The following is a 57,671-nucleotide window of genomic DNA, read 5'->3' on the forward strand; positions in this document are numbered from 1 at the left end:
ATGGATAATGAAGCTTTAATAGATTCTATTTCAAATTTTAAATATGAAAAAAAAATAGATAAAATAAATCTTATATCTATTTTGGAAGAATCTATACGATGCGTATTAAGAAAAAAATATGATTCTTCTAAAAATTATGACATTATTTTTAATCCAGATCAAGGAGATTTAGAAATTTGGAGAAATCGGGTAGTGGTTCCAGATGGAATGATAAGAAATCCTAATAAAGAAATAGAATTAGCTCATGCGAAAAATATAGAAAAAGATTTTGAAATAGGAGAAGAAGTAACAGAAAAAGTAGAATTACAATCATTAGGTAGAAGATCCATTTTGTCATTAAAACAAAATTTAAATGCAAAAATAAATGAATATGATAATACAAATATTTATAATAAATTCAAACATAAAATAGGAGAAATTATCAATGTAGAAGTATATCATATTTTATCAAAACATGTCATTGTAAGAGATGATGAACAAAACGAAATGGTTTTACCGAAAACAGAACAAATTCCTAAAGATTTTTTTATAAAAGGTGATCCAATTCGAGCATTAGTGAAAAAAGTAGAATGGAAAGATCATAAACCTTTTGTTATTCTGACTAGAAAAGATGATTCTTTTTTAGAAGAAATTTTTAAACTAGAAATACCAGAAATATCTGATGGATTAATTACTATAAAAAAAGTAGCAAGAATACCGGGAGAAAAAGCGAAAATTTCGGTAGAATCTTACGATGATCGTATTGATCCAGTTGGAGCTTGTGTTGGAATGAAAGGGTCTCGAATCCATCCAATTGTCAGAGAATTAAAAAATGAGAATATAGATGTAATAAATTATACATCTAATCTTCAATTATATATTACAAGATCCTTAAGTCCAGCTAAAGTATCTATGATGAATATAAATGAAAAAGATAAAAATGTGAATGTATATGTTCAACTTGAAGAAATATCTAAAGCTATTGGAAAAAATGGACAAAATATCAAATTAGCAAGTCAGTTAACTGGTTATAAAATCCATATATTTAGAGATTTTCCATATGAAGATGATGTAGAATTATCGGAATTTTCTGATGAAATTAATTCAAAAATTTTGAGAAGTTTTTACAAAGCAGGATTAAGTACAGCTAAATCCATTTTAAATCATCAAAAAGATGATTTGAAAAAGATTACCCATCTTGAAGAAAAAGTAATAATAGAAGTCATTTCTATATTAAGAAAAGAATTTGAAGGAGAATTAAATAAAATATGAATTTTTTGATAAATTGTTATTATGACTAATAAAATCAGATTAAAAATAATTTTAAGAAAACTTAATATTTCTTTGAAAAGAGTAATGAGTTTTTTAAAAAAAAAAGGAATTGAAATAGAAAATAATCCTAACGCAAAAATAGAAGAGAAACTATATAAATCTATCGTAAAAGAATTTCAAAATTATAGAAATATTCAAAACAAATCAGAAAATACATTTTTGAAAAAAAAAATAGAAAAAGAAAAACCAACAAAAAAACAATTAAAATCAAATAATAATCATCATGTTACAAATAATAAATATAAAAAATTAATTAGATTAAACAAAAGAAAAAACATTCAAGTTGATGAATTAAATAAAAAAAAATATGAAAATAAAAAAAAACCTGAACACATCAATACTATATATCAAAAATTAGAAGGTGTCATGTTAACTGGAGATCGTATTGATTTATCTCAATTTGAGAAAAAAAAAACAAGAAAAAATAATTATAAAAAAAAAAGGAAAAGAATAAAAAAAGAAATTCTCATTCATGAAATGAAAAATACTTCTATTCAAAAAAAACAACATAGAAATGGAAAAAATAATTATAAAAATATATTTCATGATAAAAAAATAGAAAAATACAGAAATAAAAAAAAAATTACTGATAAACAAGTAGAAAAACAAATAAAAGAAACTCTAGAAAAATTATCTTCTAAAGGAATAAAATCAAAACAATCCAAAATTAGAAGAGAAAAAAGACAAGAAAAAAAAGAAAAGAAAAATATTCAAAAAAATGTAGAAAAAAAAAAAAAAGAGAAATTATTAAAAATAGCCGAATTCACTACAGTAAATGAATTATCATCCATGATGAATGTAAATGCAACTGATGTTATTATGTCTTGCATGTCTTTAGGAATTATGGTAACGATGAATCAAAGATTAGATGCTGAAATATTAACTTTAGTAGCGGATGAATTCGGATATGATGTTGAATTTATTGGATTAGATTTAGAAGAAGCAATACAAGAAAATAAAGATTTAGAAAAAGATTTAAAACCAAGAGCACCTATTATAACAGTTATGGGTCATGTAGATCATGGAAAAACATCATTATTAGATTATATTAGGAATACAAATGTGATCGCAGGTGAATCTGGTGGAATAACTCAACATATTGCAGCGTATAGTGTAGAATATTCTTCTTCTCAAAAAATTACATTTTTAGATACTCCAGGACATGAAGCTTTTACTGCTATGCGTGCAAGAGGCGCTCAAATAACAGATATTGTTATTATAGTTATAGCTGCAGATGATGAAGTGATGCCACAAACCAAAGAAGCAATTAGTCATGCTCAAGCAGCTAATGTTCCTATTATTTTTGTCTTTAATAAAATAGATAAATCAAACGCAAATTCGGATAAAATTAGAGAACAATTATCAGGTTTAAATTTTTTAGTGAAAGAATGGGGTGGAAAATATCCTACTCAAGAAATATCAGCAAAATATGGAAAAGGTATAGATATTTTATTAGAAAAAGTATTATTAGTATCTGATTTATTAAATTTAAAAGCAAATCCTAATAAACCAGCTTCAGGTACTGTGATAGAAGCTTCTTTAGATAAAGGTAGAGGTTACATTACGACTATACTTGTACAAAACGGTTCTTTGAAAATTGGAGATTATGTATTAGCAGGTATAAATCATGGAAAAATTAAAAATATGTTAGATGAAAGAGGACAATCCGTATCTATAGCAGAACCATCTAAACCTGTTACTGTATTGGGATTAAATGGAGCACCTACAGCAGGAGATAAATTTAAGGTTTTTGAAGATGAAAAAGAAGCCAAACAGATAGCTTCTAGAAGAGAACAATTACAAAGAGAACAAAATATACGTGCACAAAAACATCTAACCTTAGATGAAGTAGGTAGACGTATAGCTTTAGGAGATTTTAAAGAATTAAAAATAATCCTGAAAGGAGATGTAGATGGTTCAGTTGAAGCTATAGCAGATTCAATTCAAAGATTATCTACAGATAAAATTATGATTAATATTATTTATAAAGGAGTTGGACAAATTACAGAATCAGATGTCTTATTAGCTAGTGCTTCAGATGCTATTATAATTGGATTCAATGTACGACCCAATATTAGTTCTAAAAATATAGCAAGAAAAGAAAATATAGAAATAAGAACTTATTCCGTAATATATGATATTACAAATGATCTAAAAGAAGCAATGGAAGGTCTACTTTCTCCAGAAAGAAGAGAAAATATATTAGGAAATGCTGAAGTAAGAGAAATTTTTAGAATTCCAAAAATGGGAACTATAGCTGGATGTATGGTGATAGAAGGTAAATTATTTAGAAAAGCAAAATTACGATTAATTCGTAATGGAATAGTTATCCATAATGGAGAATTTATTTCGTTAAAACGATTTAAAGAAGATGTAAGAGAGGTACAAAAAGGTTATGAATGTGGAATAGGTATTAAAAATTGTTATGATATAAAAAATGGAGATATTATTGAAGTATATGAAATTTTATCATCAGATGAAAAAAATTAACATTTATGTATAGAACTCATAATTGTGGAGAATTATGTAATAAATACTTAAATCAGGATGTAACCTTATCTGGATGGATCCATCAAATACGAAATTTTGGTTCTATATTTTTTGTAGATATTCGAGATTTTTTCGGTATAACTCAACTGATTATATCGAAAAAAATATTACATACTGATTTCTTTTTAAGAAAAGAATACTTAATTCAAGTGAAAGGAAAAGTACTGAAAAGATTATCTCGTAATTATAATCTATATACAGGAGAAATTGAAATATTAGTATCTAAAATAGATATTTTAAATAAATCACTTTTACCTCCATTCTCTATAGAAGACAATACAGATGGAAAAGAAATAGATAGAATGAGATATCGATACCTTGATATCAGAAGAAATCCTATAAAAAATAATTTAATTATTCGTCATAATTTAATGTTAGAAGTACGAAATTTTCTTTCTCAAAAAGGATTTTTGGAAATAGAAACACCTATTTTAGTTAATTACACTCCTGAAGGTTCACGAAGTTTTTTAGTTCCTTCTAGAATACATATGGGAAAATTTTATGCTCTGCATCAATCTCCTCAGATATTCAAACAATTATTAATGATTGGAGGAATTGATAAATATTTTCAAATTGTAAAATGTTTCCGTGATGAAGATTCGCGGTCGGATAGACAAATAGAATTTACTCAAATAGATTGTGAAATGTCTTTTGTTAAAGTTCATGATGTATTAGTTTTTTTTGAAAGTTTTATTAAACATATTTTTAAAACAATCAAAAATTATGAATGGAAAAAAAAAATACCTATAATTTCATATTGTGATGCTATTAAAATGTATGGATCTAATAATCCAGATATACGATTTGGAATGAAATTTGTGAAATTAAATCATATAGTGAAAGAAAATAACATCAACTTTCTTAAATCCAAAAAATTGGTAATAGGGATCAAAATTAAAAATATTGATGATATAGATAATAATTTAATTAATTTTTTATTAAAAAAAATTAATAAAAAGAATAATTTTTTTTGGATAAAATGTTTGATTGAAAATCAAATATTATCATCAAATAATGTTCAAATAAACCAAAATTTTTCCAAATTTTTGATAAAATATTTTAAAGCAAATCCTGGAGATTTATTATTTGTATCTTATGGAGAAAAAAAAGATTCGCGAAAATTACTAAGCGAAATACGTATAGAAATAATTAAAAAATTAAGTTTAAAAAACAAAAATAATTATGAACCATTATGGATCATAGATATTCCATTATTCAAATGGGAAAAAAAAGAAAAAAGATTTAAATCAGTTCATCATCCCTTTACGAAGCCAAAAGATGAAGATCTTCATTTTTTGTCTATCAACCCCAAAAAAGTTCGTTCTCAATCCTATGATTTAGTTATAAATGGAATGGAAATTGGAAGTGGTTCGATTCGAATTCATAACAAAAAAATCCAAAATTTAATTTTTCAACATTTAGGTTTTTCATTAAAAGAAATTAAGTCAAATTTTGGTTTTTTTACCCATGCATTTGAATATGGAGCACCTCCTCATGGGGGAATTGCTTTTGGTCTAGATAGATTAATATCTATTTTGTTAGGAGGAGAAAATATAAAAAATTTTATTGCTTTTCCAAAAAATAATGAAGGAGAAGATGTAATGACAAATTCTCCAACTTTTTTCAATAACAATATATATAATTAATGGTTTTTTTTATATCGTAGGCAAGATTTTTCATATGATTGAATAGCTTCTTTTTGATTTTTCCAATCTCCTATTTTTACTTTTTTATTTTCTAAATCTTTATATACCATAAAAAAATGTTCTATTTCTTTTTTCCTGTGTGAAGGAATTTCTTCTATATTATTAATCATATTATAATTTGGATCATGAATAGGAACACATATTATTTTTTCATCGTATCCTTTTTCATCTGTCATAGAAAAAAGTCCAATAGGTTTTACTGTGATTACACATCCTGGTACCGTAGATTCTGTTAAAAAAACTAATACATCAAGTGGATCTCCATCAAGAGAAAGTGTTTTTGGAATAAAACCATAATCAGTAGGGTAATTCATAGAAGAATATAAAACTCTATCTAAACGAATGAGATTTAATTTTTTATCGAATTCATATTTATTTCTACTTCCCTTTGGAATTTCAATTAATACATCAAAATTTATTTCCATAATATTTTTATATTTTTGTACAACAACTAAATTTTTCTAAATATAAAGCTACTTTTTTCACAAATTGACCTCCTAACATTCCGTCTATTACACGATGATCGTAAGAATGTGACAAATAAATTTTATATCTTATTCCAAAAAAATCACCTTTGGAATCTTCTATTATAGATAGTTTTTTTTGTATCATTCCTATAGCCATAATAGCTACTTGTGGTTGATGTATAATTGGAGTTCCAAAAATATTTCCGAAACTACCAATATTACTTATTGTATAAGTTCCACCTTGAGTTTCTTCAGGTTTTAATTTATTGGATCTTGCTCTTTTTATTAAATCATTGATAATTTTTATTAATCCAAACAAATTATAAGAATCAGCATATTTAATAACAGGTACAATTAAATTTCCATTAGGCAAAGAGGTTGCTATTCCAATATGGATTTCTTTTTTTTTAATAATATATTCACCATTTACAGAAATGTTAATCATAGGATGATCTTTTATAGCTTTTACTACGCTTTCTACAAAAAAAGACATTAACGTTAATTTTTCTCCTGTATTTCTTTGAAAAGATTCTTTCGTTTTTTCTCTCCATTTCACAATATTTGTAATATCTGCTTCAACAAAAGAAGTTACATGAACTGATGTTCTTGTACTATTTATCATATTCATGGATGTTATCTTTCGAATCCTATCCATTTCTAAAATTTTATCATTTTTTTTATTGATATCATAATCATGTGAATATAAAGAAAAACTTTTTTGATGATTTTCTATATTATTCCAATTAGAAAATTGATTTGTTTCTTTTTTCTTTTTATGATAGATATATTCTAATATATCTTTTTTTGTAACACGACCATAATATCCAGTTCCTTTTATCGTATCTAATTCATAGATACTGATTCCTTCTTTATATGCAATTTTTCGAACAAGAGGAGAATAAAATCGTTTTGTTTTTTCTAAAAAAATTTTTTTATCATTTTTAATAATTTTTCCATTTTTTATTTCCAAAATAGCTATAGACATTCCTACTTTAACTACTTGATTAGGAGAAAATAATTTTTTTTTTAAAATGCCATTTACTGGAGAAAATATCTCAGAATCTACCTTATCTGTAGCTATTTCTAATAAAACGTCTTCTTTGTTTATATAGTCTCCCTCTTTCTTTAACCAACGAATAATAGTTGCTTCGGATATACTTTCACCTATGGATGGAAGTGGTAAATTATATTCAGCCATCTAAATTTATCGTTTTATATTTTTTTTAGACATTATTATAATAATCTAACTATATTAGTTTATAGAATTAAAAGAAAAGTTATAGATTCAAAAATAATAAATTCATTTTAAAAAATGAAAATTCTCTCTTCAGATCAAATAAAAAAAGTAGATCAATATTGTATTGATTCCGAATCCATTTCTCGTATAGAGTTGATGGAAAAATCTGCAAAAAGTTGTTTTAACTGGATTATTCAACATTTAACAAAAAATAACACTCCATTTATAATATTATCAGGTGTTGGAAATAATGGAGGGGATGGACTCGCATTAGCAAGAATATTATATATACATGGATTTCAAGTATCCGTATATATTCTCAATGTTTCTAATCATTATTCCGATGAATTTTTAATAAATAAAAATAAAGCTTTAAAATATGGAATAAAATTAGAGAATATTTATCAAGGAGATGTATTTCCTATTTTAAATAGAAAAAGTTATCTGATTGATTCCATTTTTGGAATAGGATTCAATCGAACAATAGGAAACTTTTGGAAGAAGTTTATTCATTTTATAAATGAAAAAAAATTTCGATCGATTATTTCTATAGATGTTCCTTCCGGTATTTTTATTGAAAAACAAAATCATACATATGACGATATTATACAATCAAATTATACATTAACTTTTGAAGTACCTAAATTACCTTTTTTTTTACCATCTTATGATAAATATGTTGGAAAATGGTTTATATTAAATATTGGTTGGAAGAATCATTATATAAAAAAAATGTATACCAAAAATTTTTATATAGATGAATATTATATTAAAAAAATTAAAAAAAAAAGAGAAAAATTTTCACATAAAGGAAATTATGGTTATGGAGTTTTAATAGGTGGTAGTTATGGAATGATCGGATCTATTATCCTTTCTGGAAAAGCTAGTATTCGAAGTGGCATAGGAAAATTGATTTTATATACACCTCATTGTGGATACTCCATTATTCAAAATCAGATACCAGAAGCAATCATTCAAACGGATAAAAATAAAAATTATATAAGTAATATTGTCTCATTGCCCAATAATATCAATTCTATAGGAATTGGAATGGGTATGGGGACTAATTACCATACAAAGTATGCATTAGAATCTTTTTTGATGAAATGTAATAAAAATATACCAATAGTTATTGACGCAGATGCTATAAATATTATAGCAAAACATTTAAATTTATTAAATTATCTTCCTCATGAATCTATTATTACTCCTCATCCAAAAGAATTTTCTAGAATATTTGGAATATGGAAAAACGATTATCAAAAACTACAAATGTTAACAAACATATCCAAAAAATATAATATTTTTATTATTTTAAAAGGTGCACATACTATCATATCTACTCCAGATAAAGAACTTTATTTCAATAGTACGGGAAATCCAGGTATGGCTACTGCAGGAAGTGGTGATGTACTTTCTGGTATCATTGTCAGTTTATTATCTCAAGGTTATTCTCCAAAAAATTCATGTATAATAAGTGTATATCTTCATGGATTATCAGGTGATATTGCAAAAAATCAATTTAATGAAGAATTTATCACATCTACAGATATTATTCATTATCTTTCAAAAGCCTTTCAAAAAATTTGAATTTTAATTTTCCGAAATATATAATAAGTAATTGCATAAGATATAATTATAATTTCTATTAAAAAACTAATTATATAAATGTAATCTCCATGTTTTGTATAAAAAGTTTTTATATTATTTACAGAAATTTTTCTATATAGAAATCCTTTTTTTCCATAAGGAAACATAGATAAAATATCTCCTCTTTCATTAATAAAACAAGAAACGCCTGTATTTGCAGATCTTGCTATACATTTTCTATTTTCAATAGCTCGGAGACGAGCATAATATAAATGTTGTTTATGACCTTGAGATTTTCCCCACCATCCATCATTAGTAATGATAACCATTAAACCTGCATTTTTTCTAAAAAATTTTGAAACGTACTCACCAAATACAGATTCGTAACAAATAATAGGAGCTATTTTCATTTTTAAATACGGATGTTGAAAAACTGATATATTGTTGTCTTTTCCAAGTTCAATCACCCCACCTCCAAAATCTAACATTAAATCATCACCAAATATAGATGAAAAAAAATCTTTATAAGGAAAAATTTCTACAGCAGGTACTAATTTTGATTTGTGATGATAATATACTTTTTTTTGATATGCTCCTATTTGAATTACTGAATTAAAAATATTAATCCATTCAATACTATCCATACATTCACTTATAAAAAAAGAAATGGGAAATTTATTTCTACCATATTTTTCTTGTCCTTTTTTATAAGCAAATGCAAATAGTTCTATGCCTGTAATAAATATTGTTTTTGGAGATTTTTTTTTCAAGTATCTTTTGAAGAGACAAATCATTCTATTTTTATTAATCTCATTGATTGAAATTTTATATCCATATCCAGGAAAAGCAGTTTCAGGTGCTACTACTATCATTGATTTATTCTTAGATATTTTTTTATCCATTAATCTCTGAAATTCATAAATCAATCTTTGTGTTGTATAATGATATTTTTGATGATATGGATCAATATTGGGTTGCAAAATTAACATATCAACAGAATTTTTATACTTTTTTACTCCATATTGTATATATAAAATACTTGAAAGACATATCATTAAAAAAATCTTTGCAAGATTGATCAAAATGTTATTATATAAAATAAAATGATTTTTTTCTTTTTGATATTTCAATATAGTTTTTAAAAACCCTATGTTCACTAACCATATCCATAAAGTTCCTCCTAAAGTACCTGTATATTCATACCATTGAATCCATTCTACTCGATTAGAAAATCCATTACCTAAATTTAACCATGGCCAAGATAATTCCCATTCTAAATGAAGTTTTTCAAATAAAATCCATAAACACACTAAACAGATATATCCTATATTTCTATTTTTTGCCATTCTTTTTATACATGAAAACAAAGTAAAAACAAATGACATCATAAAAGAATTTAAACATACAGGAAATAAATATGCTATTAAAACAATAGATCCATTACGTTTTTTTGCATAATGTAACCACCATGTCGTTACTGAGTTCCATATTGAAAAAGAAACTAAAGAAAGTATAAAAACGAACAATAAAGAATTTTTATTCAATTTTTCCTCTATATAAAGTAAAGGAAGAAATGCAATAAACAAATAAATAGGATTTCCTTCTGTAGGCCATCCAATAGATAATAAAATTCCTGAAAAGATACTATATAATAAAAAATGAATTTTTTTTATTTTGTGTATAATATTTGAATAGTCAAAAAAAAATGGAGTTGGCGGGATTTGAACCCGCGTCCAAACAATTAATGTAAAAAATTTCTACATATTTATTCAAGATCTATTATTTCCATTTTTATTCAAATCTTGAATTCCGAATAAAAAGTAAGATTCCAAAAAAAAATATCAGAAAATTTAAGAATCATTCATTTTCCTATCCTTATAAATTATCCAGTATTTCTATTTCAGAAATCATAAGGAAAAACTTCTGAGAAATACTTTGCTTCTACTTTATTTGTAGATAAAGCTTAAAAATAAAAATCCTAAGCAGCAAAAGCGTATTGTTCTTTTTCGCCGTTTATTATATAATGTTGTAACGTTGGATTTTCGTGTAAAACCTTACGTAACACGATATGCTTATTTCTACATTTATTTTTGTCTGTCAAATCCAAATCAACCCCAAATCAATAATTTACAAAATTAAATATTTTTTTCTAAATCAGAAAATTTTTTAGAAAATACCATTTTTTAAACAAAATTTATCCGATTAGATAAATCCAATCTTAAAAATAAAAAAATTAAAATAGTAAAAGACCATAATGAAGAACCTCCATAACTGAAAAATGGAAGAACAATTCCTATTGTTGGAAAAATTCCCATAGCCATTCCTAAATTTATAATTAAATGAATTAAAAAAATATTTCCTACAGAATATCCAAATATTCTTCCAAAAGAATCATTTTGTTTTTCAGATAAAAAATAAATACGACTAATAAATAGTAAATAAAATATGATTAATAAAGTACTACCCAAAAAACCCCATTCTTCTCCTACAGTGCAAAAAATATAATCAGTATGTTGTTCAGGAACAAATCTTCCTTTTGTAATAGTACCTCTACGAAATCCTTTTCCTATCAATTTACCAGATCCAATAGCTGTTTTAGAATATAATAAATTATATCCTATATTGTCTCGATATTTTTTATTGGATTCATCGCGAAATAATATATTAATTCTATCTCTATGATGTTTTTTTAAAAAATTATGAAACAATATGGGAGAAGTTATAGAAAAAATAGAAAAAATTATAAACAAAAAAGTATAGAAACACATTTTAAAATAGATATTTTTTTTTTTTTTTAAAAGAAAAAAAACGAAAAATATAACAAATAAAATAGGAATAACAATCCATTGTGATATATTTATAGATATTAAAAATAAAAATATAAAACATAATAAATAAAATATGAAAGAAATAGATATAAAATTTTCTCTATATAAAGTTAAAATAAAAGATGAAAAAATTATAGAAGATCCTGGATCAGGTTGCATAAGTATTAAAATCAAAGGAAAGATTAATATTATATAGACATATATGTATATATATCTCATTTGTTTTACCTTATGTTTATTAAGAATATAAGATATCATAAGAGACGTTGTAATTTTTGCAAATTCGGAAGGTTGAAAACTAATAGGACCTAATACATACCATGATTTTGATCCATTAATACTCTTACCAAAAAAGAAAATACTAATTAATAAAACTAATGTATATATAAATAAAAATGGAGATAATTTTTTATATTGAATTGGTTTCAATAAAAAGATAAAAAATATAAAAATAAAACTAAATAAAATCCATAAAATTTGTTTTTCATATTTTTCTTGAGATACAGAATATAAATTAATACATCCAAAAAACACGATAAAAGTATAAAAAATAACAATAATATAATCTATATTTTTAAATAATAGACTAATATTTCTTTTTATCAAAGGATTGTTTTCCATATAAATTATTCATTCTTTTTATTTTCGCTATAGTAGAATAAACATTATGTAATCCCGAATTCATTATTCTATTTTCTAAACTTTTTCTATTTATATTATTATTTATATATTTCTCTGCAACTAAACTAGCTATAGGACCTGCCCATTTTGATCCAAAACCACCATTCTCTATAATAACTGATATCGCAATTTGAGGATGATTTACAGGAGCAAATAATATAAAAATAGAATGATCAGGTAACGATACAATTTTATGATTTTTTTTAATAAAATTTTGAGAAGTTCCTGTTTTTCCTGCCATTTTAAGATTTGAAGACCTAAAATTTTTTCCGGTTCCAATTAAAAATACTTTTTCCATTCCGTGAATAATAAAATCAAAATACTTTTTATTTACTTTAGTAAATTTAGCTTGAATAAAATGAGAATTATATACTTTTTTATGATTAATTTTTTTTACAAGATGTGGTGTATAAAAAAAACCTTTATTTGCTATTGCACAAACCATATTAGCTAATTGAACAGGTGTTACGTTTATTTCACCTTGTCCAATACTATTGGATATAATAGTAATAGCATTCCATTTTTTTTTACCATATTTTTTATTGTAATAATCCCCAGAAGGAATCATTCCTTTTTCTCCAGTTGCTAAATCATTATAAAAATAACTTCCAAATCCAAAACTTTTCATAATATGATACCATTCATTGACACCTTTTGCTAAATCTTTAGGATATTTTTCCACAATACGTTTATATACTTGTGCAAAATAATTATTACAAGAAATTGCTGTAGCAGTTTCAATACCTATAGGAACTCCATGAATACCAGAATGACAATGAATTATTTTATTTCCATATCGAAACCCTTTATAACATATAAAAGTGGTATTATTTTTTACTACACCCATTTGAAGTCCAGCTAATTCTATTAATAATTTAAATGGAGATGCAGGAGGATAACGAACTTGTGTTGTTCGATCTAAAAATGGATTATCAATCGTATCTTGTATTAATCTTCTAAATTCTCTATTTCTATTTATGCCTACAAATAAATTAGGATTATTAATAGGGCTAGAAACTAATGAAAGTATTTCTCCATTTTTAGGATTGATAGCTACTATACTTCCTTTTTTTTGGAACATCAGTTTTTCTGCATAGTTTTGTAAACTTTGGTCTATAGTTAATGAAATGTCATAGCCACTTATAGATTTTATATTATTTTTTTTATTATTATAACTTCCTATGATACGTCCATTTCTATCTTTCATCCAATATTTAATTCCTTTTTTTCCTCTTAGAACTTTTTCATAAGATTTTTCGACACCAGTCCATCCAATCATATCTCCTATCTGATAATAATTAGATTCATTTTGAATATTTTTTGGAGAAACTTCTCCAATATATCCTAAAATATTAGTAGATCCTTTTACTTTATAATCTCTCAAGAATCTTTTTGTACAATCAAATCCTCTATATTTATAGAGTTTTTCTTGAATAGTAGCAAATTGTTCTTTTGAAATAAATGGAATTAAAACGGAAGGTAGATATTTTGAATAGGATTTAGCCTTGTTCAAATTTTGAAAAAAAATATTTTTTTTAATTCCTATCAAATTGCAAAATTCTATTACATTAAAATTATCCTCTATAAGAACTGGTATAACAATTAATTCATAAATTGATTTATTAAATACTAATAATTTTTCGTTTCTATCAAAAATTAAACCTCTTTCAGGTATAATCGTTTCTTGTTTAATAGAAGTATTAAAAGCATTCAAAATATATTTATCAGTATAGATTTGCAAATAATACAATCTTCCTATAAAAACTATTCCTATAAAAATTAGAAGAGTATAAAATTTATGTAATTTTTTCAATGTTAAATTCTTCTAAAGAAGAAATATATAATACATAAAATAGTTGTAAAAATACTTATAAATATTTTTCTTAAAAAAAAAATACTATGAAAATTATGAATATTTTTGAATGATTCTAATGTCCATAATGTTATATTATGTAATATAACTATTGAAAATATATAACAAATTTTTTTTAGAAAAGATAAATGATAAACCGATAAATATTTTTTATTTGTAAAATGATTACCATTAAATAATTGAATAACATATGATCTTAAAAATGCACATAATGTAATAGAAAAAGCATGAAACCCTATTGTATTCATGCAATGATCCATAATCCATCCCAATAAACATGAAATACATAAAAATAGATATTTATTCCATTTATGTGGATATACCAAAATAAATAGAATATAAAAGTAACACCCTACAAAAAAAATTTTTAATACCAATATTTGAATAAATAAAAGAAAAAAAATGCAAAATGTAGAAATAAAAAAATTTTTAATAAAATTCATTCTTTATTCTCAACTATATGAACAGAATCCCATTCTTTCTTCAAAAGATTTTTAACAACGTAAGCATTTCCCACAGTATAAAAATTAGAAAATAATCTTACTTTGATAACATAAGAAGAATTTTCTTCATCAAATTTATAAGAATCTACGGTTCCAATTGGTATTCCTTCAGGAAAAGTAGAAGATTTTCCATCTGTTTCCACTAAATCTCCTTTATGAATTAAACAATATTTAGGTATGTCATATAAAATAACATGTTTATAATCTATACCATCCCAACTAAGAATTCCAAAATATTTATTTTTTTTTAATCTAGCGTTTACTTTTATTTTAGAATTTAAAATAGAAATAGCAGTGCTAAAATGTTTAGTTGTTTTAATAATAATTCCACCTATTCCATTTGGAAATATAATACCCATATCTGGATATACTCCATTAATACTACCTTTATTTATAGTTAAATAATTTTCTTTCTCATGAATACTATTATTAATAATTTTTACCGGTGTGAATACATATTCTTGTAAATAATTCACATCCTCTTTTTTAAAATCTTTAGATATTGTATCAATTTTAGATAAAATATTTTCGTTATGTAAACGGGTATTTTCTTCTATAAGTTTTTGATTTTCAATTTTCAAAAGTAAAAAATCCTGTATTTTATATATATTTTCATATATATTTCCTATTATATAATGAGAAGAACCATAATAAACATTTTGAATTAATTTTGAGTTTGAAAAGGAAATAACTAAAGCTATAGTTTCTAAAATAAAAAAAAATATAAAAAAACGGAATTTTAAAATGATAATAAAAAATTCACGCATTATTATAATTATTTCATTAAAAATGTAAACTTATCAATATTTTTTAAAGCTACTCCAGTTCCTTTTACAACAGATCTTAATGGATCTTCTACTAAAAAAACAGGTAATCCCGTTTTTTTAGAAATTCTCTGATTTAAACCTCTTAAAAGAGATCCACCTCCAGCCATGTAAATACCAGTCTTATATATGTCTGCTGCTAATTCTGGAGGAGTTCTTGATAAGGTTTCCATGACTGCATCTTCAATCCTCAAAATTGATTTGTCAAGTGCTGGAATAGTTTCTTTATAAGAAATACTCATTTCTTTCGGTTTTCCTGTTGGTAAATCTATTCCTTGTATATGAATATCCTCTGGCGGAATTTCTATATCTTCTATTGCAGCTCCTATATCTATTTTTATTTTTTCTGCAGTTCTTTCTCCAATATAAAAATTGTATTTAGAACGAAGAAAATAAGCAATATCATTAGTAAAAACATCTCCAGCTATTTTTATAGATTTTTGACAAACAATTCCACCTAAAGCAATTACGCCACATTCTGTAGTTCCTCCTCCTATATCTATAATCATATTACCTTCCGCTTTAGTTACAGAAATACCAGAACCTATAGCTGCAGCCATAGGTTCTTCAATAAGATATACATCTTTTGCATTCAAATGTTGAGCAGAATCTTTCACTGCTCTTTTTTCTACTTCAGTTATTCCTGATGGAATACATATAACCATTGTTAATGATGGATTAAATATTTTATTATTTATTCCTGGAATTTTTTTAATAAACTCTCTTATCATAAGTTCTGCAACTTGATAATCCGCAATTACTCCATCTTTTAATGGTTTGTATATTTTAATATTTTCATGTGTTTTTCCTTGCATTTTTTTTGCTTTATCTCCTACTGCTAAAACTTTTTTAGTTCTTACATCTATAGCAATGATAGATGGTAAATCAACTATAATTTTATCATTATGCATAATAAGCGTATTGGCAGTACCTAAATCAATAGCTATTCCTTGATTAAATAAACCTTTCATAAAATTTACGACTAATCCCATGAATATATTTTTTATGAAAATATTTCTTTCTAATTTAAATAAAAAATACAGTTTTTCAGTATATTAATATTTTATATAAGTTATTTTAATTTTTTTTTATGAAGAAAAAACATTATGTCTTTTTAATGCAGGGAAGTAATAATGGCGATAGAAAAAAATATTTAGAGGATTCTTTCATTTTGATACAAAAAAATATTGGAAATATCATTCAAAAATCATCTTATTTTGAAAGTGAAGCATGGAATATGAAAAAAAATACTCCTTTATTTTATAATAGAGTTTTACATGTGGAAACAATATATTCTCCTATTTTCATTTTGAAAACTATTTTTAGTATCGAAAAAATGATAGGAAAAGAAACCCATATTCAATCTATGAAAAAAACAGTTTATAAGAATAGAAAAATAGATATAGATATTTTATTGTATGATTCGATTATCATGAATAGTAATTTATTAACAATACCACATCCTATGCTTCATTTGCGAAAATTTGTTTTATTACCTATGTCTAATATAATTCCAGAAAAAATTCATCCTATATTGAATAAAAGTATTGTAGAAATTTTAGGATTATGTTCAGATAGTTTAATAGTAAAAAAAATAAATATTTAAAATAATTTTTTTTTGAATAAACTAGTTTTAGTGTCAAATTATAATCCTAATTTTTAATTCAATGTTAATAAATTTAATTTAAAAAAATATTATTATTATTACTATTTTAAATGCTAGAATTATGAACAATGTAAAATTTTTAATTTATTTTCTATCATTCTTTTTACCAAAAAAAAATATTTTAAATATCAATAATTTATTTTCATCGTTTAATACAAATTGAAGTATTATAACAAAATCATATTATATTATTTATATGTTTCATATCCTGATAAAAAAAAGGATACTATTCTTAAAAAAAAAAAAACAAGTATTTTTAAAAAAAATTATAAGTTATAATCAAAAAAAAATATGAGTTTAAAGAAAATATCGATCAATAAAATTCCTTCTTATGGAGCGTATAGCACATGTGTACTTGTCCATAATTTTTTGTTTATTTCCGGACAAATAGGTATAAATATGAATGAAAATTTTAAAAAAAAAAATTCAAATTCTATAGAAATCGAAACAAAAAAAATAATGAATAATTTAAAAATCATTCTTTTAGAAAATCGAATGAATTTTCAAAACATAGTAAAAACAACGATATTTTTAATTGATATTCAACAGATTCAAAAGGTGAATCAAATATATTCTAACTTTTTTAAAAATAAAGAATATCCTTCTAGAGAAATAATAGAAGCATCAGCACTCCCAAAAAATGCTAACATAGAAATATCTATGATCGCATATAAATCCAAGTTATAAAATTGAATATTATTTTATTTTCTTGAAAAAAAAATTCTTTGAATTAAAAAATATGAATGAATTAGAGAAAAAATTGATTCCATATCAAATTCAATTCAATCTTATTTTGATGAAAATCATAGTAGATCTTTTGAGAAGAAATTATATATATCCTCTTGATGAATCTCATTGCAAAATGATAGAAAAAAAATATCGAACCATTTCATTCCTATTTATTTAGTCTCAATTAGCAATTGATTTTATACAAAGTATTTAAAAATTATCTAGATGTTATACTGGAATCTAACAATAGATATATTGCAAAAATGTTTATTATGATAATAAATATATTTTTATGAATAGAATGAAAAATAAAAAAATGAATAATCGTTTAAAATCCTTTTTTCCTTGTATTAAACTTAATTAAATCAATTATTTATATAATACTTTAACAGTAAAATCATTTTGTATTAAATTAAAATCTATTTAATATCCTTATGTAATTATATGACAAAATATACATTTTTTAGAAAAAAATGTACCCAAAAAAAGTATGAATAATTTTATATGAAACACCAATGAAATTGGAACAAAAATAAAAAATTCTTTCATTTGAATATTATAAATTATTTTCTCTATTTTGATAATAGAAAAAAAAATCAAATATGAAAATCCTATTATAGTGAATTTATATTCTATAATAGAATTATGAATTTTTTTTGGAAAAATGATGAAATAATTGTATTATAAATGGGGATATTTTATTGTTTATTCTGTATAAATTCTTTTCGTATTTTACCTTCTGTTAAATATTTCTAAAAAAAAAATACAAAAAGTATATTCGCTTATTCTTAATAGTTTTAATTAAAAATAAATAACATCATTGAGATTTTTTATTGAATTGTCCTATAATGGAAAAAATTTTCATGGATGGCAAATACAAAAAAGGGTAAAAACAATAGAGGATACTGTTGAATATTGTTTATCTAAATTATTAAAAGAATCAATTAATATAATTGGTGCTGGAAGAACAGATAAAGGAGTACATGCAAAACAAATGTTTGCTCATTTTGATTATGAAAAAAATATAAAAAATAATTTTGTAAAAAGAATCAATATATTTTTACCTAAACATATTAAAATTATCAAAATTATTCCAGTGAAGAAAAATATACATGCTAGATTTCATGCTATAAGTAGAACATATAAATACTACATTGAAAATGTAAAAAATCCATTTAATCAAGATTTTTCTTGGTATTGTGCTTATTCATTAGATTATGAAAAAATGAATAAAGCATCTAAAATATTATTATCTTATAAAGACTTTAGCACTTTCCGAAAAGGAGAAAAAAAAAAGATAATTGGACAAAATAACATATGTCATATATATTATGTTTCTTGGAAAAAAATATATGATACTTTATGTTTTACTATTGAATCTAATAGATTTTTAAGGTCTATGGTTAGATCTATTATTGGAACACTTATTGATGTTGGAAGAAATAAAATTACTATAAATGAATTTATAAAAATTATCGAATTAAAAAATTCTGATTATTGCAGTTCAATAGTTCCAGCTTGTGGTTTATTTTTATATAAAATATCTTATCCAGACAATATATTTTTATGAAATAAAAATAGATATATTATGATTGAACCAATACATAATAAATATTGATTGTTATTGAAAATAAAATGAATTCTTTATTAAGAATAATATATTTATTTTGTTCAACGTTTTATACGTACAAAAAATATTTGTAATTATTATAATTCATGGGTTTTGATTATGTAATATAAATAATTAAATCAAGATATGAAAATATATATGAATTTTTATAAAAAATAAATAATGAAACAAATATTATACAATAAACTAATTTATACTTGAATACTTATATATGTTTTTTTGATCATTTTATGAAACCAATTTTCCATTACATTTTGTATTTTTACTTCTTTAATAATAGATTCTATTTTTTTAAAATCCTGATCTGATAAGCTCGAATCTGATTTAATTCGATCTATTAGTTGAATAATAAAAAAAGCTTTTTTTCCATCAAAATTTCCAAGAAAAGGTCTTGTAATTTCACCTTTTTTTATAGTATGAAGCATTTCTTTGATATCTTTTGGAAGTTGTTTTTCATTAATCCAATTTTTATATTGAAAATAATTCTTCACACATTTATTTTTTATTCCTATATCTTCTAATTTTATCCAATTTCTTAAAACCATTTTTCTAGACAATTCTAAAAATGATTTTGTTTTGAAATAATCATTATTAGAATATTTTTTTTGAATAGAAATACAATCTATATCAATAAAATTTTTTTCTTTCTTAATTAATTTTATCAAATAGAACTTATCCCCATGTTTGAATGGTCCAAATACTTGATTTTTTTTTGAATGAAAAAATAATTTTTTATATGAATACGGTATTATATTTATATTTATTTTTTTAAATGACATATTTTTACAAATAAAAAAACGTAAAAATGGATGTTTAAATAAAATAGACGGATCAACTCCTTTCACCATTTTTGTTTTGATCTGTGTTAAAAAATTTAAAATTTTTTTTTGTTTTATTTTATTTTTTTTTATAAAAAAAATGGAAGAATTTATATACATTTTTTCTTGATCATCAAAAATTTTGTTTTTGTGTTTGATGATAAAATATTTAATTTCATCTGGAGATACTTCTATATTACTTGTTATTTTATAATATAATTCTTCTATATACATATTATTTCTTACTACATCCCTGATTGTATTGAATAAATCTTTTTCATTGTTCTTATTATTGAAATAATATTCTTTATTTTCACATTGATTAATTTTGTCTAAAAAAATTAAATTAATTCTGAATTTCAATTCTTTTTCATTAATTTCAATATTTGGATCTCTTTTTGCATGATACATCATTAATTTTTGCAGTAATAAATCATTAAATATTTTAAAAAAATCTTTATTTTTACTGATTTTTCTCATTTCAGATTCTAAAATGATTTCATCACCTACTATAGCGTATATTCCATCTACTTTTTCCATAGAAAAAGATATTTGAAACAATCCAATGGTTATTATTAAAAATAACAATATCATGAAAATACGTTTCATAAAATATTTATTAAAAATAATATAGACTTTCATTCGAAAATTAAATAAAAATAAAAATTATGATACTAAAAACAAAAAATTTATACAAAAAATACAATAAAAAATATATAATAAAAAATATTTCTTTACAATTAAAACAGGGTGAAATAGTAGGTTTAATTGGACCTAATGGTGCAGGAAAAACTACTATTTTTTACACTTTAATAGGATTAATCCATCCAGAAAAGGGCTCTCTATTTCTTGATACAGAGGATATAACAAATCTTCCTTTATATAAACGTTCTCGAAAAGGTCTTGGATATTTATCTCAAGATCCATCTATTTTCAGAAGATTATCTGTAGAAGATAATATTTTATCCATATTAGAAATGCATAAAAAATATTTTAAAAATAAAAAAGAAATAACGGAAAAACTTTTAAAAGAATTAGGAATACAAAAAATTAGAAAAAATCAAGGCTATTCTCTTTCTGGAGGAGAAAGAAAAAAAACTGAAATTGCTCGATGTCTAGCTATAAATCCTAAATTAATTTTATTAGATGAACCTTTTTCTGGGATAGATCCTATGACAATAGAAGAATTACAAAAAATTTTTATTACATTGAAAAAAAAAAATATAGGAATTTTAATTACAGATCATAATATCAAAGAACTGTTTTCTATAACAGATCGTATGTATTTAATATATAAAGGAAAAATTTTAAAAGAAGGTACTTCAAAAGAAGTAATGAAAGATCCATTTGTAATAAAAATTTATTTAGGAAGTTATTTTAAAAAATGGAAAATTTAAATGTATCATCGTTTTAAAGGCCCAGAAATAGAATTATTCCTTAATGGAACTCCACCTCCTTTTAATAAAGATTTTTGTGGAAAAAAAATATTTTCTGTGAATGGTTCATTTTATTATTTAAAAAAATATGGAATACCAATTGATTATATTATTGGAGATTTTGATTCTCTATTAAAAAAAGATATTCATATGAAAAAAATTACACAATATAACACTTATAATCAAAAATATACAGATTTTGATAAAGCTTTGAATATTATCCAAAAAAAGGGTTTTTTAAACGTCAACGTTTGGGGTGCTAGTGGAAAAGAACAAGATCATTTTTTAGGAAATTTATCTACGGCTTTAAAATATAAAAAACAATTATCTATCATTTTTCATGATGAATATCATGTATATTTTTTTTCTGAAAAAATAAATTATTTTTATATAAAACAAAACAAAAAAGTATCGTTATTTCCATTTCCAAAAGTAAATGGATTAAAAACGACGGGTCTCCAATATTGTATTCAAAATGAAATACTAGAAATAGGTAGAAATATAGGAATAAGAAACATATCTATCGATAAAAAAATTCAAATTAAATATAAAAAAGGAGAATTATTAATTTTTATAGAAAAATAACAAATTCATTTTTTTTGATAAAAACTGAGATTAGGTACGCAACCTATATATTATTTTCTGTATTTGTTTTTCAGATTGTTTTAAAAGATATTTTTCTTTTTCATTTAATTTTAATTCTATAATTCGATCGATTCCACTTTTTCCTATAACAACAGGAACTCCTAAACATATATTATGTATATTATATTCTCCTTTTAATAATATAGAACAAGGAAATATTCGTTTACTATCTTTTATAATAGCTTCAATTATTTCCACAATCGATATACTGGGAGCCATCCAAGCAGAATTTCCTATATAATTAATAATTTCTTCTCCTCCTTTTTTTGTCTTATTTATAAGAATATCATTTTCTATTTCTGATATGAATTCGGTAATTGGAATACCAGATATAGATGTATATCTATATAAAGGGACCATTGTATCACCATGACTTCCTAAGAATAAAGATTGTATATCATAAGATGATACATTTAATTTCTTAGATAAAAAATATTTATATCTTGCACAATCTAAAATTCCAGCCATACCTATGATGCGAAAACGACTAATTTTTGCATTTATATAACATATGTATGTCATAATATCTAATGGATTGGATACAACTATAAATTTAGCATTTGGAGATAAATGTTGAGATTTTTTAGTAACAGAAGCAATAATATTCATATTACATTGAACTAAATCATCACGACTCATATTTGCTTTCCTTGTGATTCCACAAGTAATAATGATTATTTCAGAATTTCTCGATTTAGAAAAATCACAGTGAAATCCCCATACTTTTGTATTTGATCTTGTAATTGGAGTCATTTGTGATATATCTAAACTTTTACCTTCAGATAGTTTTTCTTTAGAATCTAATAAAATAATTTCATCGACTATGTCCTTTTGAGCTAAAATACTAGCACAAGTAGCACCTACATTTCCAGAACCAATAATAGTAACTTTCATTTACTTTTTTAATTATTACAAATATAATAAAATACCATATCAAATCGATCAAATTTGAATGAAATAATAACATAAAATTTACAATATTTATTTTTTTAAATTTGTATTTCCTGATTAAATGTAACATAATTTTTGTATATGAAAGAACATAATAAAAGAAAATTTCTTTCTAGACATATAGGTCCATCTCGTAAGGAGATAAATGAAATGTTAAAAGAATTAAAAAGCTCCTCTATAAAGAATTTTATTGAAAAAACTGTTCCTAATGATATATATATTAAAAAAAAATTAAATATTCCAAATTCTATTTCAGAATATGAATATTTAAATCACATTAATAAAATTAGTAAAAAGAATAAAAATTACCGTTCTTACATTGGATTAGGATACAAAAATACTATCACACCAAGCGTCATTCAACGGAATATATTAGAAAATCCAGGATGGTATACCCCATATACACCATATCAATCAGAGATATCTCAAGGTCGTTTAGAAGCTCTTCTAAATTTTCAAACAATGATATCCGATCTTACTGGTATGGAAATTAGCAATGCATCTATGTTAGATGAATCTTCATCTGCTGCAGATGCTATGTTTATGATATATCAAGAAAAAATTAAAAAAAAAAAAATAGATAATAGTTATTGTTTTTATATTTCTGAAGAAGTACTTCCTCAAACTTTTTTTGTTATCAAAACAAGATGTTTTGGATTAGGAATTCAGTTAATACAAGATTCTCATGAAAATTTATTCCGAAAAAAATATAAAAAAATATTTGGATTAATGTTATCTTATCCTACTTCTTTAGGAGAAATATATAATTATGAAGAAACTATTGAATATGCAAAACAAAATAATATATCAATTATTATATCAACAGATCTTCTTGCTTTATCTCTATTAAAACCTCCTGGAGAATGGGGAGCAGATGTAGTTATAGGATCTAGTCAATCTTTTGGAATTCCGATGGGATATGGAGGTCCACATGCTGCATTTTTTTCTACTCATGAACAATATAAAAGGTTTCTTCCTGGAAGAATTATTGGCATATCTAAAGACAAAAATAACAATCAAGCGTATCGCATGTCTTTACAAACAAGAGAACAACATATCAGAAGAGAAAAAGCGACTTCTAACATTTGTACATCTCAAGTTCTTCCTGCTATAATGGCTTCCATGTATGGAATATATCATGGGAAAAAAGGACTAATTAATATAGCAAATTTGATTCATAAATTATCTAAAAAATTAGAATCGATGTTATTAAATAATATTAATAATATTGATCAAGTCAATAAATTTTATTTTGATACTCTTAGAATTAAAAATCATCATTCGAATGGATATATCCAAAATATAGCAAAACAAAAAAAAATTAATTTTAGATATATAAATAACAATTACTTAACTATTACTCTTGATGAAACAACTTCTCAAAAAGATATAAATGACATTTTTTCTATATTTGATAAATATCAAAAAAAGAATAAACAATATATTTCGTATAAAAAAAAAAATTATAATAAAATTCCTAACTGTTTAATCAGATCCTCTAATTTTCTAGAAAATAAAATATTTAAAGAATATCAATCTGAAACAAATCTTATCCGTTATATCAAACAATTAGAAAGAAAAGATATTTCATTAAATCATTCCATGATTCCATTAGGATCTTGTACGATGAAATTAAATTCTTCTACAGAATTATTATCTATAAGTCAAAAACAATGGAATAATATTCATCCTTTTGTTCCTGATGAACAAGCAAAAGGATATCAATTTCTCATTAAAATGTTAACAAAATATTTTCAAGAAATTACTGGTTTTTCTGGAGTTTCTTTTCAACCAAATTCGGGGGCACAAGGGGAATATGCTGGATTAATGGTTATTAAACATTACCATCATTCATTAGGACAAAATCAAAGAAATATAGCGTTAATTCCTTCATCTTCTCATGGAACTAATCCAGCTTCAGCTACAATGGCAGGGTTAAATATTATATCAATTAATACAAAAAAAAATGGATCCATTGATGAAATGGATTTAAATACAAAAATTAAAAAATATCAAAAATCAATATCTGTATTAATGATTACTTATCCATCCACTTACGGTGTATATGAAACAAATATTAGGGAGATTATCCATGTTATTCATAAAAATGGAGGACAAGTATATATGGATGGAGCGAACATGAATGCTCAAATAGGATTAATGAACCCATATGATTTAGGAGCTGATATTTGTCATCTCAATTTACATAAAACTTTTTCTATTCCTCATGGTGGAGGTGGTCCTGGTATGGGTCCTATTTGTGTTGGACCACATTTAGTTCCTTTTTTACCAAAAAATCCATTTTATAACGAATATAAAAAATATAAAAACAAACAAATATTATCCGTTTCTTCTTCTCCGTATGGATCATCAATGATTTTGACAATACCATACGCTTATATACGTTTGTTAGGTTCATATGGATTAAAAAAATGTACAGAAATAGCTATATTGAATGCTAATTATATCAGAGAAAAAATAAAAAACTATTATAAAATATTATATATTGGAAAAAATAAAACCGTAGCACATGAATTAGTTATAGATTGTAACCCTTTTAAAAGGTTTAATATAGAAGTTACAGATATAGCAAAAAGAATGATGGATTATGGATTCCATGCTCCTACTATTTCTTTTCCTATAGATGGATGTATGATGATTGAACCAACAGAAAGTGAATCAAAAAAAGAAATAGACTTTTTTATAGATACATTAATTAATATAAGAAAAGAAATTCAAGAAATTGAAGATGGAATTTATTCTACTAAAGATAATGTTTTAAAAAACGCGCCACATAGTGTTGAAACATTAACACATGATAATTGGATTTATCCATACAGTAGAAAAAAAGCATCATATCCACTAACTTGGATCAAAAAAAGAAAGTTTTGGATTCCAATAGATCGTGTGAATGATGTATATGGAGATAGAAATTTTATATGTAGATGTATTTGATTTTTCAAAATTTTTTTAATTTTGAAAATGGAGATGTGTCTAATGATTCAAACATTTTTCTTTCATATTTAAAAATACCTGAAATTCCAATCATTGCTGCATTATCCGTTGCATATTCTATTTTAGGAAGGAATAATTCCCATTTTTTTGTTTTTTTTTTAAAAAAAGATAAAAAAGTATTTTGAATTTCATGATTAGCAGAAACACCACCTGATAAAGATACTCTAAAGATATTAGTTTGTAAAATAGCTTGATAGACTTTTTCTAAAAGAATTTCCGATATAATTTTTTGCATTGAAGCACATATATCATGAATATGTTTTTTTATAAAAAAAGGATCGTTTTTGATATTATTTTCGATAAATTTTCTAATTTGAGATTTTAACCCACTAAAACTAAAATTTAGACCATTAACTAATGGTTTTGAGAAATGAAATTTGTTTTTATTTCCATATTTTGAAAAAAAATCTATCATAGGACCTCCTGGATAATGAATTCCTAAAATGCGAGCAATTTGATCAAAAACATTTCCAACAGAATCATCTAGAGTAGATCCTAATATTTTCATATGAAAAAAATGATTAACCTCTATTATTAGAGTATGACCTCCACTAATGACTAAACTTAAAAATGGAAATTTAGGATAAGAATTATTATTAATATTTGCATTTTCTATAAAATGAGTAAAAATATGAGATTGAATATGATTTGCAGATAATAAAGGTACTCCTAATCCCATAGAAAAAGACTTTGCAAAAGAAGATCCTACTAACAAAGGACCTATTAATCCAGGTCCAAAAGTGACTGATACTCCATCAATTTGATTTTGATCTATTTTTGATAAAAAAATTGCTTTTTTAGTAGCTAACGGTAGTTTTTTTTCATGTAATCTTGAAGCTAATTCTGGTACAACACCTCCATATTTTTTGTGAATATTTTGATGAAAAATAATATTAGATAAAACTTTTCTACCTTTGATTATAGATACAGCTGTATCATCACATGATGATTCAATTCCAATAATAATTAATTCTTTTTGCATACAAAAAATAACAATATATTTGAAAAAAAATAAATCATTTTTTCTTCAACCATAAAAAATTCATAATTATATAATTTACAGAATAGATATCCTAGTGAAAAAAATTTATTTTATCATAAAAAATAATATTTTTATTAACTTATCATCTTTTTACAAAAAAATATATATGTTTTTAATATGAAATCATTGATGAATATTCAAATTTATAATTCTAATTTTATAGAAGTAGAAATTTCGATTTTTCATTTAATTTTTAAAATTCTGAATAAAAATACAATCAAAAATCGTAAATAATTCATATATGTTTTGTATTAAAAAGAATTCATAAATGTATATCATCCTAAAATTAAATTATTCTCGATATAAATAAATAATAACAAATTCATTTATTTGTTTATTTAATATATCTATTTTAGATTTGTATTTCTCTTGGAGAATTGCCGGAGTGGTTAACGGAACAGTTTGCTAAACTGTCGGTATATAAAAAATACTTCGTGGGTTCGAATCCCACATTCTCCGCATGAATTGATTGTTTCAATACGGGGTATAGCGTAGTTTGGTCATCGCGCCTGGTTTGGGACCAGGAGATCGTAGGTTCAAATCCTGCTACCCCGATACTGATCACGTAGCTCAAATGGATAGAGCTACTGCCTTCTAAGCAGTAGGTTACAGGTTCGAATCCTGTCGTGATCATCTTTTTTTAGAATGTTTTTTTTCTAAAACTTCATCAATCATTCCATATTTTTTTGCATCATAAGATGTCATCCAATAATCTCTATTTGAATCTTTTTCAATTTTTTCAATTGGCAATCCAGTATGATGTGATATAATTTCATAAAGTTCTTCTCTTAACTTTAATAGTTCTCGAACTGTAATTTCGATATCTGAAGTTTGTCCTTCCGTTTTTCCTATAGGTTGATGAATCATAATCCTAGAATGTTTTAATGAAGATCTCTTATTTTTCATACCTGAACATAATAAAATTGCAGCCATAGATGCAGCCATACCAGTACAAATAGTAGAGACATCTGGTTCTATGATTTGTATCGTATCATATATTCCTAAACCTGCGTAAACATTTCCTCCTGGTGAGTTTATATATATTTGTATATCTTTTTTAGGATCAGTAGATTGCAAAAAAAGTAATTGAGCTTGTATAATATTAGCTATGTTATCTTCAATTACAGTACCTAGAAATATAATTCGATCCATCATCAAACGCGAAAAAACATCCATTTGAGCTATATTCAATTTTCTTTCTTCGACAATATAAGGTGTCATTAATTTGACATATTCATGAATCCTTAAACTATTAATATTTTGATGTTTTACTGCATATTTTATAAATTCTTTAGATTCTTTATGGTAATTCATTTTGTTATTTATAAATATTTTAATTATTTCATATATAAAATTACTTTTTTTAATTTTTTGAAAAAAAACTGAATTTGTATAAAAAATTAGCAAAACAAACCATTATTTATTCGATAGGATCTATTTTTCCAAAAATTATCAATTATATTTTTCTAAAATTTTTTACTTTTTCTTTAAGAAGAGGAGAGTTTTCTCTTTATACGGATATGTATTCTTTATCTTTTCTAGCTATAGGATTTGTTTCTTTTGGATTAGAAAGTGCATATTTTCGATTTTTATATGAAAAAAAATATGATAAAAAAACTGTTTTTTCAACTGGATTAATCCTACAATTTTTCATTTCTACTATATTTTTTATTATATCTACAAATTGTAAAAATTATTTAATTCACATATCAGGATATTCAAATCATTCGGAATATTTTATCATGTTTTTTTTAATTGTTTTTTTTGATACCATATCCATTATTCCTATGGCTTGGTTACGTGTAAATGAAAAACCACTTTATTATATAACTATCAATATTATTGTTGTATTCATACAGTCTATTTTGGTTTTTTACATGTTTTTTGTATATAAAAATTTTAGAATGTCTCATAATCACTATTTACTTATTATATACAAAATAGTCAATTCTTTTACAGATAGAACTGGTTATATATTTTTTTCAAATGTAATTTCTTCTATTATAAATTTTTTATTGGTAATTCCTATTCTTTTTTATGAGTTTTTTCTCTATAAATTCAATAAAGTTCTTGCAAGAAAGATGTTATACTATGGTATGTCTATTATGTTTGGAACAATCATTTATTCTATCAATGAAAATTTAGATAAAATTTTGATTAAAAGATTCATTTCAGATGAAATTAACGGAGCCTATTCTGCTTGTTACAAAATTTCATCTTTTATAAGTTTATATCAAAAAGTATTTCGATTAGGCATTGAACCTTTTTTTTTTAAAAAATCTAATGATTCTGATGCAATATATTATTATGAAGAAATTACTTATTTTTTTATGTTATTTGGATTGATATTTTATGTTTTATTATGTAGTAATATTCCCATTTTTATTCAAAATATTATTAGTAAAAAATATCATTCAGCTATTTCTATTATTCCTATTATAATGATGGGATATTTATTGTTAGGAATTTACACTAACTTATCAATTTTGTATAAAACAATCAATAAACCCTTTGTTGGTACTTTTTGTTCTTTAATTGGATTGTTTATCACGCTATTTTTTAATACTATTTTCATATTAATTTCAAAAAAAAATTTTATGATTCCTGCTTGGGGAACTTTTTTCTCATATGGAAGTATGCTATTTGCATTATATATTTGGATTTTAAAAAAATTTAGGAATTTTTTCACTAAAAAAATAAAAAATATCCTATTTCATTTATTTTTAGCAATATTTACCATATTTTCTACAAAAAAAAATGAAGTAGAAATAAATTTTATTTATCAATTTTTATATTTATTCATTATTTTCATCTTTGAAAAAAAAAGATTGTTAAATCTATTTAAATAAAATGAAGTTTTTGATACCGTGAAAACAAATAATCAGTCGAAATTAGTTTATTCTAATAATAAAAAATCTATTTTTATTAATTTTCTAGAAAGAAAATTAATACCTACAGGATTAATCCTATGCAATTTAGATAAAAAAATATTTTTATTTTTAAAAAAAACTTTTATAAAATCTATTTGCATAATTCATATTGAAAGTAATAAGGAAATAAAAATTATTGTAATTAATACTTTTTGGAAAAAAAAACCTTTAATAATTAAACCTAATGAAAAACTAGCCATCATCTCCATTATCTACAATATAAAAAATGTTTATTGGAATAATACTTTCATTTTAAAAAAAAGTATAAGAGGGAATAAATCTTTTGGAAGTACCGGAATATAAAAAAATAATCAAAAAATTAGATAATGAAAATTATAATTCCTATGGCTGGTAAAGGAGTACGTCTTTATCCACATACTATAAATACACTTAAACCATTTTTAATTATTTCTGGAAAAACTATTTTAAATAGATTTTTATATAACTTTCAAAGGTTAATTAAATTTTTTTCAATAAAAGAAATCATTTTTATTATTCCATATTCTAAAAAAAAAATAGAAGAAAAAATATTAAATATAACTCATAGTATTATTGGAATGAATCCAATTGTTTATTATCAAACATATCCAATCGGTACAGCAGATGCTTTACTAAAAGCAAAAAAAAATTTATCAGGTCCATTGTTTATTGCATATCCTGATTCTTTGTTTTATAATAATTCTTTTGAAAAAGAAATATATCATAAAAAAAATGTTATATGGACAAAACAGGTAAAAGATCCTCATTTATTTGGAGTTATTCAATGTGATTCTTATGGAAAAATTATTCATTTTATAGAAAAACCAAGAAAATATCAATCTAATTTAGCTATGGTAGGTTGTTATTATTTTCATGACGGTTTTTTATTGATGAAAGAACTTGAATATTTATTAAAAAATAAAATAAAAAATAAAGAAGAATATCAACTAACATCTGTTTTAGAAAATATGAGAAAAAAAGGTGAAATATTTATAAATAAAAATACGAATATATGGATAGATTTTGGAAATAAAAACAAAATTATTGATTCTCATTCTAAATTACTTTCTATTGAATCTAAAGAGTTAGATTTAATTAGTAAAAAGGCTATACTAAAAAATAGTTTGATTATAAAACCTTGTTATATTGGGGATCATACTTTCATAGAAAATTCTATTATCGGTCCATTTGTTTCGATAGAACAACATGCTATAATAAAAAATAGCAATATTAAAAAATCTATTATTCAAAAATATACTAATATATCATCTGCTAATTTAACCAAAAGTATTTTTGGAAAGTTTTCTTATTATAAAAATACTGAAAAAGAAATCAATATTGGAGATTACTCCATTTTCAACTAAAAAAATTCGTAATTTTTTTTTATATTTGATAAAAAATTCCATTTGATGGATTTTATTTCTATTGTATTTTTAATATTTTTAGGTACTTTTGGAACAACAGAAATTGTTGTGATTGTTGTTCTTGCTCTTTTACTTTTTGGTGGTAAAAAAATACCAGAATTAATGAAAGGTTTAGGTACGGGATTAAAAGAATTTAAAAAAGCTTCAGAAGAAAAAAATTCTGAATCTGAAGAAAAAAAATAAATCTTTTTTTTTACGTATTATTCCGTTTGTTCATTCACATTTATTTATAAAAAAAAAATTTTCAAAAATTAATAGTGGAAACGATAACGACTAAAAATATTATGTTTTTTATATTTATTATAAAAAGCTTGATTGTCCAATCATTTTCCAAACCGTTTTCGGAACAAAATCGTATTTTAATCCATCCTAAAAATTTATTTATTCAAAGAGCTTATATTCGAAATATAGAAAAACTTTGTATGATAGTTATAGGATGCCAATCACAATTTTCATATTGTAAAAAAAACAATAAAAAAAAACAGTTTACCATAATTAATATCAATTCGGATAAATTAAAATTCAGAATTAATAGTATTAATAAAAAATCCCAAATGAGGATATTAAAATATAATACGATGGTACATGCATCCGTAGAAAAATATTTACGTATGGGAAAATATATGGGAAAAATTATATCATTATCCGATTTTTACCTTCCTATGTTTGAAGAAAAACTGAATGAATATAAACTTCCAAAAGAATTAAAATATCTACCTATTGTAGAATCTAATCTAAATCCCACTATTACATCAAAATCTGGAGCAAAAGGAATTTGGCAATTTATGCCAAAAACTGGAAAAATTTATAATTTAAATATTTTTAGAAATATAGATGATCGAAATGATCCCGTGAAATCTACAATAGCCGCTTGTCGATATTTAAAATTTTTATACAAAAAAATAAAGAATTGGGAATTAGTCTTAGCAGCTTATAATTCTGGTATTAAAAATATATACAAAATTTTAAAGAATCACAATAAAAAAGATTTTTGGATTTTATTAAATTTTTTTTCAAAAGAAACTCAAAATTATATTCCTAATTTTATTGCCATCAATTATATAATGAACTATTATAAAGAACATAAAATACCCGTATTCAATTATTATTGTCATAAATATAAATATAAAGAAACCATTTTAATTCCCATAAAAGAGCAAATATCTATGAGATTTTTTTCTTATAGTTTAAATATATCTCATCAAGATTTATTTTTTTTAAATCCAAAATATATTATTTTTAAATTAATACCTTATAAAAAAAGATTGTTTCTAAGATTACCAAAACAAAAAAAAAACTATATGATTAAAAAAAAATTTAATTGGAATAATAAAAAACACTAATTATTATAAAAATTATTTTTTATATAGATAAAAAAATTGTAATAAGGGTCTATGAAGGAAAAAACTGAACAAAAAAAAAAATCTCTAAAGTTTGTATTGGATAAAATGGATAAGATTTATGGAAAAGGAACTGTTATGCAAATGGGAGATTCAAAAATTAATCATATAGAGGTTATATCTTCAGGATCCATCAGTTTAGATATAGCATTGGGAATTAAGGGTTTTCCAAAAGGTAGAATTATTGAAATATTTGGACCAGAATCTTCTGGAAAAACAACATTAGCATTACATGCAATCAAACAATCGCAACAATTAGGAGGTTTTGCAAGTTTTATAGATGCAGAACATGCTTTTGATTGTTTTTATGCTAAAAAAATTGGTGTAAATATAAACGAATTAATAATATCTCAACCAGATAATGGAGAACAAGCTTTAGATATAGTAGATAATTTGGTTAGATCTAATATTATTGATCTTATAGTTGTAGATTCTGTTGCTGCTTTAACTCCTAAAAGTGAAATAGAAGGATATATAGGAGATACTAAAATTGGATTACAAGCAAGATTAATGTCGCAAGCTTTAAGGAGGCTAACTTCTAGTATAGGAAAATCTAAAAGTATATTAATATTTATTAATCAATTAAGAGAAAAAATAGGAGTTTATGGTAATCCAGAAGTAACAACTGGAGGAAATGCTTTAAAATTTTATTCATCAATACGATTAGATATTCGAAAAGGATTTCAAATCCGAAATGGAGAACAAATATTAGGAAATAGAACAAAAGTAAAGGTCGTAAAAAATAAATTATCTCCTCCTTTTAAAATTGCTGAATTTGATATTTTATACGGAGAAGGAATTTCTAAAATGGGAGAAATCATCGATATGGGGGTAGAATTAGGTCTTATTAAAAAAAATGGGTCATGGTTTAGTTATGAAAATTTTCGATTAGGACAAGGACGTGAATCTGTTAAGGATTTTTTAAAAAAGAAAGAAAATATTACCATTAAAATAGAAAATAATATAATGAACCAATATTTCAAAATGTTATTATAAGTATAAAATGAAAATTACGTTTTTAGGAACTGGAACATCTCAAGGTATTCCTATTATTGGATCTAATCATCCAGTATGTTTATCAAACAATTCAAAAGATCAAAGATTAAGAAGTTCTATATTAATTGAAAAAAATACAAAAATATTGTTAATAGATTGTAGTCCTGATTTTCGTTATCAAATGATTCAAAATAATCAAAAAAATATAGATGCAGTCCTTATCACACATGAACACTATGATCATATTGGTGGATTAGAAGATTTAAGACCTATGAATTATTTTTATGATAAAAATGGAACTTTGATGATGAAATTTATACCTATTTATGGATTAGTTCGAGTTTTAGATAACTTAAAAAAAAGATATTCTTATATTTTTTCATCGGATCAAAAAAAAACTAACATAATAAAAATTTCACTAAATAAATTAACAGAAAACAATTATCCTTTTTCCATATTAAATATTAATATTTATCCATTAATTATATATCATGACCATATTCCTATTTTAGGATTTCGCATAAATAATTTTGCATATATAACCGATGCTAGTTATATCCCATCTTATACTATTAATCAATTACAAGGATTAGATATTTTAGTCATAAATATATTAAGACAAAAAATTCATTCATATTCTTTTGCTATAAAAGAAACATTAAATATCATTCAAATGATATCTTCTAAAAAAACATTTTTAACACATATTAGTCATTTAGTTGGATTTCATGATAAAATACAAAAAAAATTACCAAGAAATGTGTATTTAGCTTATGATGGTTTAAAAATTACAATAAAATAATGAAAATATTAAAATATGTATTTTTTTCATCAAAAATCCCCCCTTTTTTATTTTTAATATTTGCATGTTCCATGTCTATTGCTACTTTCTTAGAAAAAATATATTCTACAGATGTAGCTCACGTTTTTATTTATAATTCGTTGTGGTTTGAAGTTTTAATGTTTTGTATTTTATTAAGTTTAATAGGAAATATATGGAAATATAAATTATGGAATTTTAAGAAAATTCCTATTTTTATTTTTCATATATCATTTATATTTATTTTTATTGGAGGTTTTTTTTCTAGATATTATAATTCGGAAGGGATTCTTTCAATAAGAGAAGGGTTTGCTAGTCGAAAAATCATTTCGCAAAAAAGTTATGTAAAATTGGAAATAAAACATAATAATTTCAAAAAAAATTATAATGTACCTTATATTTTAACTCAATTTCATGATAGATTTGAAAAAAAATTTTTATTTCAAAGTCATCCTATAAAAATAAAAATTATTAAATATATTCCATATGCAAAAGAATTTTTATCAAGGATCAAACCAATCAATCAATTTATTAGAATTGTTTCAACAAATAATAGTGGAGAAAGAATAGAATTATTTATTAAAAGTGGAGAAAAAAAAAATATAAATGGTGTTGATTGTTCATTTAATCATGAAATACCTTTTGGTATAAATATTTTTGAAAAAAATAATAAACTATATATAAAATCATCTTTCGATGGAAAATGTTTTAATATGATAAATCAAAAACATTTTCATATCTTAAAAAAGAACGTAAATAGTATTTTAGAATTAAAAAAATTATATCAAATTTATAATAAAAATCATTCGATTATTCATTTAGTCCTTCCAGAAGGAATTATAAAAGGAGAAATCACATATATAGAGGATAAAAAAAAACAAGATGGGAATGAAAATACTTTAAGTGCTATTACTACATTAGTTTCTTTTAAGAAACAAAATAGGTTGATTACTTTTTTAGGAGGTAAAAATTTTGTCAAAATGAGTACTCCTTTATATATTGACAATCATCAAATATCAATTGGATATGGATCAATAGAATTAGATCTCCCGTTTTATTTAAAATTGAACAAATTTTACATAAAAAATTATCCAGGATCTAACTTACCTTCTTTTTTTAGAAGTTATATTACATTAATAGATAAAAATAAAAAAAGAAATTATTCCATTTATATGAACAATATCCTAAAATATAAAGGATACCGATTTTTTCAATCTGGATACGATCCAGACCAAAAAGGAACACATCTTTTTGTAAATAATGACTATTTAGGTACTTTTTTTTCTTATACAGGTTATATTTTTATGTTTTTTGGAATGTTATTTACTTTATTTTGGAAAGGAACAAGATTTTCTTTATTAAAAAAAAAATTAAAAAAAATAACATATAAAAAACATATATTTTTTTTCATCATATTTATGATGCATAACCAATTGTATTCAAATAATCCTCATCAATTGGAAAATAACATTGATTTAAACGATCTATCTGATGTTATTCATATACCTAAAAAACATTCAGAAGATTTTGGTAAATTATTAGTACAAGATTATAAAGGAAGAATTAAACCAATAAATACTTTAGCAATAGATTTACTTAGAAAAATATATAAAAAAGATTCTATAGGAGATATTGATGCAAATCAATGGTTTATATCTATACATCAAGATAATATATTTTGGACTAAAATACCTTTTATAAAAGTTGATAAAAAAGGTAGGAATAAACTTTCCGAAAAAATAAAAATGAATAAACATTATTATGTTTCAATGATTGATTTATATCAAATAGATCCTGTTACATTAAAATTAAAATTTATTCTCGAAGAAGATTATAAAAAAGCTTTTTCAAAAGATCCAATTCAAAGAAATGAATATGATAAAACAATCATTAACCTTATAGAACGTATTGGTATTATTCATGAAATTTTTCAAGGTAAATATATCCGAATATTTCCTATTCCATATGATAAAAATCATACATGGTCTAGTTGGATTGTATTAGATTCTAATCATCTAAATCTTGATGGTTTTTCTATGTTTAATCATTATCTTCAATCTTTATCAGATTCTTATAATGCAAAAAATTGGAAAATTGCAGATCATGAAATAGATAAAATAAGAACGTATCAAAAAAAATATGCAAAATATATTTTACCTGTAGATAAAAAAATATCTTTAGAAATATTTTACAACAAATTCAATATATTGTATTATCTATCTTTTTTATACGTTATTATAGGATCTATCATTCTCATTCTTTCTTTTGTAAATATTTTTCTTGATAAAAAATATTTATTAAATTTTTCTAAATTTTTAGTTTTCATATTATGTATTTTTTTTATTTTTCAATCAGTAAGTTTAATCATAAGATGGTATATATCTGGACATGCTCCATGGACTAATGGATATGAATCTTCTGTTTTTATAAGCTGGGTTACTATTATTATAGGTCTTTTTTTCTATAAAAATCAATTTGTTACCGGAATATCATCTATTATTTCTTCTCTATTACTAATGATTGCACATGGAAGTTCTATGGATCCAGAAATAACTAATTTAATACCAGTGTTAAAATCTAACTGGCTTATTATCCACGTTTCTACTATTACAATGAGTTATGCATTTTTTTTTATAGGATCTTATTTAGGTTTTTTAGTTTTAATTTTATGTATAGTAAAAAAAATTTTTCCTTTATTTTATAAAAAAATCCAAATATATATAGAAAAATTAACTATAATTAATGAAATGTGTTTAACTGTAGGTTTGTTTCTTTTAACTATAGGTACTTTTTTAGGATCTATTTGGGCGAATAACAGTTGGGGCCGTTATTGGAGTTGGGACCCAAAAGAAACATGGGCTCTTATTAGTATTATGATTTATGCATTTGTATTGCATGTTCGGTTAATACCATATATAAATAAAAATATATTATATTTTAATTCTTTGAGTGTTTTTTCAATAAGTTCTATAATCATGACTTATTTTGGAGTAAATTATTATTTATCTGGACTTCATTCTTATGCAAAAGGCGATCCTATTTTAATATCAAATTGGATTTATTATATATTAATTCTATTATCCATTATAACAATATTAGCATTTTATTTTGAAAAACAAGAAAAAAATATTAAACATCATATATTAAAATGAAAATATTTTATTTAAATATGAATTAGTATATTTATTTTATAAAATATTTAAAATTTTTTTTATTTTTATTTATATATTTTATTACTAATAAATTCATTATAACAATTCTTTTTAATATTATCTATTTTTTGAACCAATCTCTGTATATGAAAGAAAAAGATGAATAATATACGTTTGATTGTGTTCAAAAAATTATAAAAGCGTTTTTTTCATGAAAAGAATAATACAATTTTATTATAATCTTTATTTTAATACATGCATTTTAAAAATTTTATAATTACAAAAAGTGTCACAAAAAAACAATACATCTTATAAAGATAACATATAATTATAAAATAACCAGTTATTTACAAAATAAGTGTATGATAATATGAAATATACAACGATAAAAAATAGATTTCTTGATTTTTTTCAGAAAAAACAACATAAAATTATTTCTTCTTATCCAATTTTTTCAGAAAATGACCCTTCTCTATTTTTTGTTAATGCTGGGATGAATCCTTTTAAAGATTATTTTTTAGGAAATCGAATTCCTAAATATTCTAGAATAGCAAATATTCAAAAATGTCTTAGAATTGATGGAAAACATAATGATCTAAAACATGTTGGATATGATAGTTATCATCATACTCTTTTTGAAATGTTAGGTAATTGGTCTTTTGGAGATTATTCAAGAGAAAAAGCGATTAAATGGGCATGGGATTTATTAATTAATGTATACAATATTCCTAAAAAAAATATGTATATCTCTATTTTTGTAGGAGATAAAAAAGATAATTTATCTTTAGATAAAGAAACTCTAACATATTGGAGTCTTTTAGTAGACAAAGATCATATACTTTTTTTTGGAAAACAAGATAATTTTTGGGAAATGGGAGAAACAGGTCCATGTGGACCATGTACTGAAATACATGTAGATATTCGTAGTGAAAAAGAAAAAAAAATGATTTCTGGAAAAAATTTGATTAATCAAAATAATCCAGGTGTAATAGAAATATGGAATATTGTTTTTATAGAATTTTTTCGAAAATTAGATGGGACCCTAGAATACCTTTCTAAAAAACATGTAGATACAGGAATGGGATTAGAAAGAATATGTATGGTTTTACAAGAAAAATCATCTAGTTATGACACTGATCTTTTTCTTCCAATTATTCAAGATATAAAAAAATATGTTCATGAAAAAACCTCTAATGAATTATATCAAAAAATAACTATACAAATGATTTCAGATCATTTAAGAGCTATTATTTGTTCTATCCTTGATGGACAATTACCATCAAATAATGGAGCCGGATACGTAATAAGAAAAATTTTAAGAAGATCAATTATTTATATGAATCGTTTTTTAGGTAAAGAAAATCCTTTTATATATCAATTTGTCGATTCTTTTTCAAAAAAAATGAAGGATTATTTTCCACTACTAGAACATAAAAAAAATTATATAAAACAAGTAATCGAAGAAGAGGAAATATCTTTTCTTAATGTAATTAAAAGAGGAAATAAAAAAATTCAACATGTTATTAAAAAATATAAAGAACAAAATGAAAATATTATTAGTGGAAAAATTATTTTTCAATTATATGATACATATGGATATCCTTTTGAATTATCCAAAATAATTGCTCATAAAAACAATTTATTAATCGATGAAAAATTATTTCAAAAAAAATTGTTAGAACAAAAAAAAAGATCTAGAAAAAAAGATAAAATTATAAAAAAAGATTGGATTCGTATAAATCATCATATATCTATTTCTGATGAAAATCATTTTGTAGGATATGATTGCATAAGATGTAATATTTTTATTATAAAATATAGAAAAGTAATAAATAATCTGGAAAATAATCATTACTATGAATTAGTTTTTTCTCACACACCTTTTTATCCTATAGGTGGAGGACAATTGTGTGATATTGGATATATAAAAAATCAATTTAATAAAGTTGTTATTTTTGATGTTAAAAAAGAAAATTCTATTATTATTCATTTAGCTCGAGTATTGCCAATAAATATAAAAAATTCTTTTCAAGCAGTAGTCAATCAGAATAGAAGAAGTAAAATAGAAAAAAATCATACATCTACTCATTTATTATATTTTGCATTAAAAAAAATTTTAGGAAAACATGTTCAACAAAAAGGATCTTATATAGGAGAAAATTATTTACGTTTTGATTTTTATCATTTTAAAAAAATAACTTTAATCGAGTTACAAAATATAGAAATTCTTGTTCAGGATATGATTATTCAAAATATTCCAATGAAAGAAAAAAAATTTAATACCTTGAAAGAAGCTAAAAAATATATGGATTTGTACCAAGGATCATTTGAAAACAAATATCCAAATCAACAAATACGTATTGTAAATTTTGGAGATTCTCATGAATTTTGTATAGGTACTCATGTAAAAAATACGGGATTAATTCATTTGTTTAAAATTTTATCAGATCGTTCTATCTCCTATGGAATTCGAAGAATAAAAGCAATAACTTCCGATAAGGCTATTCAATATATACGAAATATTTGTAATGAATATCAATCATTAATGATAACAATGAACAATCCTAAATCTATTGAAAATAGTATTTCATATTTAAAAAATCAAAATAAAAATTTTAAAAAAGAAATATCCAAACTTCATGTACAATTTATAAAAATTCTGAAAAAAAAATATATTTCAAAAATTGTTTCTTTAAAAAATATGAAATATATTCTTGATTTCAATTTTTATAAAGAAAGTAATAATAATTTTGATTTGAATATGATTAGAAAAACTATTCTTCTTTTAAAAAAAGATATTCAAAATTTATTTATGGTAGTGGGTTTTGTAAAAGATAAAAAATCCATAGTTTTCATTTCTATATCAGATTCTGTAATTAAAATGAAAAATATACATGCTTGTAAAATAATGAAAAAAATTCAACATCATATTTGTGGAAAATGTTGGGGAGATTCTGCATTTTCTACTGCTATAGGAACAAAAATAGATGGATTATCTCTATTACATGATGATATCATGATATATTTAAAAAAAAATGTTTTACACTAAAAAAATATTGATTATTAACATATTTTGAAAATATTTAAATTAAAAAAAATGATATATGACCGATAATTATTCTTTTCTAAATGCAATTTATATTGAACATATAGAATTTTTGTATAAAAAATATATGAAAAATCCTCAATCTGTAGAATCAAGTTGGATGTATTTTTTTCATGGATTTAATTTTGGAAAAGAAAATTATAATACGTTGTATAACAAAAAAAATTATTCTTTTTTAAAAAATGTTAAAATTGATGATCACGTAAAAAAAGAACTTTTAGTTTATCATTTAATTCAATTTTTTAGATATAAAGGACATTTTTTTGCTAAGAATAACCCTATAGAAAATCAGAATAGAAATTTTCCAGACTTGAATAATTTTAATTTATCTCATCAAGATCTTGATAGATTTTTTGAATCTGGAAAATCTATAGGAATTAAAAAAAATTCCTTAAAAAATATAATTTTTTATCTAAAAAATATATATTGTGGCACTATAGGAATAGAATATCCTAATATTTTATGTTTTGAAAACATTCAGTGGATTGAAAAGTGGTTTCAGAATAAAAAACAATTTTCTACAAAAGAAAAAAAAAATTTTTTAAAAAAATTAAATCATTCTATTTTATTTGAAAATTTTATTCATAATAAATTTATAGGACAAAAAAGATTTTCGATAGAAGGAAATGAATCAATATTACCTGCATTATCTGATATGATTGAATATGCCTCTATTGAATATAATACTGAAATTTTTGTAGTAGGAATGTCACATAGAGGACGGTTAAATGTTCTATTTAATTTATTTCAAAAAGATTGTTCTCATATATTTAATGAATTTCAAGGAAAAGAATATAAAGAACAAAATATTTCCGGAGATGTCAAATATCACTTAGGTTATTCCAAAATTATAGAGAATATAAATCGAAAAAGTGTAACGATTCACTTAGTTCCTAATCCATCTCATTTAGAATCAGTGAATCCTATTGTAGAAGGTATAGTTCGAGCAAAAATTGATATACATTATTATAATAATAAAAATAAGTATCAAAAAGTTATACCTATTATTATTCATGGAGATGCAGCTATATCTGGACAAGGAATTGTATATGAAGTATTACAGTTATCACAATTAAATGGATATAAAACAGGAGGAACTATTCATATAGTTATTAATAATCAAATAGGATTTACTACTTCTTGTATTGAAGGACGTTCTAGTTTATATTGTACAGATGTAGCTAAAGTAACTTCTTCTCCAGTCTTACATGTTAATGCAAATGATGTTGAATCCGTAGTAAGATCGATACGTTTTGCTATAGATTTTAGAATGCGGTATAATAAGGATATTTTTATAGATCTTATAGGATATAGAAAATATGGTCATAATGAAGGTGATGAACCAAAATTTTCTCATCCCATTTTATATAAAATTATATCCAAATTTTCCAATTCATATGAATTATATAAAAAAAAATTACAAGAAAATGGAGATATTAATGAAAAAGAAATTCACAATATAGAAAATGAATATCAACATATTCTCAATAAAGGATATCAAAAATCACAATATACGAAATGGAATATATTGAATTCGTTTTTAGAAAAAAACTGGACAAATTTTCCTATAGTATCTAATGATGAAAATATTTTCCAAAAAGTTAATACAAAATTTTCAAAATCCGATATAATCAAAATATCTAACAAGATTTTTAGACTTCCTGAAAAAAAAAAATTCTTCAAAAAAATAACATCTATTTTTCAAAACAGATTAAGGATGATTGAAAATAATTTAGTTGATTGGAGTATGGCCGAGCTTTTAGCCTATGGTACTTTGTTATTTGAAGGATTTCATATTCGTTTATCAGGAGAAGATGTATCTAGAGGAACTTTTTCTCAACGTCATATTATTGTGAAAACAGAAAATGAAGAAAAAATCCTTCTATTAAACAAAATAGGAAAAGGAAAAATACAAGTTTTTAATTCTCCACTTTCCGAATATGGTGTTTTAGGATTTGATTATGGATACGCAATGGTATCTCCTAATGTTTTAACATTATGGGAAGCCCAATTTGGAGATTTTGTTAATGGAGGACAAATTATTATAGATCAATATATTTCTTCTGGAGAAGATAAATGGAAAATTAGAAATGGAATTGTTTTATTATTACCACATGGATACGAAGGGCAAGGACCAGAACATTCTTCTGCACGTATAGAAAGATATTTACAACTTTGTGCAAAAAATAATCAATTTTTAGCAAATTGTACTTCTCCTTCCAACTTTTATCATTTATTAAGAAGACATATGAAACTAAATTTTCGAAAACCTCTTATTATTTTTACTCCAAAAAGTTTATTACGAAATAAAAAATGTTTATCTACTATAGATGATTTATCCAAAGGGTTTTTTCAAGAAATCATAGATGATCCTAATATTACATATAAAGATGAAATAAAAAAATTAATTTTCTGTTCTGGTAAGATTTATTATGATTTATTAGATAAAAGACGTCATATTCAAGATAAACAAACAGCCATTATTCGAATAGAACAAATATATCCATTAAAAATAAAAGAAATTCATGATATCATTTTACGATATAAAAATAAAAAAAAAATTTTATGGATTCAAGAAGAACCAGAGAATATGGGTTTGTGGAGTTATATTTTAAGAAAAATAGGTAGATCTCTTCCAATAGATTTAGTTTCTCCTTGTGAAAACTCTAGTCCATCTACAGGTTCTTATATAAATTTTTTAAAAATACAAAATCAAATTTTACAAAAGGCTTTCATTTAATTTTTTAGAATATATTCAATTAACAAAATATGATAATACAAATAAAAGTGCCATCTCCTGGTGAATCAGTTACAGAAGTGGAAATTTCTTCATGGTTTGTTCAAAATGGAGATTATGTTCAGAAAGGACAAATTCTAGCCGAAATAGAATCAGATAAAGCTACATTAGAAATTCCTTCGGAATATGATGGATTAATCAAATTTTCCAAAAAAGTTGGAGATAAAATCAAAGTTGGAGATATTTTATGCTATATTGATATTTTAAAAAAAAAAAATAAAGAAAAAATAACAAATAATTATATAGAAAAAAAAATTTCTCCAGCATCGAGAAAAATGTTACAAGAAAAAAAAATATCTTTAGATCTTATAAAAGGAACAGGAAAACATGGAGCTATAACAAAACAAGATTGTATCAATTATGAATTGGAACAAAATTCTTTTCTATCTAACAAAAATCATCAAATAAAAAAAAAAAACATTCGTTTAGAACGAACCACTCCATTATCTTCTCTTAGAAAAAAAATATCTGATCGATTAGTATCGATAAAAAATAAAACAGCATCTCTTACAACTTTTAATGAGGTAGATATGAATGAAATATTTATAATCAGAAAAAGATATAAAGATATTTTTAAAAAAAAACATGGATTAAGCTTAGGTTTTATGTCTTTTTTTACTATTTCTTGTGTTAGATCATTAAAAATGTATCCAGATATAAATGCTATGATTGAAGGTTCTAATAAAGTGAATTTTGAATACTATGATATTAGTATTGCTATATCTGGACCTAAAGGGTTATTTGTACCTGTAATAAAAAATGTAGAATATATGTCTTTTAAGGAAATAGAAAAGGAAATAGATAGATTATCTAAACGAGTGAAAAATGGAAAAATATCCATTAACGAAATGACAGGTGGAACTTTTACTATTACTAATGGAGGAATATTTGGATCTATGTTATCTACTCCAATAATTAATCCACCTCAAAGTGCTATTTTAGGTATGCATCAAATCAAAAATAGAGTTGTCGTAATTAACGGATCTATTCAGATACGTCCTATTATGTATTTAGCTTTAACGTATGATCATAGAATTATTGATGGAAAAGAAGCCGTTGGATTTTTATCATCTATTAAAGAATCAATAGAGAATCCAATTAAATTTCTTATGGGAGGAAAAGTATCAAATATAAATCAAACATTAGATTTATAAAAAAAATGATTTAATATTTATTTCGAATGAAAGGATTTTGCATATTGTTAATTCCCAAATTTATTTTTTTCATTTGCATTTTTATTATTTGTATTTGATTTTGAAACAATTTATTTTTATCCATTTTTTTAACTTCCATTAATAAAATTTTAGCATTTCTTTTGTCCCCTTTTGATAAAGAAGCTATAACCAAATTTAGTTTAGCTATAATAATATTTTGATTAAATTTTAATCCACTATCTAATGCTTTATTCATATAATTTTCTGATTGAAATATATTTTTATTTGAATAAAATATTCCATTTAAAAAATAATAATAAGCTATCTGATTTTTAGTAAGTTGTAATTTAGGATTTTTAATATGTTCTAACCATATTTTTAATCCTTTCATATCACTTTTCGTAATTCTAAAAAATGCCAATATCAAAAATTCATTTCTAAAAATAAAAAAAATTGGAATCATACTTATAAAAAATAAAATAGATCCTAATATGTAATTTTTTTGAAAAAAAAATAAAATAGAAATTAAAAATATTATAAAAAAAAATATGATTTTTGTAATTATTCTCATGTTATATTCTAATTTTGGTTATTTATCCAATTAATAATATCTTTATAATTTGTTTCACACAAAGTATGTTCTGAATTATATTCATTATAACATAAATTATTGGAAGAAACTCCTATTTTATTTAGGATTTTTATACTCTGTCTTGCTAAATTTATAGGAATGATATTATCATATTTTCCGTGAGAAATGAAGAAATCCAAATTATCATAACAATTTGAATTTTTATGTAATTTAGAAAATATGTTATTTTCTACATATCCACTTAATGCAATAATTTTTTTTACTTTTTTGAAATTTTTTAAAGCAATAGCATAACTTAATATAGCTCCTTGACTAAATCCACATAACCAAACATTATGATTATTTAATTGATATTTTTGGATTATATCATTTATCAACATGGATATTTTATCAATAGATACTTTAGCTTGTTCAATATTAATAAATTTTTTTTTATCCGAAAAATCAATATCATACCAATGATATGCATTTTGTTCTTTTTTAAAAAGACCTCTTATACTCACAACAAATAAATTTTTAGGTATATCTTTTGTCATAAAAAAGAGATTATTTTCATTACTTCCGTATCCATGAATCATAAGAAAAAGAGAAGAATCCTTTATAATATTAGATTTTCTCATAATATATTTAATAGAACAATTTTTTTTAGAAAACATTTTATATAATTTTATTTTGTATTTTTAATTTGATATTATAAATATTTAATTTTTTTAAAAGAAACTTCAATTATTGAAAAATATTTATAATATTTTTATGTATTATATATTCGTATACATTGTATATTGAATAAAATATATATTTTAAAAATAAACGATTTTTAATTTAAATTTACTATTTAAAAACTTTATTTAATGAATTTATATGAATATCAGGGAAAAGAAATATTAAAATATTTTTCAATCCATGTTCCTAATGGAATAATGGTAAAAACACCGGAAAAAGCTGTTCAAGCTGCTAAAATTTTATTTCAAAAAACAAATAAAACATCTTTAGTAATTAAAGCTCAAATTCATGCAGGTGGACGAGGTAAGGCAGGTGGAATTAAAATAGTAAAATCATTAGATGACGTATATAAAGAATCTACCAATATGTTAGGAAAATATTTATCTACTCATCAAACTTCTAAAAAAGGAATTCAAGTAAAAAAAATTTTATTATCTGAAGATGTATATAATTCAGAACCTACTCCTCCAATAGAATTATATTTATCAATTTTATTAAATCGTGAAATAGAAAAAAATATTATTCTTTATTCCAAAAAAGGAGGAGTTAATATTGAAGATTTATCAAAAAAAAAACCTAATGAAATATATAAAGAAGAAATTGATCCATTATTAGGATTACAATATTTTCAAATTAGAAAAATAGCTTTTCATTTAGGTATGGATAATAATGATTCATTAAAAAATTTTCAAAATTTTTTAATGAATCTCGTCAAGGCATATCAATATTATAATGCTTTATTAATAGAAATCAATCCATTAATTAAAACATTTGATAATCATATTACACCAATAGATGTAAAAATCATATTAGATGATAATGCGTTATCTCGTCATAAAATGTATAAAAAAAAATATCATTTCTTTAATAAAATCACAGAATCAAGATCAAAACTTAATTTCGTAAAACTTACAGGAGGAAATGTAGGATGTATGGTAAATGGAGCTGGATTAGCCATGGCTACTATGGATATGATCAAATCTTGCGGAGGAATCCCTGCTAATTTTTTGGATATAGGAGGAAATGCTGATAAAAAAAGAGTGGAAAATGCTTTTTCTCTTATAATAAGTGATAAAACGGTGAAAATTGTATTAATTAATATATTTGGAGGTATTGTAAGATGTGATATTGTTGCAAAAGGAATTATTGATTCTTATTCAAAAAAACATAAAAGTTATATAAATCAAATTCCTTTAATTATTCGATTGCAAGGAACAAATGAAAAATTGGCTAAATCAATACTTCAAAATCATTTACTATTAATTTATTATGTTTCTTCTCTAAAAGAAGCTTCGGATAAAATTAAAAATATTTTATTTAATAAGTAAAATATTGATTTTAATATAAATGAAAACATTTTTAATCAACTAATTATTGCATAATAAATATCAATATAAAAAATTGAGGAAAATAATTGATTAAAAAAAATCTTATATATTAAGTTATGTAATGAAAATAATTTGTTTTGAAATATTATTTTTTCATGACCCATATAAAGTTGAAAACAATATATGTACTTATCTATTTTGTTATACATAAGATAGAATAATTTATATCAATTAAAAAATATTTTAATATTCTGATTATTCAATCAGTCTTTAAACAATTATGAAAATTATAATATTACACAATATATATTTGTAATAATGAAATTTTTTACATTATTATTTTTAATAAAATAAATGAACGTCATTAATTTATGAAAATTACATAAAAAATATATTTATATATTATTACTATAATAGATTTGTATCTATCCGAAAAATATTGATATATGATATTTTTTTATGGTTTTTGTTTAAAAATAAAATATAAAAGTAGAAAATTTATTATGATTGATATTTTTTCAAATATGTATATAAATATATTGTGTAATAAATAAATATATATAAAAATTTTATGTTTTATTATATTAATTTGAATAATATTTAAACTAAACATATAATAATAAACGTGTTACAATCTTTTGATTCCTATTTTTTTTTAAAATTAATCAATTCATTATTAGAAGATAATGTAGATAAAATCTTTATTCTTTTAAACCATATTTCTCATAAAGAAATCAACTTTAAAAATTTTTTACATGGACTCATTCATCATTTTAAATGTATTTTTCTATCAAAAAAAAATAAAATAACTTCATTTATCAAATATGATAAAAAAATAATACAACTTTATATTGATCAATCAAAAAAATTATCTTATTTAATGTTGAATCAAGCTATAGAAACTTGTATTCATATAATACATAAAAACGATAATTCTAAATTAATGATAGATATATGCATTATTCAATTATCATATATATTTTCTATACAACATAATAAAGATATAAATGACTTGAATTTAAATGATAAAACTTATTTAGTCCAAATAATTTGGAAAAAATTTATCAATAAAATTCGAGAAAAAATGAATCCTATTTATTTAAATATTTTTGAACGAAGAATTGATTTTCAAATTTTTAATGAAAAAACTTTCTTAGTTTTATCTTCCAAATTAGAAAAAGATGTTGTTATTTTAATTCATCATGAATTTAGAAAATTTGTTCAATACGAATTAAAAAGTTCTTTTTTAAAATTTGGAATAATAAGAAAAAGTATTATGGATAAATATCATTTTTTATATCAAGAAAACAAATTTTTGGAAAATTTAATAAAAAAATTAAATTTAAGAATATTTTGTTCTTTTTCATCATGAAAAAATATATCATTTTTATTTTTTAATAATTATTTGAAATAGTAATTCATTATTTATTAAAGAATATTTTCATATTATTATTTATATAATAATATCGAAAATGATCATAATTTTTTATGGATCTTACGGTATAAAAACAACTAGTAACTTTAGTTCTGATATGAGATCTTCAATTCGTAGTAAAACTCCTATTTTAGATAAATTTGGTAAAGATTTAAATATTATGGGTCTAAATCAAAAGTTAGATCCTGTAATAGGGAGAAATTTAGAATTAGAACGATTAGCTCAAATATTGAGTAGAAGAAAAAAAAATAATCCATTGTTAATAGGAGAACCGGGAGTAGGTAAGTCTGCAATTGTTGAAGGTTTAGCTTTACGAATCGTTCAAAAAAAAATATCTAGAGTACTTTATAATAAACGAATTATAGTTCTAGATTTATCAAATTTAGTAGCAGGAACAAAATATCGAGGTCAATTTGAAGAAAGAATGAAGTCTATTATCAATGAATCGGAAAAAAATCCAGAATTAATTTTATTCATTGATGAAATTCATACTTTAGTTGGAGCAGGAAGTACTACAGGATCATTAGATGCTTCTAATATATTTAAACCAGCATTAGCAAGAGGTGAAATACAATGTATAGGAGCTACGACATTGAATGAATATAGACAATATCTTGAAAAAGATGGAGCATTAGAAAGAAGATTTCAAAAAGTCATGATACATCCATCTTCAGAAAATGAAACTATTGAAATTTTAAAACAAATAAAAGGAAAATACGAAAGCCATCATAATGTTATATATACAGAAAATGCAATCAATACATGTGTTTATCTTACTCAAAGATATATTGTAGATCGATTTTTACCAGATAAAGCAATTGATGCATTAGATGAATCAGGGGCTCGTATTCATATAACAAATATAAAAGTACCTCAAGAAATTATTTCTTTAGAAAAAAAATTAGAAAATGTTCGAAAAGAAAAATCAAAAGTAGTAAAAAATCAAAAATATGAAGAAGCAGCTAAATTACGAGATTCCGAAAAAAATATAGAAAAAGAATTAATTCGTGCTCAAAAAAAATGGGATGAATCTTCTAAAAAGAAAAAAGAAATTGTATATAGCGAGAATGTTGAAAAAGTTGTATCCATGATGAGTGAAATTCCAATTAGTAGAATTGATCAAAATGAAATGAAAAGATTAAAAGAAATGAAAAATAAATTAAAAAAACAAATAATTGGACAAGATGAAGCAGTAGAAAAAATCGTTAAATCTATACAAAGAAATAGAACTGGATTAAGAAATTATAATTCACCTATAGGTTCTTTCATTTTTTTAGGTAAAACTGGAGTAGGAAAAACTTATCTAGCAAAAATATTTTCTCAAGAATTATTTGGTTCAGATGAGTCATTAGTTCGTATTGATATGAGTGAATATCAAGAACGTCACTCAATCAGTAGATTAATAGGAGCACCTCCAGGATATGTAGGACATGAAGAAGGTGGACAACTAACAGAAACTATACGTCGTAGACCTTATGCTATCATATTATTAGATGAAATAGAAAAAGCTCATCATGATATTTTCAACTTATTATTACAAATATTAGATAATGGATTTATTACAGATAGTATAGGAAGAAAAGTAAATTTTAAAAATACCGTATTTATTCTTACATCCAATATTGGAATACAACAATTGAGAGAATTTGGTACTGGCATTGGATTTAATACTAAAGCTAAAAAACATGATGATTCTACAAAATATATATTAAAACGTTCTTTAAAACAACAATTTTCTTATGAGTTTTTAAATAGAATAGATGATATTATTATTTTTAATTCTTTAAAAGAACAAGATATATATAATATAACTATTATAGAATTAAAAAAAATAATTGATTATATGATGTCATTTATGCAATGTCAACTTATTATATCTAATAATGTTCAATATTTTATACAAAAAAAAGGATTTCATCATGAATATGGAGTCCGTCCTTTAAAAAGAGCAATAGAAGAATTTATAAAAAATCCTATATCGGAATGTATTATAAATGGAAAATTAAAAATAGGACATAAAATTTCTATAGAAATGAATCATACAAAAAATGATACAATTGCTATTATTCAGAAAATATGAATGTAAAAAATAAAATTAATATTATTGAAAAAACATTAGATCTTTTATATCCTAATCCAACTATTAGTTTATACTATACTAATGAGTATACATTATTACTTGCAATTATACTAACTGCAAAAAGCAAAGAAAAAAGAGTAAATCATATTACAAAAGAATTATTTAAAATAATAAGTTCTCCATTAGATTTTATCAATTTAGATAGCAAAATAATCAAACATCATATACGACATATAGGTTTATACAATAAAAAATATAAAAGTATATATAATTTGTCCATTATTTTAATAAAAAAATATAAAAAATGTATTCCTAAAAACATAATAGATCTTGAAAAATTACCTGGAGTTGGACACAAAACTGCTTCTGTTTTTTTATCTTATATATCTGATAATAACTTTTTTTTTCCTATTGATACTCATATACACAGACTAATGAAACGTTGGAAATTAAGTTGTGGTAGCAATGTAAAAAAAACTGAAAAAGATGCAAAATATTTTTTTGCCAAAAAAAATTGGAAAAAACTACATATTCAAATGATTCTTTATGGTCGAACTTATTCTCCTTCAAGAAAATGGATCATTAAGAATGATATCATTTATCAAAAATTACTGCATTATAATTTATTGTAATTTGTTTTCAAAATGGAAGATCATCAAAATCATCAGATGACAAAGGAGAAGAAGGAACGGATGAAGATTTTTTTGCAAGGTCTTTTTTCTCTATTTTCCATCCTTGAATAGAATTAAAATATTTTTTGATTCCTTCAGAATTAGTCCACTCTCTACCTCTAATATTAATAAATACTTTTATTTTTTCACATAATTTTATATGAGTTAATAAGTCAGTTTTATCTTGTATAAATTCGATTAATATATTCTGAGAATAAGGACCTTCTGTTTGAATTACCATTTCTCTTTTTTTAAATCCACTATCAAATTTTTGAAGATCAAAAATTTTTTTAACTTCTCCTATTATTTCCATAAATAATTATTTTTTTTGAATTTTTTTATTATTTTTTTTTCTAAATGCTTCACCAATTTTGTTGGATATATTAAATGAAGTTATCATATTATTTAACATATCATTAGCAGATCCTGGATTATTAGGCAATAAAATCATATTTGTATTTCCTTTTTCTCCCATAGATTGCAATGTATCATAGTGTTGGGTCACGACAATTAATGCTGATGCTTCTTGGGAATTAATTCCTACATTATTCAATACTTCTACAGATTCTAAAATTCCTCTAGCAATTTCTCTTCTTTGATCTGCAGTTCCTTTTCCTTGTAATTTTTTACTTTCAGCTTCAGCTTTGGCTTTTGCTACAATTTTTATTCTTTCAGCTTCAGCCTTATATTCAGCTGCTACTTTTTCTCTTTCAGCAGTGTTAATCCGATTCATAGCTTGTTTTACTTGATCATCAGGATCTAGATCTGTTACTAATGCTTTGATAATAGAATATCCATAATCTAACATAGCTTCTTTTAATTCACCTTTAACAGCAGAAGCTATATGATCTTTACGTTCAAAAACATCATCTAAACGCATTTTAGGAACCTCAGCTCGAACTACATCAAATATATAAGAAGTAATTTGAGAATGAGGATTATCTAATTTATAAAAAGCATCAAATACTTTATGTTGAATTACCTTAAATTGAACAGATACTTTCACTTTTACAAAAACATTATCTTTAGTTTTTGTATCTACTAAAACATCCAGTTGTTGTATTTTTAATGTTAATTTTCCTTCTATATTATCTAAGAAAGGAATTTTAAAATTTAAACCAGCATGTCTAATACTGTGAAATTTTCCCATTCTTTCAACAATAGCAGATGTTTGTTGGTTAACTATAAAAACAAAATTTGAGAAAAAAGATAGAAATAAAAGAATAACTAATATACTATAAAATAATAAACTAAAAATACTCATATTTAAATAATTTTATAATAAACCTAATTCTAAACGTGCCTCTTCACTCATAAATTCTTTAGACCAAGGTGGATCAAACGTTAAAATAACATCTACTTTTTTTACTGTTTTTATACATTCAATTTTTTGTTTTACTTCCATAGGCAAATTATCTATAACTGGACAATTAGGAGAAGTTAATGTCATAATTATTTTTACATTATTTTTACTGGAAATTTGAATATCATAAATTAATCCAAGTTCATAAATATCTATAGATATTTCTGGATCATATATATTTTTTAATGTAGATATAATTTTATCCTCTAAAGAACAACTGTTTTGATTTTTTTCCATTATTTATTTTTCTTTTTTTAACAAAGTTCCATTTCGATCAAAATATCGAATAGGATATCCTAATTTTTTTATGAAATGAAGGATTTTTTTCATATTTCCTAAAATAAACATTCTTCCATTTTTCATATCAAAAAATTTTTTACATGATCGATGAATGTCTTTTTCAGTTACGGATTCAACTTTATTTAAATAATTTTTAAAAAATCCAGATGGAAGATTATTTTTTAATTCACAAATAAATAAATCTTGTATTCTTTCAGGATATTCTAAATTTAGAATAAATTGTCCAATAATTTCTTTCTTTTTAATATCTAATTCTTCTTTTGAAACTTGTTTATCTACCAATTTCTTGATTTCAGATATAATTGTTTTGACCGCTTCATATGTCACATCGTATCCAACAGTAGTTATAACTGAAAACTTACCAATATATTGATCAGATTCTAAGCTAGAATGAATATCATAAGTGAATCCTTTTTCTTCTCTGATTATTGAAAATAATCTACTTTGAGGTCCTTCACCTAATATTCCATTTGCTAAAATAGAAGGAATATAATCAGAGTCACTTTTTTCTAGATTCACAGGTTTTCCTATACAAATATAAGATTGATTTACAAAAGGAAAATCAATTACATTGACTTCAAATTGACTAGGTTTATTATTCAAAGAAAATTTAGGTATAGGTTCATATTGATAAATCTTTTTTTTCCATTCAGAAAAAAATTCATTACAAAGATTTTGTGCTTCTTTTTTAGAAATATCTCCAACAAAAGAAAGATAAAAATTATTTGGAACGTAATATTTCTCATGCAATTTTTTTAAATCATGAATAGTAATATTTTTGATAGTATCTATAGTTTCACTTTCTCCATAAGGATGATTTTTTCCATAAAAACATAGATTACTAATCTTTTGTAAAATACAATTTGGTTCTTTATCGGAAAGACGAATTGTTGCATTTCTTTGTTTTACTATTTTATTAAATTCTTTATAATTATCAAATTTTGAATGGATTAAAATATCACTTAAAATATGTAAAGATTTTTGTAGATATTTTTTCATAGTAAAAATTGAACTTTCATGAAAATATGTATATAAATCTATACCTAGATAATCTACTATGTTTTCTAATTGTTCTTTTGAATAGTGCAAACTACCTGCACGAAGCATAGTCCCAAATATATTTTTTATACCTGTTTTTTCTTGTTCTAAAAATGGAATATATTCTAATTCTGCTGATACCCTTACTAATGGTAATTTAGTATGTTCAATGACTAATATTTTTAATCCATTTTTCATGGAAAAAAAATCAGGATCTTTCCAATTGATAGAAATATTTTTTTGATTATTATGTTTAATATTAGATTGTATTTGCATTCTATGAATTTTATTTTTCTTTTCTAACATAGTTTGAAAAATGAATCCAATAAAATTGGATGTAAAATAAGTTTATTTGTAAAATTTTGGAACATTATATAAACGAACTCTACTATTTTTATCTAAATATTGATTAGCTATTCTTTTTATATCATCTACTGAAATTTTTTTGTAGTTTTCAATATCCGTATTAATTAAATTTATATCATCAAAATAAACGTGATAATGAAGTAATTTAGAATTTATTTTATTCATAGAATTATTTTCAGAAATTAAATTTTTTTCAATAATATTTTTATATTTTTCTAATTCATATTCAGTTAATTCTTGATTTTTTAATTTTTCAATTTCTTGATCAAATTCACTTGTTAACTCATCTAAACTTACTCTAGGATTGGGTAGTCCATATATAGTAAAAATTCCATATTCTTCCATGGTTTCTGATAATGGTCCAACATAAGAAGCTAGTTGTTTGGAATTGACTACATTTTGAACGATTCTAGAACTTTCTCCTAAAAGAAGGATATAATGGATCATTTCTAATACATATGAATCATAATGATTCATTTCAGGAACTCTATATGATAAAAATACAGCGGGTATTTGCACATTTTCATCTTTAATCAAAGAATATATTTCTTCTTTTATTGGTTGTTCAATAATTTTCTTTTTTATATCCATATTTTTCATTTCTTTTGGAATAAAATCAAAATATTTATGAACAAGGTTGATTGCCTCATTTATATTTAAATCACCAGATATTGCTATTGTAGCATTATTTGGAACATAATATGTGTCATAAAAATCTAAAAAATCTTTTTCTGTCGAAGAATTAATATCTTTTTCAAATCCAATAATTGGATATCTATATGGATGTTTTTTAAAAAGTAAAGAAGGTATTATTTCTGAAATGGTTTTTGCATACGGAATATTTTTCACACGCATACTATTTTCTTCTTTTACCACTTTTTTTTGTGTTTCAATACTTATTTGATTTACTTGAGCATGAAACATTCTTTCAGATTCTAACCATAATGCTAAATCTAATTTATTTGATGGTAATAATTCATAATAATAAGTTTGGTCATGATTAGTATATGCATTATTTTGACCTCCATTAGATGCAATATATTTGAAAAATTCTCCTCTTTTTACATTTTTTGTACCTTCAAACATAAGATGTTCAAAAAAATGAGCAAATCCTTTTTTTCCTTTATCTTCATCTTTACTTCCTACATGATATAGAACCGCTACAGAAATGATAGGATGAGTACAATCTTGATGGATGAGTAGATTCATTCCATTTTGAAATGTTTCTTTTGTGAATTTAATTTTTTTCAATTTATTATATTTCAGATTTTTTAATCATATAATCATTCATAAAAAAATAAAAATGATTTTTTAAACGATACATATTTAAAAAAATCAATTTGGGAATTTACAATTTTTTTATCCAAAAAATGGTATTTTTTTATTTTATTTTGTACATACTATAAAACATATGGAAATATGAATTCATTCTTACTATGAATAAAAAACAAATACTCATCCTTTTTATTTTTTTTCAATGTTTATTTTTTTCAAACATAAAATCTGAAAATGTTTTCAATGGAAATGCTGAAAATGGAAAAGATTTATTTAAAAAAAATTGTACATCATGTCATTCGATAGAATTAGAAAAAAAAATGATTGGTCCTGCTTTATCAGGAATAACAACCAAAAGAAGTCGTGAATGGTTACATAAATGGATAAAAAATAATAAATCTTTAAGAGAAAGTGGTGATAAAGAAGCTCAATCAATTTATAAAGAATATGGTAATATAGAGATGAATTCATTCCCCAAATTATCCGAACAAGAAATAGATGATATTCTTTTTTTCACTAAAAAACCACTTCCTATAAAAGAGGAAAAAAAAATTACCAATCAAAACAACTTTCATCCAAAATTCGAAGAAATAGAAGAAAAGAACTTTTTAACAAAATTATTTATATTTTGTTTCGGAATTTTATTTGTTATATTAACTTGGACTTTGTATAAAGTTCAAATATTAATCAGATTAATTAATGAAAAAAAAGAGAAATCTTTTATAGAACATACTAATTTTTTCGTACATATTTTATACAAAAAAATTTTAGGTCGAAAAAAAATAAGTTGGTATCTTTTTTCTTCTTTATTGATTGTTTTTATAATATTAAGTATTTATGGAATGTGGAGTTTTGCAATGAAAATTGATGTAAATAAAGGATATGAGCCAAGTCAACCTATTTATTTTTCTCATAAAATTCATTCCGGAATTAATAAAATTGATTGTCAATATTGTCATTCTTCTGCTAAATATGGAAAAGTTGCTGGAATTCCATCTACAAATATTTGTATGAATTGTCATATTACTATTGATCAATACAAAGGTAATTATATAGAAGTCGGAAAAACTCGAGATGAATACAATAAAGAAATTCATAAAATTTATCATTCAATAGGATGGAATTCAGAAACAAGAAAATATATTAACAAAAAATATCCTATAAAATGGATAAGAATTCATAATATGCCTGATTTTGTATATTTCGATCATTCACAACATATTATTTCTGGCAATAAATC

46 protein-coding genes, 3 tRNA genes and 1 other RNA gene (1 of these 50 running past the window's edge) are annotated in these 57,671 nt (G+C 23.0%); 30 read left to right on the forward strand and 20 right to left on the reverse strand.

The genetic code is table 11. The annotated features are described in order from the left end of the window. Genes nusA through aspS form a run of 3 tightly spaced genes read left to right on the forward strand, consistent with a single transcriptional unit; the run spans position 1 to position 5,507 of the window. Positions 1-1,251, forward strand: coding sequence for a transcription termination factor NusA (gene nusA, locus H0H35_RS00005; RefSeq protein ID WP_185882934.1), 1,251 nt, complete (start codon positions 1-3; stop codon positions 1,249-1,251). Positions 1,252-1,272: 21 nt separating this feature from the next. Beyond that, positions 1,273-3,801, forward strand: a complete 2,529-nt coding sequence (gene infB, locus H0H35_RS00010; protein ID WP_185882935.1) for a translation initiation factor IF-2 — start codon at positions 1,273-1,275, stop codon at positions 3,799-3,801. Between the two features lie 5 nt (positions 3,802-3,806). After that, complete coding sequence (gene aspS / locus H0H35_RS00015) at positions 3,807-5,507, forward strand: aspartate--tRNA ligase (RefSeq protein ID WP_185882936.1); 1,701 nt, start codon at positions 3,807-3,809, stop codon at positions 5,505-5,507. Here the strand turns inward: aspS and H0H35_RS00020 are convergent. After that, complete coding sequence (locus tag H0H35_RS00020) at positions 5,504-5,992, reverse strand: inorganic diphosphatase (RefSeq protein WP_185882937.1); 489 nt, start codon at positions 5,990-5,992, stop codon at positions 5,504-5,506. The genes aspS and H0H35_RS00020 overlap by 4 nt on opposite strands. A 7-nt stretch (positions 5,993-5,999) precedes the next feature. Further along, positions 6,000-7,232, reverse strand: a complete 1,233-nt coding sequence (locus H0H35_RS00025) for a dihydrolipoamide acetyltransferase family protein (protein ID WP_185882938.1) — start codon at positions 7,230-7,232, stop codon at positions 6,000-6,002. A gap of 114 nt (positions 7,233-7,346) precedes the next feature. On the opposite strand from H0H35_RS00025, the gene H0H35_RS00030 reads away from it, so the two are divergent. Next, positions 7,347-8,861 (forward strand): NAD(P)H-hydrate dehydratase, encoded by a 1,515-nt coding sequence (locus H0H35_RS00030; protein WP_185882939.1) that lies wholly within the window; start codon positions 7,347-7,349, stop codon positions 8,859-8,861. On the opposite strand, the gene lnt is transcribed toward H0H35_RS00030, so the two are convergent. From lnt to H0H35_RS00065, 7 genes are all read right to left on the reverse strand, one after another. Further along, complete coding sequence (lnt, locus tag H0H35_RS00035) at positions 8,849-10,447, reverse strand: apolipoprotein N-acyltransferase (RefSeq protein ID WP_238892328.1); 1,599 nt, start codon at positions 10,445-10,447, stop codon at positions 8,849-8,851. The genes H0H35_RS00030 and lnt overlap by 13 nt on opposite strands. A gap of 117 nt (positions 10,448-10,564) precedes the next feature. Continuing rightward, positions 10,565-10,977: a transfer-messenger RNA gene (gene ssrA, locus H0H35_RS00040) on the reverse strand. Between the two features lie 67 nt (positions 10,978-11,044). Beyond that, positions 11,045-12,310, reverse strand: a complete 1,266-nt coding sequence (rodA, locus tag H0H35_RS00045) for a rod shape-determining protein RodA (protein ID WP_238892330.1) — start codon at positions 12,308-12,310, stop codon at positions 11,045-11,047. Beyond that, complete coding sequence (gene mrdA / locus H0H35_RS00050; RefSeq protein ID WP_185882940.1) at positions 12,276-14,183, reverse strand: penicillin-binding protein 2; 1,908 nt, start codon at positions 14,181-14,183, stop codon at positions 12,276-12,278. Before mrdA ends, rodA begins: the two co-directional genes overlap by 35 nt. A gap of 2 nt (positions 14,184-14,185) precedes the next feature. Further along, on the reverse strand, positions 14,186-14,491 hold the full coding sequence (locus tag H0H35_RS02830; RefSeq protein WP_238892332.1) for a hypothetical protein: 306 nt from the start codon (positions 14,489-14,491) through the stop codon (positions 14,186-14,188). A 191-nt stretch (positions 14,492-14,682) separates the two neighbouring features. Beyond that, positions 14,683-15,513 carry a rod shape-determining protein MreC gene (gene mreC / locus H0H35_RS00060; RefSeq protein ID WP_185882942.1) on the reverse strand — a complete coding sequence of 277 codons (831 nt, stop codon included), beginning with the start codon at positions 15,511-15,513 and terminating at the stop codon, positions 14,683-14,685. Between the two features lie 8 nt (positions 15,514-15,521). Then, positions 15,522-16,562 (reverse strand): rod shape-determining protein, encoded by a 1,041-nt coding sequence (locus H0H35_RS00065; protein WP_185882943.1) that lies wholly within the window; start codon positions 16,560-16,562, stop codon positions 15,522-15,524. 98 nt (positions 16,563-16,660) lie between these two features. Here H0H35_RS00065 and folK point away from each other — a divergent pair, with 98 nt between their 5' ends. The 4 genes from folK (at position 16,661) to truA (ending at position 19,535) form a co-directional block, all read left to right on the forward strand. Continuing rightward, complete coding sequence (gene folK, locus H0H35_RS00070; protein WP_185882944.1) at positions 16,661-17,176, forward strand: 2-amino-4-hydroxy-6-hydroxymethyldihydropteridine diphosphokinase; 516 nt, start codon at positions 16,661-16,663, stop codon at positions 17,174-17,176. 351 nt (positions 17,177-17,527) lie between these two features. After that, positions 17,528-17,923: a RidA family protein gene (locus H0H35_RS00075; RefSeq protein ID WP_185882945.1), complete on the forward strand. Its 396-nt coding sequence runs from the start codon at positions 17,528-17,530 to the stop codon at positions 17,921-17,923. 52 nt (positions 17,924-17,975) lie between these two features. Further along, positions 17,976-18,143: a hypothetical protein gene (locus H0H35_RS00080; protein ID WP_185882946.1), complete on the forward strand. Its 168-nt coding sequence runs from the start codon at positions 17,976-17,978 to the stop codon at positions 18,141-18,143. 642 nt (positions 18,144-18,785) lie between these two features. Beyond that, a complete protein-coding gene (gene truA, locus H0H35_RS00085; RefSeq protein ID WP_185882947.1) occupies positions 18,786-19,535 on the forward strand; it encodes a tRNA pseudouridine(38-40) synthase TruA in 750 nt (249 codons plus the stop codon). A 251-nt stretch (positions 19,536-19,786) separates the two neighbouring features. On the opposite strand, the gene H0H35_RS00090 is transcribed toward truA, so the two are convergent. Continuing rightward, positions 19,787-21,007 (reverse strand): peptidylprolyl isomerase, encoded by a 1,221-nt coding sequence (locus H0H35_RS00090; RefSeq protein WP_185882948.1) that lies wholly within the window; start codon positions 21,005-21,007, stop codon positions 19,787-19,789. Positions 21,008-21,081: 74 nt separating this feature from the next. On the opposite strand from H0H35_RS00090, the gene lptB reads away from it, so the two are divergent. Continuing rightward, positions 21,082-21,810: an LPS export ABC transporter ATP-binding protein gene (gene lptB, locus H0H35_RS00095; RefSeq protein WP_185882949.1), complete on the forward strand. Its 729-nt coding sequence runs from the start codon at positions 21,082-21,084 to the stop codon at positions 21,808-21,810. Further along, a complete protein-coding gene (locus H0H35_RS00100; protein WP_185882950.1) occupies positions 21,811-22,434 on the forward strand; it encodes a thiamine diphosphokinase in 624 nt (207 codons plus the stop codon). A gap of 30 nt (positions 22,435-22,464) precedes the next feature. On the opposite strand, the gene H0H35_RS00105 is transcribed toward H0H35_RS00100, so the two are convergent. Then, a complete protein-coding gene (locus H0H35_RS00105; protein WP_185882951.1) occupies positions 22,465-23,388 on the reverse strand; it encodes a malate dehydrogenase in 924 nt (307 codons plus the stop codon). A 138-nt stretch (positions 23,389-23,526) separates the two neighbouring features. Between H0H35_RS00105 and gcvP the strand changes: the two genes are divergently transcribed. After that, positions 23,527-26,400, forward strand: a complete 2,874-nt coding sequence (gene gcvP / locus H0H35_RS00110) for an aminomethyl-transferring glycine dehydrogenase (protein WP_185882952.1) — start codon at positions 23,527-23,529, stop codon at positions 26,398-26,400. Between the two features lie 4 nt (positions 26,401-26,404). Here gcvP and tsaD read toward each other — a convergent pair whose 3' ends face one another. Next, on the reverse strand, positions 26,405-27,442 hold the full coding sequence (tsaD, locus tag H0H35_RS00115; protein ID WP_185882953.1) for a tRNA (adenosine(37)-N6)-threonylcarbamoyltransferase complex transferase subunit TsaD: 1,038 nt from the start codon (positions 27,440-27,442) through the stop codon (positions 26,405-26,407). Positions 27,443-27,873: 431 nt separating this feature from the next. On the opposite strand from tsaD, the gene H0H35_RS00120 reads away from it, so the two are divergent. The 3 genes from H0H35_RS00120 (at position 27,874) to H0H35_RS00130 (ending at position 28,135) form a co-directional block, all read left to right on the forward strand. Beyond that, positions 27,874-27,961: transfer RNA gene (locus tag H0H35_RS00120), tRNA-Ser, on the forward strand. A 21-nt stretch (positions 27,962-27,982) separates the two neighbouring features. Further along, positions 27,983-28,057: transfer RNA gene (locus H0H35_RS00125), tRNA-Pro, on the forward strand. Positions 28,058-28,061: 4 nt separating this feature from the next. Next, positions 28,062-28,135, forward strand: a tRNA-Arg gene (locus H0H35_RS00130). Here H0H35_RS00130 and H0H35_RS00135 read toward each other — a convergent pair. Further along, on the reverse strand, positions 28,133-28,816 hold the full coding sequence (locus tag H0H35_RS00135; RefSeq protein ID WP_185882954.1) for an ATP-dependent Clp protease proteolytic subunit: 684 nt from the start codon (positions 28,814-28,816) through the stop codon (positions 28,133-28,135). The genes H0H35_RS00130 and H0H35_RS00135 overlap by 3 nt on opposite strands. 74 nt (positions 28,817-28,890) lie before the next feature. Between H0H35_RS00135 and H0H35_RS00140 the strand changes: the two genes are divergently transcribed. The 11 genes from H0H35_RS00140 (at position 28,891) to odhB (ending at position 45,260) form a co-directional block, all read left to right on the forward strand. Further along, positions 28,891-30,351 carry a lipopolysaccharide biosynthesis protein gene (locus tag H0H35_RS00140; protein WP_185882955.1) on the forward strand — a complete coding sequence of 487 codons (1,461 nt, stop codon included), beginning with the start codon at positions 28,891-28,893 and terminating at the stop codon, positions 30,349-30,351. A gap of 18 nt (positions 30,352-30,369) precedes the next feature. After that, entirely contained in the window at positions 30,370-30,735 is a 366-nt protein-coding gene (locus H0H35_RS00145; RefSeq protein WP_185882956.1) for a dCTP deaminase/dUTPase family protein, read from the forward strand. Between the two features lie 23 nt (positions 30,736-30,758). Next, entirely contained in the window at positions 30,759-31,775 is a 1,017-nt protein-coding gene (locus H0H35_RS00150) for a sugar phosphate nucleotidyltransferase (protein WP_185882957.1), read from the forward strand. Positions 31,776-31,820: 45 nt separating this feature from the next. Next, a complete protein-coding gene (tatA, locus tag H0H35_RS00155; protein WP_185882958.1) occupies positions 31,821-32,018 on the forward strand; it encodes a twin-arginine translocase TatA/TatE family subunit in 198 nt (65 codons plus the stop codon). A 101-nt stretch (positions 32,019-32,119) separates the two neighbouring features. Next, entirely contained in the window at positions 32,120-33,178 is a 1,059-nt protein-coding gene (locus tag H0H35_RS00160) for a lytic transglycosylase domain-containing protein (RefSeq protein WP_185882959.1), read from the forward strand. 51 nt (positions 33,179-33,229) lie between these two features. Continuing rightward, entirely contained in the window at positions 33,230-34,231 is a 1,002-nt protein-coding gene (gene recA / locus H0H35_RS00165; RefSeq protein ID WP_185882960.1) for a recombinase RecA, read from the forward strand. Between the two features lie 7 nt (positions 34,232-34,238). After that, positions 34,239-35,033 carry an MBL fold metallo-hydrolase gene (locus H0H35_RS00170; RefSeq protein WP_185882961.1) on the forward strand — a complete coding sequence of 265 codons (795 nt, stop codon included), beginning with the start codon at positions 34,239-34,241 and terminating at the stop codon, positions 35,031-35,033. Next, positions 35,033-38,203 (forward strand): cytochrome c biogenesis protein, encoded by a 3,171-nt coding sequence (gene ccsA, locus H0H35_RS00175; protein ID WP_185882962.1) that lies wholly within the window; start codon positions 35,033-35,035, stop codon positions 38,201-38,203. Before H0H35_RS00170 ends, ccsA begins: the two co-directional genes overlap by 1 nt. A 370-nt stretch (positions 38,204-38,573) precedes the next feature. After that, complete coding sequence (gene alaS, locus H0H35_RS00180) at positions 38,574-41,252, forward strand: alanine--tRNA ligase (RefSeq protein ID WP_185882963.1); 2,679 nt, start codon at positions 38,574-38,576, stop codon at positions 41,250-41,252. Positions 41,253-41,307: 55 nt separating this feature from the next. Then, the gene (locus tag H0H35_RS00185) at positions 41,308-44,049 is read left to right on the forward strand and encodes a 2-oxoglutarate dehydrogenase E1 component (protein WP_185882964.1); all 2,742 of its coding nucleotides are present in this window, start codon (positions 41,308-41,310) and stop codon (positions 44,047-44,049) included. A gap of 29 nt (positions 44,050-44,078) precedes the next feature. Continuing rightward, the gene (gene odhB / locus H0H35_RS00190; protein ID WP_185882965.1) at positions 44,079-45,260 is read left to right on the forward strand and encodes a 2-oxoglutarate dehydrogenase complex dihydrolipoyllysine-residue succinyltransferase; all 1,182 of its coding nucleotides are present in this window, start codon (positions 44,079-44,081) and stop codon (positions 45,258-45,260) included. Between the two features lie 10 nt (positions 45,261-45,270). Here the strand turns inward: odhB and H0H35_RS00195 are convergent, their stop codons facing one another. Beyond that, the gene (locus H0H35_RS00195; RefSeq protein WP_238892334.1) at positions 45,271-45,651 is read right to left on the reverse strand and encodes a hypothetical protein; all 381 of its coding nucleotides are present in this window, start codon (positions 45,649-45,651) and stop codon (positions 45,271-45,273) included. A gap of 188 nt (positions 45,652-45,839) precedes the next feature. Further along, a complete protein-coding gene (locus tag H0H35_RS00200) occupies positions 45,840-46,508 on the reverse strand; it encodes an alpha/beta hydrolase (protein ID WP_185882967.1) in 669 nt (222 codons plus the stop codon). Positions 46,509-46,703: 195 nt separating this feature from the next. Here H0H35_RS00200 and sucC point away from each other — a divergent pair, with 195 nt between their 5' ends. The 4 genes from sucC to H0H35_RS00220 all read left to right on the forward strand — a co-directional run bounded on the left by sucC (position 46,704) and on the right by H0H35_RS00220 (position 52,050). Beyond that, entirely contained in the window at positions 46,704-47,903 is a 1,200-nt protein-coding gene (sucC, locus tag H0H35_RS00205) for an ADP-forming succinate--CoA ligase subunit beta (protein WP_185882968.1), read from the forward strand. 625 nt (positions 47,904-48,528) lie between these two features. Beyond that, positions 48,529-49,275 carry a hypothetical protein gene (locus H0H35_RS00210; protein WP_185882969.1) on the forward strand — a complete coding sequence of 249 codons (747 nt, stop codon included), beginning with the start codon at positions 48,529-48,531 and terminating at the stop codon, positions 49,273-49,275. Between the two features lie 100 nt (positions 49,276-49,375). Then, complete coding sequence (locus H0H35_RS00215) at positions 49,376-51,418, forward strand: ATP-dependent Clp protease ATP-binding subunit (protein ID WP_238892335.1); 2,043 nt, start codon at positions 49,376-49,378, stop codon at positions 51,416-51,418. Continuing rightward, positions 51,415-52,050: an endonuclease III domain-containing protein gene (locus tag H0H35_RS00220; protein WP_185882970.1), complete on the forward strand. Its 636-nt coding sequence runs from the start codon at positions 51,415-51,417 to the stop codon at positions 52,048-52,050. Before H0H35_RS00215 ends, H0H35_RS00220 begins: the two co-directional genes overlap by 4 nt. Positions 52,051-52,057: 7 nt before the next feature. Here the strand turns inward: H0H35_RS00220 and H0H35_RS00225 are convergent, their stop codons facing one another. Genes H0H35_RS00225 through H0H35_RS00245 form a run of 5 tightly spaced genes read right to left on the reverse strand, consistent with a single transcriptional unit; the run spans position 52,058 to position 56,407 of the window. Beyond that, positions 52,058-52,402 carry a DUF3127 domain-containing protein gene (locus tag H0H35_RS00225; RefSeq protein ID WP_185882971.1) on the reverse strand — a complete coding sequence of 115 codons (345 nt, stop codon included), beginning with the start codon at positions 52,400-52,402 and terminating at the stop codon, positions 52,058-52,060. A gap of 6 nt (positions 52,403-52,408) precedes the next feature. Then, a complete protein-coding gene (locus H0H35_RS00230) occupies positions 52,409-53,353 on the reverse strand; it encodes an SPFH domain-containing protein (RefSeq protein ID WP_185882972.1) in 945 nt (314 codons plus the stop codon). Positions 53,354-53,365: 12 nt separating this feature from the next. Beyond that, positions 53,366-53,689, reverse strand: coding sequence for an iron-sulfur cluster assembly protein (locus tag H0H35_RS00235; protein WP_185882973.1), 324 nt, complete (start codon positions 53,687-53,689; stop codon positions 53,366-53,368). Positions 53,690-53,692: 3 nt separating this feature from the next. Continuing rightward, positions 53,693-55,096, reverse strand: a complete 1,404-nt coding sequence (locus H0H35_RS00240) for a M16 family metallopeptidase (RefSeq protein ID WP_238892336.1) — start codon at positions 55,094-55,096, stop codon at positions 53,693-53,695. A gap of 42 nt (positions 55,097-55,138) precedes the next feature. Beyond that, a complete protein-coding gene (locus H0H35_RS00245) occupies positions 55,139-56,407 on the reverse strand; it encodes a M16 family metallopeptidase (protein WP_238892338.1) in 1,269 nt (422 codons plus the stop codon). Between the two features lie 185 nt (positions 56,408-56,592). On the opposite strand from H0H35_RS00245, the gene H0H35_RS00250 reads away from it, so the two are divergent. Continuing rightward, a protein-coding gene (locus H0H35_RS00250) for a c-type cytochrome (protein WP_185882974.1) crosses the window boundary here: on the forward strand, positions 56,593-57,671 show its 5' portion. It continues 244 nt past the right edge of the window; the window shows 1,079 of its 1,323 coding nt (coding positions 1-1,079); it begins with the start codon at positions 56,593-56,595; the stop codon falls past the right edge of the window.

This window comes from Blattabacterium cuenoti (assembly GCF_014252435.1).
GTDB classification, from domain to species: domain Bacteria; phylum Bacteroidota; class Bacteroidia; order Flavobacteriales; family Blattabacteriaceae; genus Blattabacterium; species Blattabacterium cuenoti_X.

Coding starts and splice junctions, on each gene's coding strand:
- tsaD (WP_185882953.1), bottom strand. CDS start 27,442: ATGCAAAAAGAATTAATTATTATTGGAATTGAATCATCATGTGATGAT.
- H0H35_RS00025 (WP_185882938.1), bottom strand. CDS start 7,232: ATGGCTGAATATAATTTACCACTTCCATCCATAGGTGAAAGTATATCC.
- mreC (WP_185882942.1), bottom strand. CDS start 15,513: ATGCGTGAATTTTTTATTATCATTTTAAAATTCCGTTTTTTTATATTT.
- H0H35_RS00100 (WP_185882950.1), top strand. CDS start 21,811: ATGTATCATCGTTTTAAAGGCCCAGAAATAGAATTATTCCTTAATGGA.
- tatA (WP_185882958.1), top strand. CDS start 31,821: ATGGATTTTATTTCTATTGTATTTTTAATATTTTTAGGTACTTTTGGA.
- H0H35_RS00135 (WP_185882954.1), bottom strand. CDS start 28,816: ATGAATTACCATAAAGAATCTAAAGAATTTATAAAATATGCAGTAAAA.
- H0H35_RS00235 (WP_185882973.1), bottom strand. CDS start 53,689: ATGGAAAAAAATCAAAACAGTTGTTCTTTAGAGGATAAAATTATATCT.
- H0H35_RS00020 (WP_185882937.1), bottom strand. CDS start 5,992: ATGGAAATAAATTTTGATGTATTAATTGAAATTCCAAAGGGAAGTAGA.
- rodA (WP_238892330.1), bottom strand. CDS start 12,310: ATGGAAAACAATCCTTTGATAAAAAGAAATATTAGTCTATTATTTAAA.
- H0H35_RS00105 (WP_185882951.1), bottom strand. CDS start 23,388: ATGAAAGTTACTATTATTGGTTCTGGAAATGTAGGTGCTACTTGTGCT.
- infB (WP_185882935.1), top strand. CDS start 1,273: ATGACTAATAAAATCAGATTAAAAATAATTTTAAGAAAACTTAATATT.
- H0H35_RS00080 (WP_185882946.1), top strand. CDS start 17,976: ATGAATGAATTAGAGAAAAAATTGATTCCATATCAAATTCAATTCAAT.
- H0H35_RS00225 (WP_185882971.1), bottom strand. CDS start 52,402: ATGGAAATAATAGGAGAAGTTAAAAAAATTTTTGATCTTCAAAAATTT.
- H0H35_RS00160 (WP_185882959.1), top strand. CDS start 32,120: ATGTTTTTTATATTTATTATAAAAAGCTTGATTGTCCAATCATTTTCC.
- sucC (WP_185882968.1), top strand. CDS start 46,704: ATGAATTTATATGAATATCAGGGAAAAGAAATATTAAAATATTTTTCA.
- lptB (WP_185882949.1), top strand. CDS start 21,082: ATGATACTAAAAACAAAAAATTTATACAAAAAATACAATAAAAAATAT.
- ccsA (WP_185882962.1), top strand. CDS start 35,033: ATGAAAATATTAAAATATGTATTTTTTTCATCAAAAATCCCCCCTTTT.
- H0H35_RS00150 (WP_185882957.1), top strand. CDS start 30,759: ATGAAAATTATAATTCCTATGGCTGGTAAAGGAGTACGTCTTTATCCA.
- H0H35_RS00195 (WP_238892334.1), bottom strand. CDS start 45,651: ATGAAAGGATTAAAAATATGGTTAGAACATATTAAAAATCCTAAATTA.
- H0H35_RS00215 (WP_238892335.1), top strand. CDS start 49,376: ATGATCATAATTTTTTATGGATCTTACGGTATAAAAACAACTAGTAAC.
- folK (WP_185882944.1), top strand. CDS start 16,661: ATGAAGAAAAAACATTATGTCTTTTTAATGCAGGGAAGTAATAATGGC.
- H0H35_RS00200 (WP_185882967.1), bottom strand. CDS start 46,508: ATGTTTTCTAAAAAAAATTGTTCTATTAAATATATTATGAGAAAATCT.
- H0H35_RS00090 (WP_185882948.1), bottom strand. CDS start 21,007: ATGATATTGTTATTTTTAATAATAACCATTGGATTGTTTCAAATATCT.
- H0H35_RS00240 (WP_238892336.1), bottom strand. CDS start 55,096: ATGTTAGAAAAGAAAAATAAAATTCATAGAATGCAAATACAATCTAAT.
- odhB (WP_185882965.1), top strand. CDS start 44,079: ATGATAATACAAATAAAAGTGCCATCTCCTGGTGAATCAGTTACAGAA.
- nusA (WP_185882934.1), top strand. CDS start 1: ATGGATAATGAAGCTTTAATAGATTCTATTTCAAATTTTAAATATGAA.
- H0H35_RS00065 (WP_185882943.1), bottom strand. CDS start 16,562: ATGGGATTAGTCGTAAATTTTATGAAAGGTTTATTTAATCAAGGAATA.
- alaS (WP_185882963.1), top strand. CDS start 38,574: ATGAAATATACAACGATAAAAAATAGATTTCTTGATTTTTTTCAGAAA.
- H0H35_RS00230 (WP_185882972.1), bottom strand. CDS start 53,353: ATGAGTATTTTTAGTTTATTATTTTATAGTATATTAGTTATTCTTTTA.
- H0H35_RS00030 (WP_185882939.1), top strand. CDS start 7,347: ATGAAAATTCTCTCTTCAGATCAAATAAAAAAAGTAGATCAATATTGT.
- H0H35_RS00185 (WP_185882964.1), top strand. CDS start 41,308: ATGACCGATAATTATTCTTTTCTAAATGCAATTTATATTGAACATATA.
- H0H35_RS00220 (WP_185882970.1), top strand. CDS start 51,415: ATGAATGTAAAAAATAAAATTAATATTATTGAAAAAACATTAGATCTT.
- gcvP (WP_185882952.1), top strand. CDS start 23,527: ATGAAAGAACATAATAAAAGAAAATTTCTTTCTAGACATATAGGTCCA.
- H0H35_RS00075 (WP_185882945.1), top strand. CDS start 17,528: ATGAGTTTAAAGAAAATATCGATCAATAAAATTCCTTCTTATGGAGCG.
- H0H35_RS00170 (WP_185882961.1), top strand. CDS start 34,239: ATGAAAATTACGTTTTTAGGAACTGGAACATCTCAAGGTATTCCTATT.
- aspS (WP_185882936.1), top strand. CDS start 3,807: ATGTATAGAACTCATAATTGTGGAGAATTATGTAATAAATACTTAAAT.
- recA (WP_185882960.1), top strand. CDS start 33,230: ATGAAGGAAAAAACTGAACAAAAAAAAAAATCTCTAAAGTTTGTATTG.
- H0H35_RS02830 (WP_238892332.1), bottom strand. CDS start 14,491: ATGAATACAATAGGGTTTCATGCTTTTTCTATTACATTATGTGCATTT.